This is a genomic window from Gilliamella sp. LMG 34360 (genome assembly GCF_984568995.1).
In genome coordinates, this window is sequence record NZ_OZ474900.1 from 2249191 (window position 1) to 2306861 (window position 57671).

The 57671-nt window shown below is 35.4% G+C and carries 56 protein-coding genes (1 of these 56 running past the window's edge); 26 read left to right on the forward strand and 30 right to left on the reverse strand.

From position 1 onward, the window contains the following. Nucleotides 1-1195, reverse strand: partial view of an aminotransferase-like domain-containing protein gene (locus AC5LW9_RS10120; RefSeq protein WP_493455835.1) — the 5' portion only. The gene continues 209 nt to the left of window position 1, outside the view; the window shows 1195 of its 1404 coding nt (coding positions 1-1195); it begins with the start codon at nt 1193-1195; the stop codon falls past the left edge of the window. A gap of 428 nt (nt 1196-1623) precedes the next feature. Between AC5LW9_RS10120 and pdxS the strand changes: the two genes are divergently transcribed. Together pdxS and pdxT are read left to right on the forward strand one after the other, a co-directional pair. After that, a complete protein-coding gene (gene pdxS, locus AC5LW9_RS10125) occupies nt 1624-2511 on the forward strand; it encodes a pyridoxal 5'-phosphate synthase lyase subunit PdxS (RefSeq protein ID WP_086327403.1) in 888 nt (295 codons plus the stop codon). Further along, a complete protein-coding gene (gene pdxT, locus AC5LW9_RS10130) occupies nt 2511-3104 on the forward strand; it encodes a pyridoxal 5'-phosphate synthase glutaminase subunit PdxT (protein ID WP_334321737.1) in 594 nt (197 codons plus the stop codon). Before pdxS ends, pdxT begins: the two co-directional genes overlap by 1 nt. Nucleotides 3105-3210: 106 nt before the next feature. Here the strand turns inward: pdxT and AC5LW9_RS10135 are convergent, their stop codons facing one another. From AC5LW9_RS10135 to nlpD, 12 genes are all read right to left on the reverse strand, one after another. Then, complete coding sequence (locus tag AC5LW9_RS10135) at nt 3211-4569, reverse strand: FAD-binding oxidoreductase (protein WP_493455836.1); 1359 nt, start codon at nt 4567-4569, stop codon at nt 3211-3213. A 13-nt stretch (nt 4570-4582) separates the two neighbouring features. Next, nucleotides 4583-5254 carry a methionine ABC transporter permease gene (locus AC5LW9_RS10140; protein WP_086272305.1) on the reverse strand — a complete coding sequence of 224 codons (672 nt, stop codon included), beginning with the start codon at nt 5252-5254 and terminating at the stop codon, nt 4583-4585. Further along, on the reverse strand, nt 5254-6288 hold the full coding sequence (locus tag AC5LW9_RS10145) for a methionine ABC transporter ATP-binding protein (RefSeq protein ID WP_493455837.1): 1035 nt from the start codon (nt 6286-6288) through the stop codon (nt 5254-5256). The genes AC5LW9_RS10140 and AC5LW9_RS10145 overlap by 1 nt, the downstream gene beginning before the upstream one ends. A 2-nt stretch (nt 6289-6290) precedes the next feature. Next, complete coding sequence (locus tag AC5LW9_RS10150; RefSeq protein ID WP_493455838.1) at nt 6291-7109, reverse strand: MetQ/NlpA family ABC transporter substrate-binding protein; 819 nt, start codon at nt 7107-7109, stop codon at nt 6291-6293. Beyond that, nucleotides 7094-8269 (reverse strand): pyridoxal phosphate-dependent aminotransferase, encoded by a 1176-nt coding sequence (locus AC5LW9_RS10155; RefSeq protein WP_493455839.1) that lies wholly within the window; start codon nt 8267-8269, stop codon nt 7094-7096. The genes AC5LW9_RS10150 and AC5LW9_RS10155 overlap by 16 nt, the downstream gene beginning before the upstream one ends. A gap of 270 nt (nt 8270-8539) precedes the next feature. Then, nucleotides 8540-8968, reverse strand: a complete 429-nt coding sequence (locus tag AC5LW9_RS10160) for a PNPOx family protein (RefSeq protein WP_198228102.1) — start codon at nt 8966-8968, stop codon at nt 8540-8542. A 3-nt stretch (nt 8969-8971) separates the two neighbouring features. After that, nucleotides 8972-9565, reverse strand: coding sequence for a UbiX family flavin prenyltransferase (locus tag AC5LW9_RS10165; protein ID WP_198228100.1), 594 nt, complete (start codon nt 9563-9565; stop codon nt 8972-8974). Between the two features lie 13 nt (nt 9566-9578). After that, on the reverse strand, nt 9579-11057 hold the full coding sequence (locus AC5LW9_RS10170; protein ID WP_493455840.1) for a UbiD family decarboxylase: 1479 nt from the start codon (nt 11055-11057) through the stop codon (nt 9579-9581). 344 nt (nt 11058-11401) lie between these two features. Beyond that, nucleotides 11402-12610 (reverse strand): aldose 1-epimerase family protein, encoded by a 1209-nt coding sequence (locus tag AC5LW9_RS10175; RefSeq protein WP_294913515.1) that lies wholly within the window; start codon nt 12608-12610, stop codon nt 11402-11404. A 177-nt stretch (nt 12611-12787) separates the two neighbouring features. Then, nucleotides 12788-13366, reverse strand: a complete 579-nt coding sequence (locus AC5LW9_RS10180) for a thymidine kinase (protein WP_198228094.1) — start codon at nt 13364-13366, stop codon at nt 12788-12790. 100 nt (nt 13367-13466) lie between these two features. Further along, a complete protein-coding gene (gpmA, locus tag AC5LW9_RS10185; protein ID WP_065602620.1) occupies nt 13467-14219 on the reverse strand; it encodes a 2,3-diphosphoglycerate-dependent phosphoglycerate mutase in 753 nt (250 codons plus the stop codon). 101 nt (nt 14220-14320) lie between these two features. After that, nucleotides 14321-15481, reverse strand: a complete 1161-nt coding sequence (gene nlpD / locus AC5LW9_RS10190; RefSeq protein WP_493455841.1) for a murein hydrolase activator NlpD — start codon at nt 15479-15481, stop codon at nt 14321-14323. A gap of 367 nt (nt 15482-15848) precedes the next feature. On the opposite strand from nlpD, the gene rsmI reads away from it, so the two are divergent. From rsmI to moeA, 3 genes are all read left to right on the forward strand, one after another. Continuing rightward, nucleotides 15849-16676 carry a 16S rRNA (cytidine(1402)-2'-O)-methyltransferase gene (gene rsmI, locus AC5LW9_RS10195; protein ID WP_493455842.1) on the forward strand — a complete coding sequence of 276 codons (828 nt, stop codon included), beginning with the start codon at nt 15849-15851 and terminating at the stop codon, nt 16674-16676. 189 nt (nt 16677-16865) lie between these two features. Continuing rightward, on the forward strand, nt 16866-17957 hold the full coding sequence (gene ychF, locus AC5LW9_RS10200) for a redox-regulated ATPase YchF (RefSeq protein WP_198228088.1): 1092 nt from the start codon (nt 16866-16868) through the stop codon (nt 17955-17957). 161 nt (nt 17958-18118) lie between these two features. Then, complete coding sequence (gene moeA, locus AC5LW9_RS10205) at nt 18119-19345, forward strand: molybdopterin molybdotransferase MoeA (protein ID WP_493455843.1); 1227 nt, start codon at nt 18119-18121, stop codon at nt 19343-19345. An 84-nt stretch (nt 19346-19429) separates the two neighbouring features. On the opposite strand, the gene AC5LW9_RS10210 is transcribed toward moeA, so the two are convergent. From AC5LW9_RS10210 to folB, 4 genes are read right to left on the reverse strand one after another with little or no spacing between them, the layout of a single operon-like run. Beyond that, nucleotides 19430-19858 (reverse strand): EamA family transporter, encoded by a 429-nt coding sequence (locus AC5LW9_RS10210; RefSeq protein ID WP_065738897.1) that lies wholly within the window; start codon nt 19856-19858, stop codon nt 19430-19432. 1 nt (nt 19859) lies between these two features. Continuing rightward, the gene (locus tag AC5LW9_RS10215) at nt 19860-20066 is read right to left on the reverse strand and encodes a hypothetical protein (protein ID WP_198228084.1); all 207 of its coding nucleotides are present in this window, start codon (nt 20064-20066) and stop codon (nt 19860-19862) included. A gap of 60 nt (nt 20067-20126) precedes the next feature. Further along, nucleotides 20127-21122: an MBL fold metallo-hydrolase gene (locus AC5LW9_RS10220; RefSeq protein WP_493455844.1), complete on the reverse strand. Its 996-nt coding sequence runs from the start codon at nt 21120-21122 to the stop codon at nt 20127-20129. Nucleotides 21123-21138: 16 nt separating this feature from the next. After that, the gene (gene folB, locus AC5LW9_RS10225; RefSeq protein WP_086326559.1) at nt 21139-21507 is read right to left on the reverse strand and encodes a dihydroneopterin aldolase; all 369 of its coding nucleotides are present in this window, start codon (nt 21505-21507) and stop codon (nt 21139-21141) included. Between the two features lie 98 nt (nt 21508-21605). Between folB and rsmE the strand changes: the two genes are divergently transcribed. The 8 genes from rsmE to AC5LW9_RS10265 all read left to right on the forward strand — a co-directional run bounded on the left by rsmE (nt 21606) and on the right by AC5LW9_RS10265 (nt 31403). Then, a complete protein-coding gene (rsmE, locus tag AC5LW9_RS10230) occupies nt 21606-22331 on the forward strand; it encodes a 16S rRNA (uracil(1498)-N(3))-methyltransferase (RefSeq protein ID WP_493455845.1) in 726 nt (241 codons plus the stop codon). A 192-nt stretch (nt 22332-22523) separates the two neighbouring features. Continuing rightward, nucleotides 22524-23480: a glutathione synthase gene (gshB, locus tag AC5LW9_RS10235; RefSeq protein ID WP_334324188.1), complete on the forward strand. Its 957-nt coding sequence runs from the start codon at nt 22524-22526 to the stop codon at nt 23478-23480. A gap of 2 nt (nt 23481-23482) precedes the next feature. After that, nucleotides 23483-23935: a GNAT family N-acetyltransferase gene (locus AC5LW9_RS10240; RefSeq protein ID WP_065738891.1), complete on the forward strand. Its 453-nt coding sequence runs from the start codon at nt 23483-23485 to the stop codon at nt 23933-23935. A 20-nt stretch (nt 23936-23955) separates the two neighbouring features. Further along, nucleotides 23956-24513: a YqgE/AlgH family protein gene (locus AC5LW9_RS10245; RefSeq protein WP_493455846.1), complete on the forward strand. Its 558-nt coding sequence runs from the start codon at nt 23956-23958 to the stop codon at nt 24511-24513. Nucleotides 24514-24516: 3 nt separating this feature from the next. Continuing rightward, a complete protein-coding gene (ruvX, locus tag AC5LW9_RS10250; protein ID WP_186279191.1) occupies nt 24517-24927 on the forward strand; it encodes a Holliday junction resolvase RuvX in 411 nt (136 codons plus the stop codon). A gap of 100 nt (nt 24928-25027) precedes the next feature. Beyond that, nucleotides 25028-26068 (forward strand): phosphoribosylformylglycinamidine cyclo-ligase, encoded by a 1041-nt coding sequence (purM, locus tag AC5LW9_RS10255; protein WP_493455847.1) that lies wholly within the window; start codon nt 25028-25030, stop codon nt 26066-26068. A 345-nt stretch (nt 26069-26413) separates the two neighbouring features. After that, nucleotides 26414-29956, forward strand: coding sequence for a pyruvate:ferredoxin (flavodoxin) oxidoreductase (gene nifJ / locus AC5LW9_RS10260; RefSeq protein WP_493455848.1), 3543 nt, complete (start codon nt 26414-26416; stop codon nt 29954-29956). Nucleotides 29957-30215: 259 nt separating this feature from the next. Beyond that, nucleotides 30216-31403 carry a pyridoxal phosphate-dependent aminotransferase gene (locus tag AC5LW9_RS10265; protein ID WP_370528592.1) on the forward strand — a complete coding sequence of 396 codons (1188 nt, stop codon included), beginning with the start codon at nt 30216-30218 and terminating at the stop codon, nt 31401-31403. Between the two features lie 120 nt (nt 31404-31523). Here the strand turns inward: AC5LW9_RS10265 and AC5LW9_RS10270 are convergent, their stop codons facing one another. The 4 genes from AC5LW9_RS10270 to zapB all read right to left on the reverse strand — a co-directional run bounded on the left by AC5LW9_RS10270 (nt 31524) and on the right by zapB (nt 35012). Beyond that, nucleotides 31524-31988: a C40 family peptidase gene (locus AC5LW9_RS10270; protein WP_198228064.1), complete on the reverse strand. Its 465-nt coding sequence runs from the start codon at nt 31986-31988 to the stop codon at nt 31524-31526. A 37-nt stretch (nt 31989-32025) separates the two neighbouring features. Next, a complete protein-coding gene (locus AC5LW9_RS10275; RefSeq protein ID WP_493437780.1) occupies nt 32026-33384 on the reverse strand; it encodes a DUF3482 domain-containing protein in 1359 nt (452 codons plus the stop codon). A 1-nt stretch (nt 33385) separates the two neighbouring features. Next, a complete protein-coding gene (locus tag AC5LW9_RS10280; protein WP_493455849.1) occupies nt 33386-34690 on the reverse strand; it encodes a DUF2868 domain-containing protein in 1305 nt (434 codons plus the stop codon). Between the two features lie 76 nt (nt 34691-34766). After that, nucleotides 34767-35012: a cell division protein ZapB gene (zapB, locus tag AC5LW9_RS10285; RefSeq protein WP_065738884.1), complete on the reverse strand. Its 246-nt coding sequence runs from the start codon at nt 35010-35012 to the stop codon at nt 34767-34769. Nucleotides 35013-35112: 100 nt separating this feature from the next. Between zapB and tpiA the strand changes: the two genes are divergently transcribed. Then, complete coding sequence (gene tpiA, locus AC5LW9_RS10290; protein WP_198228058.1) at nt 35113-35877, forward strand: triose-phosphate isomerase; 765 nt, start codon at nt 35113-35115, stop codon at nt 35875-35877. 66 nt (nt 35878-35943) lie between these two features. On the opposite strand, the gene AC5LW9_RS10295 is transcribed toward tpiA, so the two are convergent. Then, nucleotides 35944-36168 carry a helix-turn-helix domain-containing protein gene (locus AC5LW9_RS10295; RefSeq protein ID WP_038517432.1) on the reverse strand — a complete coding sequence of 75 codons (225 nt, stop codon included), beginning with the start codon at nt 36166-36168 and terminating at the stop codon, nt 35944-35946. A gap of 151 nt (nt 36169-36319) precedes the next feature. Here AC5LW9_RS10295 and AC5LW9_RS10300 point away from each other — a divergent pair, with 151 nt between their 5' ends. From AC5LW9_RS10300 to AC5LW9_RS10335, 8 genes are all read left to right on the forward strand, one after another. After that, entirely contained in the window at nt 36320-37006 is a 687-nt protein-coding gene (locus AC5LW9_RS10300) for a LexA family transcriptional regulator (protein ID WP_198228056.1), read from the forward strand. Nucleotides 37007-37262: 256 nt separating this feature from the next. Then, nucleotides 37263-38381 carry a tRNA 2-thiouridine(34) synthase MnmA gene (gene mnmA, locus AC5LW9_RS10305; protein WP_493455850.1) on the forward strand — a complete coding sequence of 373 codons (1119 nt, stop codon included), beginning with the start codon at nt 37263-37265 and terminating at the stop codon, nt 38379-38381. A 1-nt stretch (nt 38382) separates the two neighbouring features. Continuing rightward, complete coding sequence (gene hflD / locus AC5LW9_RS10310) at nt 38383-39030, forward strand: high frequency lysogenization protein HflD (protein ID WP_493455851.1); 648 nt, start codon at nt 38383-38385, stop codon at nt 39028-39030. 47 nt (nt 39031-39077) lie between these two features. Further along, nucleotides 39078-40445 carry an adenylosuccinate lyase gene (gene purB, locus AC5LW9_RS10315; protein WP_493455852.1) on the forward strand — a complete coding sequence of 456 codons (1368 nt, stop codon included), beginning with the start codon at nt 39078-39080 and terminating at the stop codon, nt 40443-40445. Between the two features lie 127 nt (nt 40446-40572). Then, nucleotides 40573-41493 (forward strand): hydroxymethylbilane synthase, encoded by a 921-nt coding sequence (gene hemC / locus AC5LW9_RS10320; RefSeq protein ID WP_493455853.1) that lies wholly within the window; start codon nt 40573-40575, stop codon nt 41491-41493. After that, the gene (locus AC5LW9_RS10325; protein WP_198228048.1) at nt 41490-42218 is read left to right on the forward strand and encodes a uroporphyrinogen-III synthase; all 729 of its coding nucleotides are present in this window, start codon (nt 41490-41492) and stop codon (nt 42216-42218) included. Before hemC ends, AC5LW9_RS10325 begins: the two co-directional genes overlap by 4 nt. A 241-nt stretch (nt 42219-42459) precedes the next feature. Next, nucleotides 42460-43914 carry a uroporphyrinogen-III C-methyltransferase gene (locus tag AC5LW9_RS10330; RefSeq protein ID WP_198228046.1) on the forward strand — a complete coding sequence of 485 codons (1455 nt, stop codon included), beginning with the start codon at nt 42460-42462 and terminating at the stop codon, nt 43912-43914. A gap of 10 nt (nt 43915-43924) precedes the next feature. After that, nucleotides 43925-44824 carry a heme biosynthesis HemY N-terminal domain-containing protein gene (locus AC5LW9_RS10335; RefSeq protein WP_198231965.1) on the forward strand — a complete coding sequence of 300 codons (900 nt, stop codon included), beginning with the start codon at nt 43925-43927 and terminating at the stop codon, nt 44822-44824. Nucleotides 44825-44868: 44 nt separating this feature from the next. Here AC5LW9_RS10335 and AC5LW9_RS10340 read toward each other — a convergent pair whose 3' ends face one another. Next, nucleotides 44869-45192 carry an AzlD domain-containing protein gene (locus tag AC5LW9_RS10340; RefSeq protein WP_065738874.1) on the reverse strand — a complete coding sequence of 108 codons (324 nt, stop codon included), beginning with the start codon at nt 45190-45192 and terminating at the stop codon, nt 44869-44871. Then, entirely contained in the window at nt 45189-45884 is a 696-nt protein-coding gene (locus AC5LW9_RS10345; RefSeq protein ID WP_086326065.1) for an AzlC family ABC transporter permease, read from the reverse strand. The genes AC5LW9_RS10340 and AC5LW9_RS10345 overlap by 4 nt, the downstream gene beginning before the upstream one ends. A gap of 247 nt (nt 45885-46131) precedes the next feature. On the opposite strand from AC5LW9_RS10345, the gene gmk reads away from it, so the two are divergent. After that, complete coding sequence (gene gmk, locus AC5LW9_RS10350) at nt 46132-46755, forward strand: guanylate kinase (protein WP_334320888.1); 624 nt, start codon at nt 46132-46134, stop codon at nt 46753-46755. 199 nt (nt 46756-46954) lie between these two features. Here gmk and gloA read toward each other — a convergent pair whose 3' ends face one another. Next, nucleotides 46955-47362, reverse strand: coding sequence for a lactoylglutathione lyase (gene gloA, locus AC5LW9_RS10355; RefSeq protein WP_172398431.1), 408 nt, complete (start codon nt 47360-47362; stop codon nt 46955-46957). A 245-nt stretch (nt 47363-47607) separates the two neighbouring features. Further along, the gene (locus AC5LW9_RS10360) at nt 47608-48111 is read right to left on the reverse strand and encodes an outer membrane lipoprotein (RefSeq protein ID WP_198228134.1); all 504 of its coding nucleotides are present in this window, start codon (nt 48109-48111) and stop codon (nt 47608-47610) included. A gap of 371 nt (nt 48112-48482) precedes the next feature. Here AC5LW9_RS10360 and AC5LW9_RS10365 point away from each other — a divergent pair, with 371 nt between their 5' ends. After that, nucleotides 48483-48995, forward strand: coding sequence for a hypothetical protein (locus AC5LW9_RS10365; protein WP_086326061.1), 513 nt, complete (start codon nt 48483-48485; stop codon nt 48993-48995). A gap of 91 nt (nt 48996-49086) precedes the next feature. After that, a complete protein-coding gene (pgm, locus tag AC5LW9_RS10370) occupies nt 49087-50724 on the forward strand; it encodes a phosphoglucomutase (alpha-D-glucose-1,6-bisphosphate-dependent) (protein WP_198236728.1) in 1638 nt (545 codons plus the stop codon). 429 nt (nt 50725-51153) lie between these two features. Here the strand turns inward: pgm and AC5LW9_RS10375 are convergent, their stop codons facing one another. The 4 genes from AC5LW9_RS10375 to ubiG form a co-directional block, all read right to left on the reverse strand. After that, the gene (locus AC5LW9_RS10375) at nt 51154-51459 is read right to left on the reverse strand and encodes a DUF6694 family lipoprotein (RefSeq protein ID WP_198228038.1); all 306 of its coding nucleotides are present in this window, start codon (nt 51457-51459) and stop codon (nt 51154-51156) included. Nucleotides 51460-52009: 550 nt separating this feature from the next. Next, entirely contained in the window at nt 52010-53476 is a 1467-nt protein-coding gene (gene guaB / locus AC5LW9_RS10380) for an IMP dehydrogenase (RefSeq protein WP_086327057.1), read from the reverse strand. Between the two features lie 141 nt (nt 53477-53617). Beyond that, nucleotides 53618-54940: a gluconate transporter gene (gntT, locus tag AC5LW9_RS10385; protein WP_198236729.1), complete on the reverse strand. Its 1323-nt coding sequence runs from the start codon at nt 54938-54940 to the stop codon at nt 53618-53620. A 109-nt stretch (nt 54941-55049) separates the two neighbouring features. After that, nucleotides 55050-55760: a bifunctional 2-polyprenyl-6-hydroxyphenol methylase/3-demethylubiquinol 3-O-methyltransferase UbiG gene (gene ubiG, locus AC5LW9_RS10390; protein ID WP_198236730.1), complete on the reverse strand. Its 711-nt coding sequence runs from the start codon at nt 55758-55760 to the stop codon at nt 55050-55052. A gap of 335 nt (nt 55761-56095) precedes the next feature. Between ubiG and AC5LW9_RS10395 the strand changes: the two genes are divergently transcribed. Further along, nucleotides 56096-57457 carry a sodium-dependent transporter gene (locus AC5LW9_RS10395; RefSeq protein ID WP_198228032.1) on the forward strand — a complete coding sequence of 454 codons (1362 nt, stop codon included), beginning with the start codon at nt 56096-56098 and terminating at the stop codon, nt 57455-57457. Nucleotides 57458-57671 lie beyond the last annotated feature (214 nt).

Below are 57671 nucleotides of genomic sequence, written 5' to 3' on the forward strand. Positions count from 1 at the left end.
TGTTTAGCCAATTCATTAATTGCTCTGATCTGTATTTTAGTTTTTCACGTAGCAGTTGTTGATGTGCCAGATAGTGGTTCTTTAAATATTGTTCTGCTAATAATTGAGGTAAAATGCTTAACCCTGAATCAATATGTTGGCGGATTTTAGCTAAGTTTTCGATAACTGCTCGAGGTGCAATCATCCAACCAATTCGAATATTTCGACCAATATATTTAGATAATGAACCTAAATAAATAACCTGATCATTATTATCAAACTTTTTAATCGGTGAGATTGCTAAGTTATCGCTAAAGGCTAAATTACTATAAGCATCATCCTCGACGATTCCAATACATTGTGATCGGCAAAAATCAAGTATCCTTTTTTTTCGTTTATCACTCATAACAAATCCCATCGGATTTTGAAAAACAGGATTTAAAAACAACCATTTTACTTGATGTTGTTCTACCACTTTTTTTAAACTTTCCAGCATGATGCCTTGAGCATCACACTCTATGCCATATAAGCGTAATCCCGCCGCTTGAAATAAGGGTAACGAATAAAAGTAAGAAGGAGACTCAATGCCAATCGCATCTCCGGGTTTGAGTAAACCTTGGGTAATTAAGAACAATGATTGCTGAGTACCTGAAGTAATTAAGATCTCATCACTGTCAACTTGCATAGCAAAACATACTTTCATATAGTGCACAATCTGTTCTTTAAGTGAGGGTAAACCCAACTGTAGCTGATCACTCTGTTTTTCGTGCATCACTAATTCGTGGGACGATATATTAGGTAATTGTAATTTGGGAATTAAATCAGTGGGTAAATCTCCATTAGCAAGATCATATATTTGAGTTTTACTGTTCCGTAGTTTATCAATTTTTTGTTGATACAATGTTTGTTTGTTTTGATAAAAGAAATGCCCAGGTAAACGCCAATTAATCGTTGAGTAAACTTGCACCCCCCATTTCTGATTATTTACATATGTACCACTACCTCGTTTACGAATTAATACACCGCGTTCAGTTAAAAAATCTAGTGCATGTACGATTGTCGAACGATTTACTTGCAATTGTTTAGCCAATTCTCGCTCTGAAATTAACCTTTCACCCGAAATCAAAATCCCATGTTCGATATAATACTCAATCAGTTGGATAACTTTTTTGAAAATTGGCCCTTCAAAGGGAACAAGCTTTTGTTTATGCCACATGTTTTACTCTTTTTATATCGGAGTGATAAGTTTAATGTTTTTAAAACCGTTATTAAATGGTTGAGTCTTTTAATGCCATCGCAATTTCGTGTGATTAGGTTTTGACTTTTTTAATATACATTTCTTACCATTAAAAAAATTATGCCCTAAGAAAAAAACTTTATAATTTTATTTTGGTTACTATTTATCTCATTGATGGTCTTTGCTTTATTGCACTGAGTATTGCAAAACAAAGATGATCTATTGAAATAATGGCATTATAAGCAATGTCTAAAGATATACTTAATGCGATCTTAATATAACCGAACACAAAATAAAATTGGATGGTTTGATTATAGTCCAATTGGCCGTTTATTCCACTCTGATATTTCTGAATAATAGATAACCAATCACAAATTCAGTTAAAAAAAACTTTACTAGGAGCAAACATGAATCAAGTTACAGGAACACAAACCGTTAAACGTGGCATGGCGCAAATGCAAAAAGGTGGTGTTATTATGGATGTCGTTAATGCCGAACAAGCAAAAATTGCCGAGCAAGCGGGGGCTGTCGCAGTCATGGCTTTAGAGCGTGTGCCATCGGATATTCGAGCAGCTGGAGGCGTTGCCCGAATGGCGGATCCAACAATAGTAGAACAGGTAATGAATGCAGTGACAATTCCTGTCATGGCAAAAGCACGTATTGGGCATATTGTTGAAGCTCGCATCTTAGAATCAATGGGCGTTGATTATATCGATGAAAGTGAAGTATTAACCCCTGCCGATGAACAATATCATCTACTTAAAAGTAATTTTACCGTACCATTTGTGTGTGGTTGTCGTGATTTAGGCGAAGCATTGCGTCGTATTGGTGAAGGTGCATCAATGTTACGAACCAAAGGAGAGCCTGGTACAGGTAATATTGTTGAAGCGGTGCGCCATATGCGTAAAGTCAATGAACAAATTCGTATGGTTGTCAGTAAATCTGATGATGAGTTGATGACTTTTGCTAAAGAAATTGGTGCACCTTTTGAACTGGTAAAACAAATTAAGCAACTCGGTAAATTACCCGTCGTCAATTTTGCTGCGGGTGGCGTAGCTACTCCTGCCGATGCAGCTTTGATGATGCAACTTGGTGCGGATGGCGTATTTGTCGGTTCTGGTATTTTTAAATCACAAAATCCTGAAAAATTTGCTAAGGCAATTGTGCAAGCTACAACCTATTATGATGATTACCCACGTCTAGTGGAATTATCGAAAGGCTTAGGTGAAGCAATGAAAGGAATAGAAATCAGTAAACTTACCGAATCCGAACGCATGCAAGAACGAGGTTGGTAATGACGCAATCGTTAACTTCCAAGCGGTTAAAAAAAGTTGGTGTGCTCAATTTACAAGGAGCAGTTAGTGAACACATCACTATGCTAAATAGTTTAGATAACGTGCAAGCTATCGCAGTAAAACATCCCGAGCAATTAGCTGAACTAGATGGTCTGATTATTCCTGGTGGAGAATCAACAACCATTAGCCGTTTGATAAGACAAAATGGACTGTTTGAACCAATTAAACAATTTGCTCAACAAGGTAAAGGTATTTTAGGGACTTGTGCAGGATTAGTTTTATGCGGAAAAACCACTACCCATAATGAAGTTGAACAGCTTGCTTTAATCGATATTCATGTTGAGCGTAATGGTTTTGGTCGGCAAATTAACAGCTTTGAAACAAAGTTAGATGTTAAGTTAATCGGTCAGCAAATCCCTGCTGTTTTTATTCGTGCTCCCTATATCGCCAAAGCAGGTGAGCATGTAGAACAACTCGCTTTCATTGATGAACATTGCGTAATGGCTAAACAAAATAATATTTTAGTCTGTTCATTTCATCCTGAATTAACACAAGATAATCGCATTATGCACTATTTTGTAGAGAGCTGTTAATCAGTTTTAGTAAAATAGACCATTAATTTAATCAACTAGACATTAAGCAATAAACTAACAGATTATTATGATCTGTTAGTTTATAGTTTATATGTTAATAGCACTTTTAAAGTTGGGTAATATAGACCTGATGATTCAAAATGTTATTAGGATCAAATTGCTGTTTTATTCGCTGCATTAATTGACGGTTTTCTTGGGCAATGGCATTGTTAAAATATTTTACTTTTGCAGTGCCAATACCATGTTCAGCCGAAGGTAGTCCACCTAACTCATGACATTTTTGATATAAAGCATTATGGATTTGCTCGAGTGCTTCTGACCATTGCTTTTCGTCTCGTCCGTCACGCAATATGCATAAGTGAATATTGCCGTCTCCTGCGTGACCAAAAGCGAGCATACGAACACCTGATTGGGATTGTAACTGTTTCGTGTAATTAATAAAATCGGCGATACGATTAATCGGAACGACAATATCAATCGGATCTTGTTCTGTAACAGCCTCAACAGCACGAACCAGTGATCCGCGAACGGCCCAAATTTGATTGGCTTGTTCGATCGTTTCGGCAATAAAATAGTTGTAATCGCCTAAATTCGCTAATAACTGTTGGCGTTGCTGAACAATGTGTTGCTTGTTGGCGCCATCAAGCATAATGATTAAATAGGCCTTAGAATCTGGCAATGGAAATTGGAAACCTGAATAGCGTTCTCCCCACTGCGCCACTTGACGTTCAACAAATTCCAGTGCAGTGGGTGTTAATGTCTGTAATATTGTCGTGATATTGGTAACGGCTTGTTCAATGGTGTTAAATCCAATAATTAATGTTTCAAAGACACTTGGTTTAGCAATCAATTTTAATGTACATTGGGTAATAATACCTAAAGTCCCTTCGCTGCCGATAAAAAGATGTTTTAATGACAGCCCCGTATTATCTTTGATATTTTTACTACCAATATTTAATACTGTGCCATCTGCCATAACGACTTCAAGCGCTTGCACATAATCTCGCGTAACACCATATTTAACTGCACGCATGCCACCCGCATTAGTACTAATGTTGCCACCAACGGTCGCATTTTTTGCACCAGGATCCGGTGGATAAAAAAGATCCTGCTTTTCAACAAACTGTTGCAAATCTTGCAATAAGATGCCTGATTGTACCGTTACCGTAAAGGTAGATTTATCTAGTTCGATAATGGCGTTCATTAACGATAAGTCGATAATCATACCACCATTAGGAATAGTTGAGCCAACTAGATTGGTACCCGCTCCACGTGTTGTAATTTTTAGATTATTTTGATTGGCATATTTGACAAGTTGTACAACTTCATCCGTAGTTTTAGGATAAACCAAAATTTCAGCTTGCCCATAATGTGATTTAAGCCCATCAGTTAAGTGAGATTGAGGTATATGATCTTTAGTAATGATTCGATCTGAATCAACAATTATATCCGTTAATTTTTTCATGTTGCTTTACCAATTATTTGTGACTTCTATCAAAGTGGTTAGCTAATTTATCACCTAGATACTGTATTAACATGACAACAATAATTAAAATGATAATACAGATAATAAGAACTTCGGTGACATAACGCTGATAACCAAACCGAATCGCTAAATCGCCGATTCCTCCGCCACCAACGACACCCGCCATTGAACTAAAACCTATGAGTGATATGGTCGTGACTGTAGCATGGCGGATTAGCTGTGCTAACGCTTCAGGAAACAATATGCCAAAAATGATACGAGTGTGTGAGGCACCACTGGCAATGGCTGCTTCAATAACACCTTTGTCAATTTGGCTAAAGGCGTTTTCCGCCAATCTAGCATAAAATGCTATTGCAGCTATTGCCAACGGGACAATTACCGCTTTTGGACCAACGGTAGTACCGACAATATACGTTCCAAGTGGTAGAACGGCTACCATCAAAATTAAAAAAGGAATGGAGCGCGTTGCATTAATAATAAAATTAGCCACATTCCCTATCACTCTGTTTTTTAGAAAAAATGGATTGGATAATAAAAATAGAAGTAATCCAATTAGGGTACCAAAAATAAGCCCAGCTAGTAATGACCAACTCACCATAATGAACGTTTCGTCAGCGGCTTTCCATAGCATTTCCATTATTTCAGCGATTGTCAGTTTAACCATTATTTTATTTCCTCAATAATCACGCTTTGATATTCCAGTTTTGCAATAAGCTGTTGGATATTATTGGGTTCACCAATTAACTCTATAACTAAATTGCCTAGCGCTTGTTGGTCAAAATATTCGATAAAACCATGCAATATATTAAAAGCCACACCCGTTTCATAAGCAGATTGATACAAAATGGGTTGAGTGGTGTTTTCATTGATATAGCGAAGTCGAACCAATTTACCTTTGACATTTTGTCTAATAGGTTCAGGCAAATGAGTATTTTCATCAATGTTAAGAAAATTTTGGGTGAATTGCTGTTTGGGATTAGCGAACAAATTGAAGGTGTTATCCATTTCAACTATTTCACCTTGAGACATCACAGCAACTCGATCGCAGATTTTTTTTACGACATCAATTTCATGGGTAATCAGTACGATGGTTAAGGAAAATTTTTGGTTAAGCTGTTTAAGTAATTCTAAAATGGCACTGGTTGTAGTCGGATCAAGTGCACTGGTAGCTTCATCACACAGTAATATTTTAGCTTCATTAGCTAATGCACGGGCAATGCCGACTCGTTGTTTCTGTCCACCACTGAGTTCAGCAGGATAAGCTTTGGCTTTGTCGCTTAATCCCACTAATGCAAGTAACTCCTCTACTCTATTTTTGACAGCCTCCCCTTTTTTACCTGCAGCTTTTAGTACAAAGGCAATGTTTTCATAAACCGTTTTTGATGAAGCTAGATTAAAATTTTGGAAGATCATGCCGACTTGAAAACGAAAGGCCATTAATTGTCGACCTTTTAACGTCTGAATATCTGTGCCACCAACAATAATCTGTCCAGAGCTAGGATCAGCAAGTCGATTAAGAGTGCGAACTAAGGTACTTTTACCTGCACCACTGGAGCCAATAATACCAAATATCTCGCCATGATTAACCTCAAACGAAACATTTTTTACTGCATCAATGATCTGATCTTTGGCCTCAAAACGCACAGATACATTTTTTACTTGAATCAATGGTGTATTTTTCAGTGGTGTATTTTGCATAGTTAAAATAATTGATAATCAGGTTTTTGGAAAGTATAGAAAATACCGTTTTTGTCTTCGATCACTTGTAAATATTCGTCTGATTTCAGGACATCTATAATGTCTTTACCTAAAGTATCTTTTGATTCAGTACGAATGGCAATGACGTTTTTATGATCTTTATCAAGGATTTCTGTGTAAAGTGCTTTAGATAGATCTAAACCTGCACCGATCGCATAATTTCCATTTACAACGGATAAAACAACATTATCCAGTGATCTAGGCGTTTGTGGTGCTTCGATGGGTACAATTTCCAATTCATATGGATTTTCGATAATGTTTTTTGGTGTTAGATTATTTTTATCAACCGCAGGATCGAGCTTAATTAAACCTGCTGCTTGTAAGATTCTTAGCGCTCTTGCTTCGTTAGTAACATCATTTGAAATGGTGACTTGATCACCTTTTTTTAATTGCGAAAAATCGGTGATCTTGTTCGAAAAAATACCCGCCCCAGCTGTTGGTACAAAACCAACTGCTAAGATATCTAAATTACGTGCTTGTTTGAAATTTTCAAGATAGCTCAAATGTTGGAATAAATTAATATCAATATCTTTATTGGCTAAAGCCAGATTAGGTTGTACATAATCACTGAATTCTCGGATTTCAATTTTGTAACCTTTTTTTTCTAATCCTGGTGCAATCGCTTGTTTAAACATATCACCGTATGGACCGGCTGCCACACCAACGGTGAGTTGATTTTCCTTTTTAGCTTCGCCACAACCTGTTAATAACAACATGGCCGAAAATATGGCTATTGTTGCCGTGATTAGTTTTTTAAACATGTTAATTTTTCCTTAAGTTTTGATAATCTATCTAAAGCTGCAATCAAGGTTTGTTCTTGTTTTGCAAAATGAAAACGAATATAGCGATATTCTGGATGTTTAAAAAAAGCCGATCCAGGAACAGCCGCTACTCCAACTTCTTTTATTAACCATTCACAAAATTCAAAATCGGTGGTAAATGGATTCAATCCAGAAATATCAACCAATACATAATAAGCACCTTGCGGTTCATAATAAGATAAGCCTATCTGATCTAAACCTTGTAAAAATAAGCGACGTTTAGCCATATAAGTCTCGGTGAGTTGCTGATAATATTCCTCACTTAATGATAGACCTGCACAAGCAGCTTTTTGTAATGGCGCAGCAGCACCAACGGTAAGAAAATCATGAATCATTTTGCAGCCATCAATGATGCGTTTGTCCGCAATGATATAGCCTAGACGCCAACCTGTAATAGAATAAGTTTTAGATAATGAACTGCAACTAATCGTGCGCTGTTGCATGTCAGGAAAACTCGCTAAATAGAGATGCTTATGCGGTGGATAGACCATGTGTTCATACACTTCGTCAGTGATAACATAAGCATCGAATTCAATTGCTAATTGACTGATATATTCAAGCTCATCTTGAGTAAATACCTTACCACAAGGATTACTCGGATTACATAAAATTAATGCTTTAGCACCTTGCTCGAACGCTTCGCGGAGCTGCTTTTTATCAAACTCGAAAGTCGGTGGAATAAGTGGTACATAGATGGGCGTTGCATCCGACAGTATTGCATCCGCACCATAGTTTTCATAAAAAGGCGAAAAGATGATAACTTTATCTTTTGGGTTACATACCGTCATCACCGCACACATCATTGCCTCAGTACTGCCACACGTAACTAATACGTTTTCATCTGGGTTTATATCGATATTCATTAATTTTTGCTGTTTTTTGGCTAACAGTTGCCTAAATTCTTGCGATCCCCAAGTGATCTCATATTGGTGAGGCCCATTATCAGCCGCTTGTTTAAGGGCATCAATAAGCTGTTTTGGAGGATCAAAATCAGGAAAACCTTGTGATAAATTGATAGCCTGATATTGGTTAGCAATTCGCGTCATCCTACGAATAACTGAATCAGAAAAATGATCGAGTCGATTGGCTAGTTTATGCATTGTTTTTGTTAGATAATAGAATAATAAGGTTGGTAAGTATAATACAAAACTCTATTTTTTCTGTTAAATAAAATATTTATATATCGATATAGTTTTTATTTATAACGTAGTATTTGGCAAAAGATAATGATTGATTGGATATTTTATTCTTAATTTAAACAGAAATGAAATAACCCGAAAAACTCACATAAAACCTGCCAAAAAGAAAGTCTAGCCATGTTTAGTCAGAGTAATTGAGCTTTTAATTAATTAAAAACTATCCATTAGCATTCACTTTCTTTGCCAATGAGTCTTATGGGCAAAACCTAAAAGATTGTTCGTCATTTTTATCTGTTGTAGCTGTAACGACCAGATGGGTGCTTTCATTACTCTGGCAAAAGGAAAGGCACGATAGTATTGACCATAAGCATCTTTAGCTTGCTCACCTTGCAACTGTTTTGCTTGAGCCTGAAATTGTATGCCTTGAATCTGAGCAACGGTTTTAGGTGTAACGGCAATCGTCCCGGCTACTTGCGGTTGATTTAGCATTGCCTTGGCATGCTCCGTTTTTAACTCAGTTAAAAAATAAAGATTTAACTGCTCTTCATCCAATACATAAAACACATTACACGCCCACGGCAAGTTATCTGATGTAATGACACTTAGCGATAATACATGATTTTTTCTGATAAACTTAAGAATTTTAGGATCGATTGACATACATTATTCTGGCTTAACATTTAAATGCATATCTTCGCCCCAGCGAGGTAGTGACGGTATATCTATATCAAACAGATCAAGCGCTCGTGCAACACTGTGGGTAATCATATCATCGATACTGTCAATATGCTGATAAAGTGCAGGTACTGGTGGAAAAATTACCCCTCCCATAAGAGTGACCATTTCCATATTTTTTATATGGCTTAAATGCAGGGGGGATTCTCTTATCATTAATACCAATCGGCGACGCTCTTTTAGTACGACATCCGCAGCACGAGTTAATAAATTATCCGATAAACTCTGGGCAATTGCAGCTAAAGAGCGCATTGAGCAAGGTGCGACCAGCATGCCCATAGTCTTGAATGAACCACTGGCAATCGCTGCGCCAACATTATTGACGGAATAAACTTTATCTGCCAATGATTCAATCTGGGCCAAACTCATATTAGAGATTTCGTAAGAGCGCGTTAGTTGTGCCGCTTTTGAAATTACTAAATGTGTTTCAATATCCAATGGTTTTAAAAGCTCTAAGGCTTTAATACCATAAGCAAAACCTGTTGCACCACTAATCCCAATTACTAGTCGCTTTACAGTCATATTCATTCCTATTTTATTCAAAATCTGGCAAAAAGCGTTTTATATCAACTTCTTTAAAACGGGCTCGTTCAAATTCTGCTTTTAACGCAAAAGGCACCGTGCAATCAAAAATTACTTTTGCCGAACTACCAAATTGCCTAATAAACGGGCTATATTCTGGACGTTGAGATGGATCGAGCGGATGGCATCTAACGCCTGATATTGTTGAGATATCAATATCACCTTGAAAACGAGTATTCATCGCCCACAGTACATCATCAGTATCATAAATATCAACATCTTCATCAACAAGTATTACATGTTTTAATTCGGAAAATGCCGCAAAAGCTAAAATTGCTGCTTGCTTGTGTTTACCTTCATCAGAAGGAACAGATTTTTTAAATTGTAAGATGGCTAAATATTTTCCTCCACCAGAACGATGTGCGTAAACATTTAATAGTTTACCTGGCATGGCAGCTTCGACCATTTGTAAAATACTGGCTTCGGTAGGAATACCCGCCATATTAACATGTTCTTCACTTGGTCCGATGCAAGTTTGATAAATTGGATTTTTTCGATAAGTAACTGCTTTCACTTTGATAACTGGTAATGATTGATTCGCTGGACCTGTATAACCCGGGAATTCAGGCATTGCTTTACCTGTGTGAGAGTTTTGATCTTCAGCGACTCGCACATTTGGTAATATTTCACCTTCAATGACGACTTCGGCATTAGCAATTGCTTTTGCATTAACTGTTAAGCAATCGACTAATTCAACTGCACGCCCACGTATGCCACCAGCAATAGAAAGTTCATCAAAACCAATTGGTGTGGTAGGAGGTTCAAAACAAGCTGACACTTCAATCACGGGGTCGACACCAATACTAATTGAGACAGGTAACGGTTTTCCTGCCTTTTCGGCTTTTTCACGAAATACATCTATATGCCGTCCGGGGACAAAGTAAATTGAAATTTCGTCTTTACCTTGATAGCACATTCGATGAATAGTCACATCGCTTTCACCTGTTTCTGGATCGCTCGCATAGAGCATGCCAAGGGTAATGTATGGGCCGGCATCTTCTTCGGTATTAGTGGGTGCGGGTACTAGTTTACGAATATCAAAATCAGGATCAGACGCTTTATGCACGATTTCTTGACAAACTGCTTGTTCACGAGGAATTGTTATCGGAGCTATGGGATTATTTACTGCATCTTTTAGTAAAAAAGCGAGTTTGTCTGGCTCACAACCAAATAAATGTGCAACTCGTTTACGCGAAGCAAGTAATCCAATTAAGACTTTAAAATCATCAAATCCTTTTACTTTATTAAAAATCATTGCAGGACCAATTCGAGTTGGTCTTTTAACCGTTCCCCCTGCCCCAACAAAACGATAAACACCCGCTAACTCAGCCATAGGATCAACCGGGGTATCAGTGGTAACCAGTTGATTTGGGATTTGTGCAAGTTGATTAATTGCATCACGCAGATCATAAGATCCAGTTGGATTTGCCATAATAATCTCTTCCATTCCAAACAATATTAAATCAGACAACTTTTATAATAATACAAGCTGCATTTAAAGGATATTAATCTAAAAAATTGATTTCGTATAATTGAATGTCAGTAATCATACCGATATAAAACGTTGCTATCAAGTGAGTATCAACGTAGCTAACTAGATTTGAGAATTGATAAGATAATTTATGTTATCCAAAAATATTAAATACCGTTTTTTATTAAAAAATAGCAAGATCTGTCAGTAAAAGATGATGAGCTATTTGACACAACCATAATAGATTTACGAAATAATCAACAAGAATATAACAACTAACTTCCCTGTTAGTTGCATTACAAGATTTATTCTTTTGCCATTGGTCGTTCAATAACTTTGGTTTCTTGATTGCCCTGTATAGACTTGATTTGAGCCTCATATTGTTCAACGGCTTTTTTATCCGATAATAAACTATATACTAAAGTAAATTCGGTACTTTGTCCTGGTTCTAATTGTCGTACACGTTTTTGTTCTCGCTCAACCGTAACTGGGTAGGCAAAACTGGTTCCAGGTTCTAAACCTGTTACATAGCCTTGTTTAAGCGTATCGGTATTTTTCCACAGGGAAAAAACAGGTAATTGGTTTGTATTAAATGAAATACCTGCCCCTTTATCGCCTGCTTGGTTAGTAACCATTACTTGAGTTTGTCCTTGTTCATCGGCATAAGGATAAACATTAAAGACCATTTCATCAAAATCTTTAGTTGGACCTAAATACGTTTGCCATGTTTTTAAGCCTTTTTTAGCATAATCATTAAATGGTGAAATTTCTTTAACTGGTGCCACAAATCGAGCACCCTCTTCTAGAATCGGCGTACCATAGTTGCTGTGATAAATAATTTGGTAATCACGCGTATAATCGCTCTTATTGGTCACAACATCATGAACAATGAAATCCTTACTACCTGGTACGTAGCTAAGCGATACCCAAGTTTCTAGATTACTTTTCTTAAAAGTATTTTCTTTAATTAACCCTCTCACTGTTATGGTATAAGGTGCTTTATCCAATACATTAACAATCAATCTTGATACGGGTGTGTTTTGTGCTCGACCGTGAAGCGTATATATCATGCCATCGGCTTGTACCGCATGACCCGTCCATTCAAAACCACAACGTACCATCAATTCATTAAAACCATCTAACCAACCTAATCCACCGCGACTTTCTAAATTAATGTATTTAGGATTGACAACTTCATCAACAGGGGAATCCCATCCTAGGCGGATATCATCGCCATCAACTGATAAAATACCTAGTCCTCGAGTAGGAATTAATTTGATTGTAAGATTATCACTAGCAATAGTTAAAAGTTCCGTACCATCTTGTTTACCACCTTTAAGGACCGTGTTTTGAATAGTAAATTTATGCTCTTTTACACCTAAATCTTGGCTTGAAATTGACCAGTCACCTTTAGCAATACCCTTCTCTACATCTGTTAATATGAATTCTTTAGCATTGGCACTATAACTCGCCAAACTAAGTATTGCAGCTAATGAAACTAATTGAACTTTCATGGTAATTCCTCTCATAATTAATAAAACAACACTGAATCGTTTCAGTCAATATGACATAAATAACCAAAAATCGACAAAGAAAAATCATTAAAATGAGAGGTTATTCACACTTTTACAAAACCAAATGATAAATGTAGCAAAATGATTTGATTGAATAAGTGTGAAATATTAAGAAGATTATTGTTTAGGTCTAATTTGTCCCGCTTTCCAATGTTTACGACAAACTGAATGGAACTCGCTATCTCCTAAATGAATTGAATTGCCAAACTTAACAATTTGCCCATCTTTTCCTTCAAGTAAATTCATGGTTGCTTTTTTTCCACACCAGCAAACTGTTTTTAGTTCTCTAAAGTTATCAGCAATTTCTAATAATGTTTTTGAACCTTCAAATAAATGTCCCATATAATCCGTCTTTAAACCAAAAAACATCATCGGTACACCATATTCATCACACACATCAGATAATTTCCAGATAGTGCTTTGCGATAAAAATTGGCTTTCATCAATTAACACACAAGCATAATTATTTTTCTTAATCAATTCAATGATTTCATCAACACTATTATCATCAAGTTGTAATGCTTTTTTTCGCAATCCTAAACGTGAGACAATTTCAACCGCCGAATCACGAGTGTCGACCGAAGATTTAAGCAGCAAAGTCTGCATATTATTACTCAAATAATTGTGGTCAATTTGTAATAACTCGGTTGATTTACCTGCATTCATTACGGCATAAATATAGTAAATTTTCGACAAAATAAGACTCTCAGAAATAAAATAAATGGATAAAAGAGATTGTTTAGATAGTAAAAAAGGTAAGTTATATAACTTACCTTTTACAAAGCTTAAAGATTAATTATTTCGCTTTACCTTGATTAGCAACCGCGGCTTGTTTTGCTGCGATTTCATCAGCATTACCTAAGTAATAATGTTTGATAACTTTCATGTTGTCATCAAATTCGTACACTAATGGTACACCTGTTGGGATATTTAGTTCGATAATATCATCGTCACTGATGTTGTCTAAATGCTTAACTAAAGCACGAAGAGAGTTACCATGAGCAGCGATAATTACACGTTCACCTTTAGCAACACGAGGTGCAATGGTTGATTCCCAATAAGGAAGTACACGTTTAATGGTTAGTGCTAGACTTTCGGTTAATGGTAATTCTGACTCAGGTAAATTGCTGTAACGTGAATCATGACCAGGGAAGCGTTCATCTGATTTTTCAAGTGCAGGAGGCGTAATTGCAAAACCACGGCGCCATAATTTTACTTGTTCATCACCATATTTAGCCGCAGTTTCGGCTTTATTTAGACCTTGCAGCGCACCATAGTGACGTTCATTTAGTTTCCAACATTTTTCAACAGGTAACCAAGCTTGATCAACTTCGTCAAGAACATGCCATAAAGTATGAATTGCACGTTTTAATACAGAAGTATAAGCGTAATCAAACTGAAAACCTTCTTGTTTAAGTAATTTACCTGCTTCGGCTGCTTCCTTATTACCTTTGTCAGATAAATCAACATCAGTCCAACCACAAAATCGGTTTTCTTGATTCCAAACACTTTCTCCATGTCGGATAAGAACTAATTTTTTTACTGCCATGAGTCTAACTCCTTTGTTACGTAGAATAAAACTGTTTAAATTAAATAATCTTTATAATACTCGTAAATTCCATACATTAACTGTTTTACAGTTAATAAATATTAATTTTTTGGTAGATATTTTAATGGATCAACGGATTTTGCTTGATAGCGCACTTCAAAATGCAATCTTACTGAAGAGGTACCCGTTGCTCCCATAGTCGCAATTTGTTCCCCAGCTCGAACCGCTTGTTGCTCTTTTACCAAAATCGACTGGTTATGTGCATATGCGGTTAAATAATCATCATCATGTTTTATAATAATTAAATTACCATAACCAGGTAAAGCATTACCGGAGTAAACCACGCGACCATCTGCGGCAGCCATCACTTTATTACCTAATCCACCGGCTATATCAATACCTTTGCTAGCATTAGAAAATTTTTCAATAATTTTACCTTTAGCTGGCCACTGCCATGTAATATTCCCAACCTTAGAAGCAGAAGTTCCTTTATTTGATGGATTTGTTTTTCCATTATTTGTAGTATCAGTTACAGAACCAGTTACCGTTTGAGTTGTCTGAACAGTACTCGATGTCTGGTTTTTTCCTGATGTAGTAGTTGTTGTAGTGGTAGTAGTTAAAACAGGCGTCGGTACTGGTGTAGAAGTTTTAGTTGTAGTTGTAGTTGTGGTTGTAGGTGTAGTTTTAGTATCTGCTACATTAGATTTTTGATTGGTAACCGCCACTTGTTGAGTTGTTTGATTACTGGTTACTTTTTGCGTGACACCCCCACTAACATCCAGTACTTGTCCAATAACAAGAGAGTAGGGATTCTTGATATTATTTTTAGCCGCTAAAGAGCGATAATCATTACCTGTGACCCATGCAATATAATATAATGTGTCGCCTTGACTTACCGTATAAGTATCACCTTGATAACCTCCCTTAGGAATTTCATCATAATTGCGCTTATTAGAAACGCGTTCGTTAGTAATATTAACGCCATTATTATTGTCTACATTACTATTTGTCGTGTTATTTGCATTATCATCGTTTGAACTTGACGTCGTTATTGGTTTAGGTACCTGTGTTGAATTGGTATTTGATGGTACTGAAGGTGAAGTAACGCCACTTCCAGTAGAAATATTAACAGGAGGTTTAGAATAACCTGTTTTTGACGAACCACCTGAAAAATCCGAAATATCTTCAATTTGGGCAGGATTTGATTGAGTACAGGCAGTAATGACCAAGCTTAAACAAGTTAGCGTAAGAATCTTTTTCAAAGCAACACCTTTCATTCGTTAATATTGTTTTAAGAGCATATTTTATCGTTTCTAATATAAAAAGCTATTATATCGGTTCCTTATTATGCTAGCTATAATAAAATAGTAAGGATACAATTTAAATCAATTACAATCCACCAAATTTCTACTAAATCCGCACAAATATACTCTCTGTTTTTCAATTATTAATAGATTGCGCAACAAATAGTCAATATCTAATTAGCAATACGTTTATTTATTATAACTATTATAACAAATAGCGGAAAATAGAATTTATTTTTGAAAGTGGTGAGTATATACAATAAAATGCTTGTTCGTACAGTAGATTTATTCTATTTTCTGTGAAATTTTAATGTGACTCAAATTAATGACTCTATATATTGTTGCAACACCCATTGGAAATTTAGATGATATTACCCTTAGAGCTATTGACACACTTAAACGTGTTGATTTGATAGCTGCTGAAGATACGCGCCATAGTGGTTTACTATTACAGCATTTGGGTATTAAAGCTAAGCTTTTTTCCTTACATGATCATAATGAACAAGAAAAAGCACACGTTCTGATTGAAAAACTCCAATCAGGTCTCTCTATTGCCTTGGTTTCAGATGCCGGAACGCCATTAATCAATGATCCTGGCTATCATTTAGTAAAAGCTTGCCGTGAAAATGATATAAAAGTAGTCCCGATTCCAGGAGCTTGTGCCGCTATTGCAGCCTTGTCGGTAGCTGGATTACCGTCCGACAAATTTATTTATGAAGGATTTTTACCCGCTAAAAGCAAAGCACGGCAAGATAGTTTAGCCTCATTAATTACTGAGCCTCGCACCATGATTTTTTATGAATCAACGCATCGCTTATTAGAGACACTTAAGGATATGCAAACTATTTTTGGTGCCGATAAGCAGATTGTTTTGGCTAAAGAACTTACTAAAACATGGGAAACCATTGTTAGCTTTCCAGTCAATGAACTCATCGACTGGTTAAATCAAGATGCATCTCGTCAAAAAGGTGAATTTGTCTTGATTGTGGCTGGGTATACAGAAAATAATAAGGATATTGATCCAAAAGCCATAAATACTCTTAAATTATTACAAAAAGAGCTACCATTAAAAAAAGCAGCTGCGATTACTGCTGAAATTTATGGACTTAAAAAGAATCAACTCTATCAAATTGGTTTAAATTTTGAAGAATAAACTAACAAGTCATGTGCTACTTGTCACTTTTAATAAATTTAAGCAAAGTAACAAGTTAAAACCGATATCAACATTTGATATAGATCTATTAACAACACGTCAATAAGAACATTGGCATAAATAGCATGATTTAGTATATAATTACCTCTTATATTTAAGACATTTATTGATAAAAAGGTAACAAACAGTATGGGATTTAAATGTGGTATCGTCGGACTACCAAATGTTGGCAAGTCAACTCTTTTTAACGCACTAACCAAAGCAGGCATTGAAGCAGCTAACTTTCCATTTTGTACTATCGAACCAAATACTGGTGTAGTACCAATGCCCGATCCACGTTTAGATGAGCTGGCTAAAATTGTCAAACCTCAGCGCACCTTACCTACTACTATGGAATTTGTTGATATTGCTGGTTTAGTAAAAGGTGCCTCAAAAGGTGAAGGTTTAGGTAACCAATTTTTAGCCAACATTCGTGAGACTGAAGCCATTGGCCATGTTGTTCGTTGTTTTGAAAATGAAAATATCATTCATGTTGCAGGCAAAATTGACCCAGCTGAAGATATTGAAATTATTAATACTGAACTTGCGTTAGCCGATCTAGAAGCTTGTGAAAGAGCAATGACACGTTTACAAAAACGTGCTAAAGGTGGCGATAAAGATGCTAAATTTGAACTCGAAATTCTTGAAAAATGCTTACCACATTTAGAACAAGGTAAAAAGCTATTGCTATTGGATTTAAGTAAAGAAGAGCTTGATGCGGTTAAATACTTAAGCTTTTTAACATTAAAACCAACCATGTATATTGCTAATGTTAATGAAGATGGATTTGAAAATAATCCTTATTTGGAAAAGGTACAAGCCATTGCCGCTCAAGAAAAATCTGTTGTTGTTCCTGTTTGTGCAGCCATTGAAGCAGAACTTGCTGAACTAGATGATGCTGATCGTGATGAATTCATGCAAGATCTAGGGTTAACTGAACCTGGCTTAAATCGCGTTATTCGTGCTGGTTACAGTTTACTTAATTTACAAACCTATTTTACCGCAGGTGTTAAAGAAGTTCGCGCATGGACAATTTCGGTTGGAGATACTGCCCCACAAGCAGCAGGTAAAATTCATACCGACTTTGAAAAAGGCTTTATTCGAGCACAGACCATTGCTTTTGATGATTTTATCAAATATGGCGGTGAACAAGGTGCTAAAGAAGCAGGGAAAATGCGTTCTGAAGGAAAAGACTATATCGTACAAGATGGCGATATCATGAACTTTTTATTTAATGTATAACCATCTATTTTACGTCGCCTTTTGGCGACGTTGTTATATTTACTGTTATATTAAGTTCTCATTAAGATTTAATATAATAATAATTTTTACACAAACGTATACCTTACCTGAAACTTCTTGTCAAAACTAATGGACTATTCATATAAGGAAAGCACTCGTCAATGTTACTTACTTTTAATCAAGCTAAGCAAAATATATTAGCAATCGCGACTAAAGCAAAACCTCTGACTAACCAAAAGGTTTCATTATTTGACGCTTTAGATAGAATTGCTGCCATACCAATTATTTCGCCAATTAATGTTCCTGGATTTGATAATTCAGCAATGGATGGGTACGCAGTCAGACTTTCAGATATTCAACAAACAAAAACATTACCTCTAGCCAGTGCAATTTTTGCAGGTGACGATATTAGTAATTTACAATGGCCTGAAGGTACTTGTTTACGCATTATGACAGGCGCCCCTGTCCCGATTGACGCAGATGCGGTTGTAATGCAAGAGCATACAGAACAATCCGATTTAGGTATTAGTTTTTTAAAGGAAGTTAAAGCGGGTGATAACATACGTCGGTGTGGTGAAGATGTAAAAAAAGATTCGATAACGGTTGCCACAGGTACTAAATTAACATTACCAACCCTATCAACCCTTGCAACATTAGGCATTAGCGAAGTCACCGTTTTTAACAAATTGAAAGTAGCTATCTTTTCAACGGGTAATGAACTAACACCAATTGGAATGCCCTTATCAGGCAATGGCGCAATTTATGATAGTAATCGCTTTACTTTAAAATTGTTATTAACAAAACTCAACTGTGAAATCATTGATCTTGGAATTATTCCTGATGATCCGACTCAAATTAAACAAGCTTTAGTGACCGCATCAAACCAAGCAAATCTTGTCATAACCAGTGGTGGCGTTTCGGTGGGCGATGCCGATTATACGAAAACAGCCTTAGAAGATTTAGGACAGATCAATTTCTGGAAAATTGCCATGAAACCAGGTAAACCTTTTGCTTTTGGACAAATTGGTCATGCATTATTTTGTGGTTTGCCGGGCAACCCAGTATCAACCTTGGTAACTTTTTATCAACTCGTTCAGCCTTTGATTTTGACACTTTCTGGGCTTAAAACAACCGATATTGATTTTTGTTTCCAAGTAAAAGCAGCCACCAACCTTAAAAAGAGTATTGGTCGGGTAGATTTTCAACGAGGAAGATTGCAAATTGATGCTCAAGGAGAATTAGAAGTTGTTTCTACTGGCCAACAAGGATCACATATTACACAGTCGTTTAATCAGGCTAACTGTTTTATTATTCTCGAACAAGAACGCGGTAATGTAAACAAAGGCGAACTGGTGACGATTGAACCATTTAATACTCTACTTAAGTAATTTCACCAATCTAATATAGAACTTAACTTATTAACACAAAATCATACACTTTTTAAATAGTGTATGATTAATGTTATTTAGTCATTAAAAGAGTGCAACTAAAATAGCACCAGCAGCAATCATTGCCACACCAATTCCAGCTAACAATGAGATTTTTTCACCAAATAAAATTGCTGCAAATACGACTGCAAAAACCACACTTAATTTATCGATTGGCGCAACTTGCGATACTTTACCTTCTTTAATGGCCATAAAATAAAACAACCAAGATAGAGCGCCAGCAATACCGCTTAGTGCTATAATTAACAATGCTTTTTTATCATTTAAAAATGTGCTAACAAGATTAAGTTTTCCTTGTACTACAACCACACCAACCAAAAAAATTGCCATAACAACGGCACGAATCGCTGTGGCTGTATTGGCATCAAGCTGTTGTAAACCGATTTTACCTAAAATCGCAACACCAGCTGCGGTAATAGCTGAGAGTAATGCATAAATAAGCCATGCACTCATACTAATACCTATCTACTTGAAAAAGGAACTGCTGATTATTTGAATTATTTTGACATTGTTGTGATTTACTCATCATACCTTTGCAATCTTCTAATACACCATGTGCCTTTGACCAATGATATTTTTTCCCTTGATCATTCTTCCCACCACATGCAACTAAAGTTAAACTTAAGATGATACAAGTTAATCCAAGCGTTGCTAATTTCATTATGCCCCCCTTTTTTCAATCAAAAACTGAATTACAGTTTCGAATTCAAACATTTGAAAATCATTTTAATCCAGAATTATGATGATTAATAGCTAAACTGCCACCTATTTTTAATAGATGAAAAAAACGATCAGCTCGATGCTCACATAATTGTTGTGCAGGCTCATCTAACGATTCATCAGATAATTCAAATGTTCCCCAGTGAATTGCAATCGCTTCATGACAATTGAGTTCGTCATACAACTGCACAGCCTGCGCAGGATCGATATGTTGCGATTGTAATAATCTACGGGGAGCATAAGCACCTATTGGAATTAATGCCAGATCAATACAAGTAAAACGTTGACCTATCTCTTTTAAACGCGGTGAATAGCCAGTATCCCCCATGAAATAAACGGTTTTAGTTTTAATGGGAATATCTACATTTGACTGCACTATCCAACCGCACCATAACGATTTGTTAATATCAAAAAGACCTCGATTACTCCAGTGTCTAGCGGGTGTTGCGGTAAAATTTAGACAATCAATAGTGATTGAATCATACCAATTAAGTTCAAAAACCTGCTTAGCACCCCATTTCAAAAGCTTATTTTTCAATCCTAAAGGAGCAACCAAGACGATTTTAGGAAAACGTTTGACTAATTGACGAATACTATATTCATCCAAATGGTCATAGTGATTATGTGAAATCATTATAAAATCAATGTCAGGCAATTGATCGATAGTAAGTGCTGGTGAATTATATCGTTTAGGCCCAGTAAATTGTGAAGGTGAAGCTCGCTTAGAAAAAATAGGATCGGTTAAAATCATCTTATTATTTAAACGAATTAAATTGGTTGAATGACCTATCCACCAAACTCTATCGTTAGGTAAAGTGAGATCGATAGACTCACACCAAGCCTGATTAAATGCTTCATACCCTCCTTTTGGCTCATGTACTTTACGTCTTTGATACCACCACCATGTTTTAACAAAATTGATGTTAAACGGTTCATGATTCTCAAATTTTTTGGTTGAACGATGTACTTTTTTATTCGCTTCTTGCTTGTTTATCATCGATTAAAATCCTAGATTAATTAGCAGATCGTTCTATCACCACGGCCACATTACTCGCATTAGCAATCGCGCCAGGTTTCGAAACTTTTACTTTTAACCATTGCACTGAAAACTTTTGTATCACCAATTGCGCTACACGTTCAGCGACACATTCTATAAGTTCAAATTGAGTCGATTGAATAAAATTGGTTATCGATTGACTTACCAAAAAATAATCTAAACACAGTGTAACATCATCACTCTCACCCGCAGGCTGGTTGTCCCATGACATTTCAAGATCCAGTATTAACTTTTGTTTTATGGTCTTTTCCCATTCATAAACACCGATGGTTGTTAGGACAGTAAGACCTTCAATTAACACTCTGTCTTTATTATTAATTTTCATAGTTAGTTCCGATTGCTGATCTGTATTAAATAGAGATTACCGAATATTGATAAATTACGCTATAATTTATTGCAATATATTATAAGAAATTAGTAATTATGACTCGTATATATCAACCTTTTACCATCAATCAAAATAGCCTTATTACTTTAAATGATGATGCCTTTAATCATCTTATACGGGTGTTGAGAATGAAAACAGGTGAAGAAATCATCTTATTTGATGGTTCAAACCACATCACCCCAGCAGTTATTCATGAAATAAATAAAAAATCCGTCACAGTAAAAACGGCCACAACAATTTTAGATAATCGTGAATCTCCTTTAAATATTCATTTAGGTCAAGTGATTTCACGCGGGGAAAAAATGGAATTTACCATTCAAAAATCCGTAGAATTAGGCGTTAACACTATCACGCCCCTTTTGTCAGAACGCTGTGGTGTTAAGCTGGATGACGAAAGAATGAGTAAGAAAGTCCAACAATGGCAGAAAATTGTGATTTCAGCCTGTGAGCAGTGCGGTCGTAACGTGATACCTATCATTAATCCCGTGATGAAGCTGGAAAATTGGTGTGCAAGTTTAACAAGTCAATTAAGATTAAATTTACATCCTAAAGCGCAACATGGTATTAAGCATTTACCTTATGATAAAAAAGATATTAGTCTACTAATTGGTCCCGAAGGCGGTCTGTCCGATGCTGAAATCAATATGACACATCAATATGATTTTACTGATATACTACTTGGTCCACGTATATTACGCACTGAAACAGCAGCACTTACCGCTATTACAGCCTTACAAGTACATTTAGGTGATTTAGGCTAATGAAATAGAGATAAGGTAATAAATGTTTATTTGCATCTAGACCAGTAACGAGTATGATAGTTATCAATTTATTTATAATAGTGGGTAATACTCTATCATAATGTTTCAAATATACTTTTTAACAAGTATTACTTTAATATATGTTATCATCATAAATGTCGATAAAACCAATAACGTCAGTAAGGAGTTACCATGATTAAGCTTGGTATAGTAATGGATCCAATTAGTCATATCAAAATTAAGAAAGACACAAGTTTTGCTATGCTACATGAGGCACAAAAACGTGGATACCAACTTTTTTATATGGAAATGAATGATCTTTTTTTACGTAATGGCGAAGCGTACGCAACAACAAAGACATTAAAGGTTTATAACGACCATTCCCATTGGTTTGATTTTACCGAAGAACAAACTATACCGTTAAGTGATCTTGATGTAATTTTAATGCGTAAAGATCCACCCTTTGATACAGAATTTATATACGCAACGTACATTCTTGAACGTGCTGAAGCAAAAGGTGTATTAGTGGTTAATAAACCACAAAGCTTACGTGATTGTAATGAAAAATTATTTACGGCTTGGTTTGCACAATTTACACCTGAAACATTAGTTACTCGGCAAACCCAACATATTAAAGAGTTTCATCAACAATATTCTGATATCATCTTAAAACCTTTGGATGGTATGGGGGGCGCCTCAATTTTTAGGATTAAACAAGGCGATCCAAATGTATCCGTGATTATTGAAACATTAACCGAACATAATACACGTTACTGCATGGCACAAACCTATATACCCGCTATCACAGATGGCGATAAACGAGTTTTAGTTGTCGATGGCGAACCTGTCCCTTTTTGTCTAGCTAGAATTCCACAGAAAGGTGAAACACGAGGTAACCTAGCGGCAGGTGGTCATGGTGAAGTCAGAGCACTAAGTGAAAGTGATTGGCATATTGCTAAAAGTGTTGCTCCAACTTTAAAAGAAAAAGGGTTATTATTTGTAGGACTGGATATTATTGGTGATAAACTAACTGAAATTAATGTTACTAGCCCTACATGTGTTCGTGAAATTGAAGCAGAAAATCCGAATCTTTCAATTACTGGCATGCTTATGGATGCCATTGAACGTCGATTAAATAAGTTGAGTTAAATATGATTAGAGAATTTAAAAGTGCCGATTTAGATAAAGTTATGGAAATATGGTTACAAGGTAATGAACAAGCACATAACTTTATTGATAGTAATTTTTTCAAACAAAATTTTGATATCGTAGAAATGTTGATCCCAATGTCAACTGTTTATGTTCAAGATCTTGATGGTGTAAAAGGCTTTATTGGCATAACTGAAAATTATATTTCAGGTCTGTTTGTTGAACAAGATTATCGTCGACAAGGGACAGGTAAAGCTTTAGTTAATAAAGCTAAACAACGCTATAATGAACTTTTTGTGCATGTTTATAAGAAAAATACTGATGCAATTAACTTTTTTCTTTCACAAAACTTCGAAATCATATCCGAATCAATCAATGAAGAAAGTAATGAATCAGAACTTTTATTGCGTTGCGATATTGAGCATAATGTTAAAATTGGTAAATGTGCTTTATAAACAATTAAAGATGTGAGCATATGAATTTAAAAAATCATTTTATAATCGCTATGCCGACCATGAGCGACGTATTGTTTAGCCGTTCTGTAGTATATATTTGTGAGCATAACCGCGATGGTGCTATGGGAATTATTATCAATAAACCTATCATTGAACTGAATGTTTCAACGATACTAAGTCGCCTTGAAATTACTGCATCAAGAAATTGCGCAGAACTTGAATATCCTGTTTTTGCAGGAGGTCCTATTGCAGAAGAACAAGGCTTTATATTACACACACCGCAAACCGGTTTTTCGTCAAGTATCCAAATTTCTGACGATGTAATGATAACCACTTCGCTGGATTTATTAAAATCAATTGGCACAAGTCAACAACCCAAAGATCTTTTATTAGCATTGGGTTACTCTAGTTGGCAGTCGTTACAGCTTGAAGATGAAGTTGCCAGAAACGACTGGTTAGTTGCTGATGCTGACGCTAAAATTATTTTTGAAGTTCCTTTTGAAAATCGCTGGCAAAAAGCAGCCGAATCTTTGGGTGTCAATATGAACACAATTTCGCACCAAATGGGTAATGCATAACCTATGGCGACAGTAATTGCATTTGATTTTGGCACATTTAGTATTGGTGCTGCTATTGGTCAGGATGTGACTAGAACTGCTAGCCCTCTTTGCTCATTCAAAGCTCGTGATGGTATCCCCAATTGGCAAGCTATTGAAAAAATCTTAAATGAGTGGCAACCTGATTTATTAGTCGTAGGTTTACCGTTGAATATGGATGGTACAGAACAACCATTAACCGCCAGAGCCCGTAAGTTCGCTAATCGATTACATGGACGGTTTGGTTATCAAGTTCAATTGCAAGATGAACGCTTATCGACGGTTGAAGCAAAATCACGAATTTTTGCTTCTCGTGGTTATCGTGCCCTTGAAAAAGGGCATGTTGATGCTACTTCTGCTGTCATTATTTTAGAAAGCTGGTTTGAAAATAATTAGCAAACTGAATTAATTCGTTATTTTTTAAATAATTCATCGCCAACAAATTTCATCCTTGCTAAAATAAAAAGCAATTTCTCTACTGTAAGGATTGCTCACTGTGTCAAATAATAAATCTCTCAGTTATAAAGATGCTGGTGTCGACATCGATGCTGGCAATGAACTGGTTAATCGCATCAAATCGGTTGTTAAAGAAACTAAACGTCCAGAAGTGATGGGGGGACTAGGTGGCTTTGGAGCACTGTGTGCTATTCCACAAAAATACAAAGAACCCATTTTAGTATCTGGTACAGATGGCGTTGGTACTAAATTACGTTTGGCAATGGATTTGAATCGCCATGAATCAATCGGTATTGATCTGGTTGCCATGTGTGTCAATGACCTCATCGTTCAAGGTGCTGAACCTTTATTTTTCCTCGACTATTACGCAACGGGCAAACTTAATGTCGATGTTGCCACAACGGTAGTTACAGGCATTGCCGAGGGGTGTAAACAATCAGGTTGTGCCTTAGTCGGAGGCGAAACAGCTGAAATGCCAGGCATGTATCATGGCAACGACTACGACTTAGCAGGATTTTGTGTGGGTGTCGTTGAAAAATCGCAAATGATTGATGGTACTAAAGTTCAAGATGGTGATGCATTAATTGCATTAGCATCAAGTGGTGCACACTCCAATGGCTATTCATTAGTACGAAAAATTATTGAAGTGAGTGGTGTTAACCCAGCTGTTGAACAACTCGACGGGAAACCACTTGCTGATCATTTACTTGCACCAACTAAAATCTATGTCAAATCTGTTCTTGATTTAATTGCTCAGATTAAAGATGTACATGCAATTGCGCATATTACTGGTGGTGGATTTTGGGAAAATATTCCACGCGTTCTGCCCGATAATACTCAAGCAATAATAAATGAAGCAAGTTGGCAATGGCCAGCAATATTTGATTGGCTACAAAAAGCAGGTAATGTAAGCCGTCATGAAATGTACCGCACATTTAACTGTGGTGTTGGTTTAATTATTGCTTTACCAAAATCACTGGCAGATAAAGCTATTTCTATACTTAATCAGCACGGTGAAAAGGCGTGGTTATTGGGTGAAATTAAACACTCAACATCGGCTGATCGTGTTGTGATAAAATAAAATAACTTAATGATATTATTCGAAAAAATCCATCTTTAGAATAATATCATTTTTTATCCATTTTTAAAATATTGGTTTTAAAAGTAATTAACTTATTATCAATCATTTAATCACTAAAACTCTAATTACAGAAAATATTACCCCTAATTATTTGTTACTGAAAAGCTGCTTTTTTCTTTATCTCATTAATATCTCGATAAAAAGTTAGAGATATCTGTAATTCAAAAACACCTACCAAAAATTTAATATAAAAATAACTAAAAGCTATCTTACTTTCTGGTACAATAGTCAAAATTTATAATAATTAAGTAATGTCGTAACACTATAAATTACAAGGTTTTTTTAATGATCATATCAGATGCTAATAGCGCGGTGTCCTCCGTAGCTTATCGTGCAAACGAAGTCATTGCCATTTATCCAATTACTCCTAGCTCTTCAATGGCTGAACAAGCTAGCACATGGGCAGAATTTGATAAACCAAATGTATTTGGTGATATTCCAAGAGTAGTTGAAATGCAATCCGAAGCAGGAGCCATTTCCACTGTTCATGGTGCATTAATGACGGGTGCATTAGCAACATCATTTACATCATCACAAGGGTTATTGTTGATGATCCCTTCGTTATACAAAATTGCAGGGGAACTTACACCATTTGTTTTACATGTCGCTGCGCGTACCGTTGCTACGCATGCCTTGTCAATTTTTGGTGATCATTCTGATGTTATGTCTGTTAGACAGACCGGTTTTGCTATGCTTTGTTCTAGCTCGGTACAAGAAGCACAAGATTTAGCATTAATTTCTCAAATTGCCAGTTTTAACAGTCGAATTCCATTCGTCCATTTTTTTGACGGTTTCAGAACATCACACGAAGTTAATAAGATTTATCCGCTATCAGATGAAGATATTCATAATCTTTTACCACATGAAGCAATTAAAGCTTATCGTTCACGAGCATTAACCCCAGATAACCCTGTGATACGTGGTACATCTGCCAATCCTGATACCTATTTTCAATGTCGAGAAGCTATAAATAGTTATTATGATAATGCCTATCAGCACGTTGTTGATGCTATGACCGCTTTTGAAAAACAAACTGGAAGAAAATATCAACCTTTTGAGTATTACGGTGCCAGTGATGCTGAACGAATTATTGTAATTATGGGTTCTGGTGCCAGCACCAGTAAAGAAGTGGTTGATTATCTGCTTAAAGAAAATCAAAAAGTCGGTGTGGTAATTGTTCGATTATTTCGTCCATTTTCAGCTCAACACTTACTTGCTGTGATTCCAGATAGTGTTAAGAAAATTGCCGTATTAGATAGAACAAAGGAACCAGGAGCACAAGCAGAGCCTTTATATTTGGACATTATGACAGCTTTTGCTGAGAGCTTGTCTCGTGGTGAACGTAATTCTATGCCACAGATTATTGGCGGACGTTATGGATTATCCTCTAAAGAGTTTGATCCCCGCTCAGTACTTGGCATTTTCAACGAGCTTGGTTTAGAAAAACCAAGACCACGCTTTACGGTGGGTATTTATGATGATATTACTGGGCTATCATTACCACTACCAGATAAATCAATTCCGCAAAAATCAGCACTAGAAGCCCTGTTTTATGGGTTGGGAAGTGATGGCACCGTTTCGGCAACTAAAAATAATATTAAAATAATTGGAGACAGTTCACCGTTTTATGTGCAAGGTTATTTTGTTTATGATTCCAAAAAGGCAGGTGGATTAACTACCTCTCACCTACGTGTAAGCTTAGATCCAATTGATTCGCCTTACTTGATTACCAGTGCACATTTTATTGGTTGTCATCAAGACCAATTTATAGATAAATATCAGATTGTCGATAAACTCAAAGATGACGGTATTTTTTTACTTAATACCCCATATAGCAAAGATGAAATTTGGCATCGGTTACCTAAAGAAGTGCAGGTACAATTAATTCAGAAAAGAGCCCATTTCTATATTATCAATGCAGCTAAAATTGCGCGTGAATGTAATTTAGGAGCCAGAATTAACACAGTCATGCAAGCTGCTTTTTTTCATCTATCGGATATATTCAAAAATGATTTTAGCATCACACAGTTAAAAGAAGTCATTGCCAAAAGTTACAGTAGTAAAGGTCAAGAGTTGGTTGAAAATAACTGGAAAGCGTTAGATTTAGCCATCACTTCGCTTGAACAAATTCCACTTAGTTGTGTGGATCAAAGTAGCCCATCAATGCCTCCTATTGTACCAAACAATGCGCCAGATTTTGTAAAAACCGTTACTGCAACTATGTTAGCAGGTTTAGGTGATAGTCTACCGGTTTCGGCATTTCCACCAGATGGCACTTGGCCAACTGGCACCACTAAATGGGAAAAACGTAATATTGCTGAAGAGATCCCGATTTGGAAATCAGAACTGTGTACGCAATGTAACCATTGCGCAGTTGCCTGTCCTCATGCAGCTATTCGAGCCAAAGTGGTCGAACCGGATGCAATGCTTAATGCCCCTGATACATTAGAATCGCTAGAAGTTAAAGCACGCGATATGAAAGGTCAACGTTATGTATTGCAAGTAGCTCCGGAAGATTGCACTGGTTGTAACTTATGTGTTGAGGTGTGTCCATCTCGTGATCGTAACAACTTTGATATTAAAGCAATCAATATGCAGCCTCGTATTGATAACCTTGACACACAAAGAGTTAATTATGAGTTCTTTTCTCAATTACCAGATCGTGATATCAAATCACTTGAGCGTATAGATATACGAACTTCTCAATTAATTACACCATTGTTTGAATATTCGGGTGCTTGTGCGGGTTGTGGTGAAACACCATATATTAAATTATTAACACAACTTTATGGCGACCATCTGGCTATTGCTAATGCAACTGGTTGCTCATCTATTTATGGGGGCAATTTACCATCAACACCTTATACTACCGATCGCTCGGGTCGTGGACCTGCTTGGGCTAATTCTTTATTTGAAGACAATGCTGAATTTGCTTTAGGTTATCGTATCACTTATAACCAACATAGAAAACGTGCCTTACGTTTACTTGATCATTTGGCGGGCGAGATTTCGCCAGAAATTGCCATCACTTTGCAATCTTCTGATGCAACCATCGCTGAAAAAAGAACGCAAGTTGACTTATTACGAGAGCAATTAAAACACATTGATTCTGTCGAAGCTAAAGAGTTATTAGAAGACGCCAACTATCTGATTGATAAATCAGTATGGGCAATTGGTGGAGATGGTTGGGCTTATGATATTGGTTTTGGCGGACTTGACCATGTAATGAGTTTAACCGATAACGTCAATATTTTAGTATTAGATACTCAATGTTATTCTAATACGGGTGGTCAACAGTCCAAAGCAACACCTATGGGCGCCGTATCTAAATTTGCGGATTTGGGTAAACATAAAGCCCGTAAAGATTTAGGTGTTAGCATTATGATGTATGGTCATGTTTATGTGGCTCAAGTGGCTTTAGGTTCTCAACTAAACCAGACATTAAAAGCGTTACAAGAAGCGGAAGCCTATGATGGGCCATCCCTTGTCATTGCTTATAGTCCGTGTGAGGAACATGGTTATGATCTGGCTAAGTCCCACGAACAGATGAAAGATTTAGTGAAATCTGGGTTCTGGCCTCTTTATCGATATGATCCTCGCCGTGCGGCTGAAGGAAAACCGGGATTAGTTTTAGATTCAAAATCACCAAATAGTGAAGCTCTATCAAGTATTTTACTTAAAGAACAACGATTCCGACGTTTAGAAACCTTAGAACCGACTGTTGCTAATATACTACATGCACGTTCAACAAAAATGGTCGCATCAAAATATAGGTTCTTACAAATGCTATCAAGCTATTCGGATATTGAAACCCCGCCTGATAGTTAAGTACAAATGACGCATATTCTATAAAGAATGAAACAGACCAGTTATTACTAAAAAATAATAACTGGTCTTTTTATACACCCTTTTTGTGCAATAAAGCATCAATATTGTGCATTTTTTTAATAAAAATCTACTGATAAGTCTCTTCTTTTACTATTTTATTATTATAAATCAATAGGATTCATTAACTCTGTAACTTGGTATTATTTTTGCATTAATAATTATTGACCACATAAGGATCAACTAAAACATGAGGTGAATCATGGTGTCTAATATAAATATCAATAGAAGAAAATTATTAACATTTTCAAGTGCAGCGATAGCTGGGTTATCCATCAATCAATTTTTATCTAAAGCCTATGCTCAAGAAGTACAAAATACGGTTTCTTATAACCTACCTATGCTTGATAAAGTAGTTACACCCGATGTAAACAATCCAGTCAGGCTAAATTTTAATGAAAATGCTCTAGGCATGTCACCTAATGCTAAACAAGCAGCAATTGATGCTATTCCTAAAGCCAATCGTTATGCTAAAGCGGAGATGCCATTGCTGAATAAACGGTTAGCTAAACATCATAATGTTGCTGAATCTCAAATTTTATTAACCGCGGGTTCATCAGAAGGAATTCGTAGCGCTATTGCCGCCTATGTTAAACCTGATACCCAATTAGTTATCCCAGAACTTACTTACGGTGACGGTGAATATTTTGGTAAAATTTTTAATTTACACATCAGCAAAGTACCAAGTTTACCGGATTGGCAAATCGATTTGAAAGGTTTACAAAAAGCGGTTGAGAACTATAAAGGATCATCGATTGTCTATTTAGTTAATCCTAACAATCCCACTTCGACTGTTTTTGCAACTAAAGAGATCGAATCATGGATAAAAAGCAAACCTAAAAATACTATTTTTATTATTGATGAAGCCTACGCTGAGTTTGTTAACGATCCGGCATATAAATCAGCCGATTACCTTATTGGGCAAGGTTGTGAAAATATAATACTACTAAAAACTTTTTCAAAAATTCATGCTATGGCTGGTTTACGTGTTGGTTATGCGGTCAGTTCAGCCGAAAATATCAATAATATTGCACAATATGTAGCAGGCGAAAAGCTTAACTATTGTGGTGTTTGTGCAGCATTAGCCTCGATGGATGATCGGTCATTTTTAACTTATTCAAAAAAAGCCGTTGATGTTTCACGTCAAATCATGGAAAACGTCTTATCGGATTTAGGTTTACATTACCTAAAATCTGAAACCAATTTTATGTTTCATAAAAGTCCGATTGATTTAAAAGCATATCGGGAATTAATGGAAAATAACTTTATTTTGATAGGACGAGATTTTCCTCCTGCTACGGACTGGTGCCGTATTTCACTCGGTACACCTGGCGAAATGCTTTATGTTGCTAACATTATGCGAGAATTAAAAGAGAAGGGAAAAATTTAATTTCATAAGTGTTCTTAAAAATGTCATTATTGACAAAATTAAACTCTCTAAATTGAACACAATTTAGAGAGCTTTTTAGATATCACTATTTTGAGTCAAATAGACAAGCAGGTTTATAAATTAACTACTAGTCACTCGTCGCGTCATCCAGTAACGTTTTTTCCAATAGTCATCATTCAAATTTGAATAAATTACACCTTTTGATGTTGAAGCGTGTAAAAATTTACCATCTGCATAATAAATGCCGACATGTAAACCACTGCCGCCTCGTCCTGTTTTGAAAAATACTAAATCACCTGGTTTAGGTTTAGTCACTTTATAACCTAATTGAGCTTGCTCAGCAGCACTTCTTGGTACAGTTTTAGAAAGTTTATTTTTGAAAAAATTAACAACTAAACCAGAACAATCACTACCATCTAAACTCATACCACCATAACGATAGGGCGTTTTATGCCATTTTTTATAATGGGAGTCAATTTTGGCTAACATCAAGGCATCTTGTTTAGTCTCTTTAGCTGATTTAGCGCCATAACTTGTATTGACAGTAGCGGTTGTAGTACTGCTACAACCGATTAACATAAACATAGAAAATATCAATGTTATGAAAAACCGCTTTTTTACACTAAAAAAGTTGTTCGGCAATATTTTCAATTGTCGATTGTCTTTTTTTGTCATTTCTTTTTGTTCCTTTATTTAACGTCGACCAATGCGAATAACGCCTTGCTATTTTCAAACTTTTAGGTAACACACCTTTTTTCCATTCTTGCGTTTCTAATTTAGATAATTTAATGGGACAAGTGTTCGCATGGCTGCGATGATTTAAACTCTCTTTTAGACTAACAAGTCGTAAAGAAAGGTAACAAATAATAACATCATCAACACTTAATTTATTATAACCAGAAAGCTGATATCGCATTCTAGAACCATAATGCTTGGCTGTTTGCACTAAACTACCGACAGCACCGCCAATGAGCGTTGCAGAACCAAGCGTAATGCCTCCGGTAACTAAATCAATACTTGCACCAATTGTAGCACCTGACACAAAACCTTTCGTCAAATGCATGCCCATTGTGGTTAGGGCATCTATATTAAATAGATCTGCATTATAACGACCTTTTAACAAAGGCAAACATTCTTCACTTTCTAAAGCTGAATTAAACTGAAAGAGTTTTAACAGCTCATTTATTGCCAACTGTTCTCGCTTTCTTACTTGATTTTGCATATCGACAATAGCTTGTTTATCATCAGATTTAGCCATTTTGTAAAAAGCTGTTACATCAACTAAAGCTTTAGCAATAATCAAATTAGCCTTTTTATTGCGAGCTTCACGCATTTGCGTAATTTTATTTAACCATTGATCTAAAATCAATTTTGCCGGCTCAATTAGCAAAGATAAACTCTTATACAATCGTTCTTCACCATCTATGGGCGGCACGATTGCATCGAACCGTATGATAGCATGAATACCGATCCGAGAAAGTAATATTTTCCATTCATTTTCATTTTGTTGCATACTCGCGGTAAAATTTAATACCGCCAATATCGGTTTGGCTCCACTGGCTAATATAGCTAATTCATCATGATATTTATCTAAAATTGGCTCTCGTACATCGATTACATAGATAGCGGCATCACTTTTCAATAATTGTCTGATTACTTTAGCTTCTTGATCAAAGGTATTTTCGGCTTCTGGGCTTTGTAAAAAAAATGTTAATTTATCAATACCATCAAGTTTATTGTTAGCTGGTGTTAATTGATGAATGTAATCATACAGTGCCAAGCTATCTTCTAAACCTGGTGTATCATAAAAAATAATGGTGTTTTGGTTATCAACAGGTAAGGTAATTGATTCGACATGTCTTGTTGTGCCTGGTTTATCTGATACATCACCAAAGTTACTATTGCGAATTAAAGTACGTAATAATGATGTTTTTCCTACATTTGCGTGCCCAACCACAGCTAATTTCAATGTCGTTAACATGTTAAAATTCCTCGCTTAACCATGTTGGTAAAGCTGATTGTAACGATAACGCTTGCCAATTATTAAATTGTTTGCCTTGATTGATAAACCAGATCCGACTCTGCTGCGATTTACTTGTCAGTTGATTAATTAAATTTAACATACCCCGATCGGGTGCCCTATCAGTATCAATCGCGATTAATAACTTTTTAGCAGGTGTTAATTGTAAATAGTCAAGAATTTTACGGCGCTGTTCACGCGTATTTAAAAAACCTAAAAAGGTTACTGAATTTGGTGGATTCCACTCTTCTTGCATATCAATTGCCACCAAGAAAGTACCTATTCCCTCTTGAGTCAAATGCGAAATTGATTGTTCAAATTTAACGTTATCTTTATTATCTTCATCTTCAACATGAAACAATATAGGTTGTAGATCATTTGCTAATAATTGATAATCAGGATGTTGGGTATTGAATTTAATTCGTCGACAACTAACCAACCAATTAATCCCGCAAATTATCATACATAAAAATCGAATCGCTAAACCATAAACGATGAAAACACCGAGCAACCAAATTGCCCAAGCAGAACGTATTTCTCCAGCATTTAGAGCGTGTTCACTTAATCTGATAATATTATCATCAGGAATCATAAACCCTATTTTCGAAGGTAACCAACCTAAATAATGAGTTAGGCTAATAATCGTATCTGAGCTAAGTAATGTTGTTTTCCATTCAAAACTATAATGTTTTGTTGAAAATAAGGCAATAAGCACTATTAACGCACTACTTAATATTACTGTCCAAAAAAGATTAAGTACAAATCCAATTAGCCAACGAATACGCCCACCGAATAACTCAATAAAAGCTGGAATAAGCTGTTGTACCGTCTTTTTTTGGGAGAACTTTTTTGCTAACCATAACCAGCAATAAACTAAAAAGCTACCACCTAAATTAGTAAACAAAAAAGAGGAGACTAACCAGATAAATAAAGTGACTAAATGAAGACCTAGTAAACTAAAAAGCGCCCAATACAAATTAATTGGATTTTGGCTTAAAGTACTAAAAGCCAATGATGCACCACAAATAATAGATAAAAAAATGAATACTAAAAAAGAGAGATTTATTGCTTTTAATAAATTTCTTTGCGCTGCATACAAACCATTTTGTTTTGATAGCATGACAGCTCGCATGACAATACGATTAACCAGTGACGTTTGAATCACTCTTACTTGTCGATTAATATCTTGATCTGCAAATCGCCCAGATTCTTTTTCAATTAAATGAATAGTCTGAGCAATCCACAGCGATTTTAACTCTTCTCGCATTATAGTTAATTTTCACAATTATATTAATGAAATATAAAACAATCGCAAGATAAGCCGCGTTTATAAATAGTGTGATTTATTGTGTGATTTCACCTATTTTGGTTAATAAAGTTTGGATACGTTGCTGCCAAACTTGTTGATCTTGTTTGAGCTTTTCATTTTCTTCGCGTAATGCTTTCATTTCATCTGAACTGTCATTGATCAACTGTTCTAATTCTTGATTGCCTTGCTTTAAAGTAGCAATTTCGTTTTGTAATGTCGTAATAGTATTAACAGTATGCTGAATTTTATTTTCTAACTGATTTAAAATTTCTAATGTCATATTTTTCCTCAAGCTCAAATTATTTGATGTATAATACTCCCCATTATAACGAATTCATTCTAAAATCAACACCTTTTTAAAACTTAAGTTGGAGAAAATTATGCGAAAACCTCTCGTTATGGGTAACTGGAAACTCAATGGTAGTATTGATATGGCTAAAAATTTAGTTGAGGGTTTAAGAAAAGAACTATCGACAGAAGCAGCGTGTGATATTGCTATTGCCCCACCAGTAGTTTATTTAGACTTTGTTAAACATCAATTAGGTGGTTCTAATATTATTTTAGGTGCCCAAGATGTAGATGTTAACCTGTCTGGCGCTTATACAGGTGAAGTATCAGCGACAATGTTAAAGGAAGTGGGTGTCACTCATGTAATTATCGGTCATTCAGAACGTCGTACTTACCACAAAGAGTCAGATGAATTTATTGCCAAAAAATTTGGTGTATTAAAAGAATCTGGTTTAGTGCCAGTTCTTTGTATCGGTGAAACTGAAGCTGAAAATGAAGCAGGTCAAACTCAATCAGTATGTGCGCGCCAAATTGATGCAGTGATAAATGCATTAGGTGTTGAAGCATTCAACGGTGCAGTAATTGCTTATGAGCCTGTTTGGGCTATTGGTACTGGCAAATCTGCGACTCCAGCCCAAGCTCAAGCTGTTCATAAATTCATCCGTGATCATATTGCAAAACAAGATGCTCAAGTTGCAGAACAAGTAATTATTCAATATGGTGGTTCAGTAAATGATAAAAATGCAGCAGAATTATTTACACAACCAGATATTGATGGTGCTTTAGTGGGCGGTGCATCCCTTAAAGCAGATGCTTTTGCAGCAATTGTTCGAGCAGCAGAACAAGCAAAAAAATAAAATAATGACGCCTGAAAAGGCGTCTTTTTTAAGGAAGAATTTAAATTGATGTAGTATCAAAAATAACTATTTTGCTTGAATGCTATAACGTGAAGGCCAAATAGTTTCAACAGAAACTTGTAAGTATTCAGCAATAATTCGTTCATATTTTGGACAGTGTCGATATAAAGCATTTCTCAAAGTATCAGCTTGTAAGCCACTTGATCTTGATAGTGCCCTTAAGTTTCCACCTCTAATTTTAATTTCACCGACAACTCTTGATGGTGACCAATCTTGATCTTGTTCGCTCATTATGAGATCCTCTTCAGGTTAATTCTTTGCTATTGTAATGATTATCGGCATTACAATACGAAATGGTAAAATGTTACCACAAAAAGAATAACACATAAAAAAACGAAACAAAACTATAAAAACAAAAAAAATCTATAAAATGGAACAAAAAATGAAAGAAAACAATTTTAAAACGCTTAGCGAGCACGAAAAAACGAGCATTTTAACAAAAACAGGCGTAATAAATTTTAAAAATAGATTAACTTTATTATTAGAAGGACTTTCCGGTAATGCTTTTGCCAAAAAAGTTGGCATGTCAGAAGCTGTAATTCGAGATTATTTATCTGGTAAAACCTATCCATCATTAAATCGATTAGCAATCATTGCCCAAAAATGTGATGTACCTATTGAATGGTTAGCAACAGGAAAAGGAGAATGTCGTTTACTTAGTGATTCTATAGGTACAGAATCATTTCGTATTCCTTTTCATGACCTAAATAAAAATGTCAATCCATTATCACGAATTGATTCTATTCCTTTTGAAGTAAACTTAATTAAAAATCAAGGATGTAAAACTGAGGATTTAACTGCGATTTGGGCTAAAGGTGACAGTATGGATCCAACTATATCCAACCATGATATTTTGATCATTAATAAAGCATATTGTAAACCGATTGATGGTTATCTTTATGCTGTGCAATATGATGACCAAATTTGTGTTAAACGAATTCAAAATCAGGGGACTAACTTAGCTTTATTGTGTGATAATCCTAAGTACCCAACGATTTTGATTGATAAAAATTCGCCACAGAATTTCGAAATCATTGGGCATGTCATCTATTTATTAAAGGATTTTTAATAAAAAAACTATATAATATATTAATAACTCCGTCGCTAATTATTCGACTGAGTTATTAAAAGAATTATTAATTCGTAGTTTTCCTTTCTTATAAACTTTAAAATCAGTTTAAAAAAATGTGAAAAAGTTTGAGATTAACCCTATGTTTTAGCAAAAAGCCATCACGATTAAATAAACTGTTGCGGGTATAACTTTATGCTTTTTTATTGAGGTATGATAAAATTATCATAATTCTTAAGTCTACTATTTTGTTATTATGTCAAATGTAAATACATCCAAAAAAGTTGTTGTCGGCATGTCTGGTGGCGTTGACTCATCTGTTTCAGCTTATCTATTACAGCAACAAGGTTACCATGTTGTTGGCTTATTTATGAAAAATTGGGAAGAAGATGATACCGAGGAGTATTGTTCCGCATCAGTCGATTTAGCCGATGCTCAAGCCGTTTGTGATAAATTGAATATCAAATTACACACTATCAATTTTGCAGCTGAATATTGGGATAATGTTTTTGAACATTTTTTATCTGAATATAGAGCCGGTCGTACGCCAAATCCAGATATCTTATGTAATAAAGAGATCAAATTTAAAGCCTTTCTTGAATATGCAGCAGAAGATCTTGGTGCAGACTATATTGCAACAGGCCATTATGTACGCAAACGTGAAAGTAATGGAAAAGTTGAATTATTGCGAGGTGTGGATAACAATAAAGACCAAAGTTATTTTCTTTACACTCTAAGTGAAGCTCAAATTAAGCAAAGCTTATTTCCAGTAGGTGAACTGGAAAAACCGAAAGTACGTGAAATCGCCCAACAATTAGGTTTAGCAACGGCGGCTAAAAAAGATTCTACAGGTATCTGTTTTATTGGAGAACGAAAATTCAGTGACTTTTTAGCGCGCTATTTACCTGCAAAGGGGGGAGCAATTCGCACGGTAGATGGTGAAATAATTGGAAAGCACCATGGACTTATGTATCACACATTAGGACAGCGTAAAGGCTTAGGGATTGGTGGTTTAAAACAAGCTGATGATACACCTTGGTATGTTGTAGATAAAGATTTACAAAATAATGAATTGATTGTTGCACAAGGACATGACCATCCTGCATTATTTTCTGATGGATTAATTGCTAGCCAATTACATTGGGTTGATCGTCAAGTTGTCAGCAAACCTTTTACATGTACCGTTAAAACACGTTATCGTCAGCAAGATATCGCTTGCCAAGTTAATCCTTTATCAGAAGATAAAATTGAAGTGATATTTACTCATCCTGTTGCTGCAGTAACGCCAGGACAATCAGCCGTATTTTATCAAGGAGAAGTATGTCTTGGTGGCGGCATCATTGAAGAGCGAATCATAGGTAGACAGGAGTTGTAAAATGGACAGCAAGTATCATCATATTGCTATTGCACTTGCAGGTGTTGCGCAAAGTGCATTATTAATTCCGCAATTAGCTAATTCAGGAATCTGTAATAGTACATTATACGAACGCTCGATAAAAAGTGTGTTTATCACCTCACCCAACACAACATTAGATGTTTATAATGGTATTTACAACATTAAAATAGGGTTACAAACACTGATTGAGCTACTTTCATCTGGACAAAAAGAACAGATGGAAATAATGCGTTATGTTTTTAGTTCTCTAAATATAACCAATAAATTACTAAAAAATAATGATTCACTAAGTAAGATAGATCAACGATTAAAACACATTACCAGTCTTTATCCTGATTTAAGTGATGAAACAATTGGTGATAATATTGAAGATTTATCCTATTCATTGGCTGGAATTTATTCTGATATTGTCAGCCCTATATCCACCAAAATACAGATAACGGGTAAAGCCAAATTTCTACAGAATGCTTTTGTGCAGGCTAAAGTCAGAACTGCACTTTTGGGCTGTATTCGATCGGCCATCCTATGGTATCAAGTCGGTGGTAGTCGTTTACAGTTTTTGTTTCAGCGCAAACGTATTTGTGATGCAGCGCAACAGCTATTACAAACAATTAATACACCTTATTAACGTATATTTTATATTCGATATTTCAAAATAGTAACGGAGTTAAACCGATGGAATTATCTGCACTTACTGCCCTTTCGCCTATTGATGGCCGTTATGGAGAGAAAACAACACAATTACGTACCATTTTTAGCGAATATGGTTTATTAAAATACCGTGTTCAAGTTGAAGTCCGTTGGTTACAAAAATTAGCATCTCAAGAAAATATTCCTGAAGTTCCAGCATTAAGCCAATTAGCTACTGAGCACCTTAATCAAATCATTGAAAACTTTAATGAGCAAGATGCACAGCGAATTAAAGAGATAGAAAGAACTACCAATCATGATGTGAAAGCGGTTGAATATTTTTTAAAAGAAAAAGTCAGTAGTAACGAAGAACTGCATGCTATCAATGAATTTATCCATTTTGCATGCACATCCGAAGATATTAACAATTTATCGCATGCGTTGATGCTAAAAACAGCCAGAGAAACGGTCTTACTACCCTATTGGCAACAACTAATTGATAAAATTACTTCACAAGCAAAAGAGTATCGAGATTTACCGTTACTTTCCAGAACACATGGGCAACCGGCAACACCATCAACAATTGGTAAAGAGTTCGCCAATGTTGCTTATCGTCTGCAACGTCAATTTAAACAACTTCAATCGATTGAGATTTTAGGTAAAATTAATGGCGCGACTGGGAATTACAATGCACATATGGTCGCTTATCCACAAGTGGACTGGCATAAATTGAGTGAAGAATTTGTTTGCTCATTAGGATTACAATGGAATCCTTATACCACACAAATTGAACCACATGACTATATTGCCGAGTTTTTTGATTGTGTTGCCCGTTTCAATACCATTGTAATTGACTTCGATCGGGATGTATGGGGCTATATTTCATTAAATCATTTTAAACAAAAAACCGTTGCTGGTGAAATTGGTTCATCAACAATGCCACATAAAGTCAATCCAATAGATTTTGAAAATTCAGAAGGTAACTTAGGCATTGCTAACGCGATCATGAACCATTTAGGCAGTAAATTACCAATTTCTCGTTGGCAACGTGATCTTACCGATTCAACCGTTTTACGCAATCTAGGTGTTGGGATTGGTTATGCCGTTATTGCTTATCAATCAACGTTAAAAGGATTAAACAAACTTGAAGTAAATCAAAGCTATTTGCTTGAAGAACTTAATCGTAATTGGGAAGTGTTAGCGGAACCGATACAAACTGTGATGCGACGTTATGGGATTGAAAAACCATACGAAAAATTAAAAGAGCTAACTCGCGGCAAACGTGTCGATGCTCAAGGTATGCAACTGTTTATTGAATCGTTGGATTTACCTGAGGAAGAAAAAGCACGTTTAAAACAGTTAACACCTGCTAATTATATTGGTTTTGCGACCAGTTTTGTCGATAAGTTATAATGTTTACTGCTCATTAAGTATAACAGCAATTGTGCTAAGGATTGATTATCAATAATTATCCTTAGCGCTATAAAAATAACAGAGTTAACCAAACAAAAAGCCTCATTTATAAAATTAGGAAAATGAATTGAAGATTCGTATTGCAACAAGGAAAAGCCCATTAGCGTTATGGCAAGCTAATTTCGTTAAACAAAATCTATTATTAGCACATAAAGATTTAACGGTTGAACTTATTCCAATGGTGACTCAAGGTGATATTATACTTGATAGTCCATTATCAAAAATTGGTGGAAAAGGTCTTTTTGTTAAACAGTTAGAACAAGCAATATTAAATAATGAAGCAGATATTGCGGTTCACTCAATTAAAGACATTCCCGCTCAGTTCCCTGAAGGTTTGATGCTAGCAACTATTTGCCAAAGAGATGAGGTTCGAGATGCATTTGTTGCTAATAAATATACCAATCTAAATGATTTACCTGAAAGTGCAATTGTTGGTACATCAAGTTTACGGCGCCAATGTCAGTTGCGCAGTCATTTTCCCCATTTAATAATTAAAGATCTTCGTGGTAATGTAGGCACACGTCTCAATAAATTGGATGATGGGCAATATGATGCCATAATTCTGGCGTCAGTCGGTTTAAAACGTTTATCTTTAGAACACAGAATTACTCAATACATAGATACAGATTTAATGTTGCCCGCTGTTGGGCAAGGCGCGATTGGCATTGAAAGTCGCACTGACGATAAACAAATATTGGACATTATTTCAGTTCTTGATGATAAAAAAAGTCGAGTTTGTATCCAAGCCGAAAGAGCAATGAATAACGCCTTACAAGGCGGATGCCAAGTACCTATTGCGGGTTATTGCTGGCTGAATAATGATGAATTATTTTTACAAGGTCTGGTGGGTCGTGTTGACGGTTCAAAAATAATTAAACAAAAGATAACAGGTTTTATACACGAAGCCGAATCTTTAGGTGAAAAGCTTGCTAAACAGTTATTAAATCAAGGTGCAGATTTAATTCTAACGGAATTATTAGACGCATGATTTTTGTAACCAGACCCTCTCCGGAAGGTGAAAAATTAAGTGAGTTATTTAACCAAGCCAATCTACCTGCGCAACATTTGCCATTTTTTAAAATTTCACAAGGTCGTGACATTCTACAGTTACAGCATCAGTTAAACCAGCTATTACCCCAAGATATCGTGATAGTGGTTTCCCCCCAAGTAACTCATGCCATTAATCAGTGTTTTACCCATTTGACCTTGCCAAAAAACATTAGTTATTTTGCAATAGGCAAAAAATCTGCACAATTATTTAAGCAATTCACCGAAATTGAAGTTAATTATCCTGATAGAGAAGACAGTGAAGGATTATTAGTGTTACTTCAACAACAATCAGTAAAACAACGAAACATTTTAATCTTATGTGGTAACTCAGGTCGACCATTACTGGCACAAACGCTAAGGTCTCGCCAAGCCAAAGTAAAATTGATTGAGTGTTATTCTCGCACTCCCATAATCTACCAACCTGATATCTTATCTGAGCATATCTCACAACAACTCATTATTATTACCAGTATTGAGCACCTAAACCAACTTGAATCCTATAGCAGTGATGAACACAAAAAACAAAGTCGTTTACTGGTAACCAGTCAAAGGATTTTTACAAAAGCTAAAGAGTTAACATGGCAAAATGTTTTATTAATAAATAGTGCGGATAATCAAACTGTCTTTAATGCTGTAAAACAACACTTCCCTACCCCGTTATAATAAATTTAATAACGTTGAAAAATACTTTTCGCATATTCGTTTAAATAGTAATAGTGAAGATGGTTATTTATTTTAAAAAATTTTATTGAATAAAATTTTAATTTATTAAAAGTAATAGCAAAGCTAGGTTAAAAAAAGTTATTATGATCGTTTGTTAATTCAAATAGCAAATTTTATTTAAAACTATAATGACTCTATGTCATAATATTGTTAATTATATCAATGCTAAATGAGGTCAGTTATGCCATTACGATATTATGGTGCCAATGCCACACTTTCTACCATCAGCACCTCTTCATTTAGCCAATCTTCCACTATCACTACTTTAGATAAAGCGAAAAAGACTATGAAAGAAGATAATAGAACATCAACAACCGCCCAATCTAGTCCAACAGTTGAAAAAAAAGTTGCATCATCTAATAATGTCAATAAAGCACCTGTATCAAAACTATCCCTTTTAGCTATTGCGCTAACTCTTGGTCTTGGAGGTTTTGTTTTTTATCACGGTCATACACAAGTTGAAAACCAAAAAAAGACGATTGCTAGTTTACAAACAGAATTAGCTAATTTAAAGCAAACCACCAAAGATAGTATTATTCACGATTTACAAAATAACATTACGCAAGCGGTAAACAAACAGAATCAACAGTTTGCAACATTAGAGCAACGAGTTGATGATCAATTGACTGAACAACAAAAAGCACAACAACAGTTAACTAATCAGATTAATGATGCATCAAAACTTAATGAGCAAAATATTTATAACCTTAATGAACGCTTATCGTCCATGTCGGCAACAAATTACAGTGTCTGGTTAATTTCTCAAGCTAATTATTTAGTGCATTTAGCTGGTAGAAAAATTTGGAATGAGCACGATTATGTGACCGCTCGGTTATTGTTAAAAAATGCTGATGCAAGTCTTGCACAAGCAAATGATCCAAGTTTAATACCAGCAAGACAGGCAATTAATGAAGATATTAATTCACTGTCTCAGGTGAGTTTTATTGATTATGATGGCATTATCATGAATTTGGTTGGACTTTCAGAATCACTCAATGAATTACCTTTAGTTGGTAATTATAAACAAATAGATTTAGGCATGACGCAACATGATGATGCCGTTGCCTCAACCCAAACAGAACCGTCAAATTCCCATACAACCAGCGCGCAAGACGTGAATTTGGGAGCTGATTCTGATATGGCTCATAATGATAAGCAAAGTATTACTTCATCAATTTCAGATTGGTCCAGTAATTTACTGACGAATACAAAAAACTTTATGGCTAAATTCATTACCATCGAAAACCTCGATGAAAAAGAAAATAACTTCAAAACCTGTTTGTCTAAAGCAGGCTTAGATGAAAAACAGATGCTTAGATGCCAAATTTTTAAAGAACCATTGACGTTAGAACAATCACTTTATCTTCGAGAAAATATTCGTTTTCGTCTTTTAATTGCTGCTCAAGCAGTACCTCGACATCAAGATTTAATCTATCAAAGGGCACTTAGTGATGCTTTACTTTGGGTGAGTGCTTATTTTGATAGTAACGCACCAAGTGTTAAAGCTTTCTTAGATGACCTTGACAATTTGCTCAACCAATCGATTAGTGACCAATCTGTACCTAACAAACTCGAAAGTGTCAGTGAGTTAGAAAAACTGATGCAAACTCGTGTTCATTTAATGTTGGCACAATAGGAGAATAATGATGCTTAAAATATTAATTATTTTCTTAGTGCTGGTGGGTGGATTTTTTCTAGGGCCATTATTACAGGGTCATCAAGGCTCAGCCGTTTTTGAGGTCGCCAATTATAGAATCAGTATGTCATTTATATCCTTTGTGATCTTAGAATTACTGGGTTTACTTTGTTTATACATTTGCTATTGGTTCTTTGAGAAAATCTTTAATTCCAAAACAATGTTGGGCAACTGGTTGCGCTCAAAATCACCTAGAAAATCAGCTAAACGACTTGAGCAAGCACAGCTTTCATTACTTGAAGGGGATTATAAACAAGCCAGTAAATTTTTTATGAAGAGTGCCAAAGCGTCAACCAATACAGCTTTATCGTTCTTACTTGCTGCACAAACGCAAATTGACAATGATGAAGTAATTCCAGCTAATCAATCGTTAGAACAAGCAGCTAAACATTGTCAACCGAACGAATTATTTGCTTTTCAATTAGTGCAAATCCGTTTGCAAATTAAAAACCGTGAGTATGATGCAGCACGAGCAACAATTGAAACTTTATTAAATGAGAAACCTCGTAATCCAGAAGTACTAAGGCTTGCTGATCAAATCTATTATGATACACAAAATTATCAAGCAATCATTGACCTTATGCCAGCTATGTATAAAGCAGGAGCATTTAGTGAGTCGCAATTAGACCAATTTAAACAAGTTGCCTATGTAAGTCGTATCAAGCAATTATCAACCGATAGTGATCCGTTAGCCTTAATAAAATGGTGGAATTCACAACCTAAGGCGATTGTTAATAATGTTGCCTATAAAAGAGCGATGGCAAATTATCTTAATCAATTAGGGCAAACGGCTGAAGCAGATAAAATCCTCAGAACGATTAACAAATTAGAATTGAAAGAAAGAACATAAAAAAACAGGGCATTTGCCCTGTCTTTTTTTGTTCCTATTTATCATTAAACCAAGAAATACCGAATGACCGCCATAGAGCACATACCAACAACAACAATCCACATTAAATTTTTAGTCAAAATGGCAATCAACGTAGTTGGTATAGCCGCTAAACAATACTCAATGTTAAAAACAGGGAATTCGCCTTGTTTGGCAATAAAGAGATTTTGCACAAAAAGAGCCGTTAAAATACATAAAGGTACATAAGATAAGAATCGGATAACGATTTCAGGCAATTGCACTTTTCGTACTAATATAAATGGAATTACTCTCGGCAGCCAAGTAACAAGTCCACACCCTAAAATAATCAATAAACTGTATGTGGTCATGCTTTACGCTCCATTGCAACGCCCATAAAACAACCTGCGAATGTGCTGATAAGTATAGCCATTTCAGAAGAAATAAATCGTAATAACAGTACCAATAAAACACTCACCGTTAACATCGCAATAACTCGATTTCTTAAACGTTTAGTTTTATCGCCAATTAACTGTAAATACAAAAGCCCGATAAACATAGCCACTAAAGCGTAATCTAACCCAAATTTTGTTGGATCGGGTAACCACTCACCAATTAGGGCACCAATGAAACAGGATAAAATCCAAGTAATATAAGCGGTTAAATTTAGTCCATGCATCCATGCAGCATTAATAGGCTCTTTATTAGCAATTGCATTCATTGCCACGGCAAAACTCTCATCGGTTAATAAGCTACCAATCCCAATATTGTTAAGTAAGGAGTATTTTCGAAAAGTCGGTGCGGTTGCCATACTCATTAAAAAGTGGCGAGAATTGACTAAAAATACCGTAAAAATAATAGCTGAAATAGGTGTAGCAACTAACATTAATCCAGAAACAATGAATTGTGAGGCTCCAGCATAAATAATTACGGCCAATAAAGTGATTTCTAATACAGATAGATGTGCGGATTTACCAACAACACCAGCAGCAATACCGATACCAATATAACCTAATAAAGTTGGGATACAAGCGTAAACACCATCTTTAAATGTTAATGACATGTTCTTTCCTTAATATAATAACTGTACAACTAATGAATAATTATAATTTTTTGTAAAAAAGTTTCAGGTTAAGCATACGTTTCAGTATATTTTTTAATTAATTTTTAACTTAGCATAAACTTATACCAACTAAATAGTCTGCATAATAATATGAGACAAACTATCGTTAAAGTTTGTTATAATATCGCCAAACTCGTCTTTATGACAATAAAATAACTTAATATTAATTAAAGTGGCAATCAAATATATGTATACTGGAACGCTATTTATTATCTCAGCGCCAAGTGGTGCAGGTAAATCAAGTTTAATTCGAGCTTACTTAGAGCAAGAGGATCATCATCCTGCTAAAGTTTCTATTTCTCATACCACGCGTAATCCAAGGCCAGGAGAATTACATGGCACACATTACTATTTTGTCGATCACAAACATTTTGAGTCATTAATTGATGAGCAAGCCTTTGTAGAATACGCTCATGTGTTTGAAAACTATTATGGAACCTCTAAAGCTGAGATTGAACAAAGCTTGTCACAAGGTATTAATGTATTTTTGGATATTGATTGGCAAGGAGCACAACAAGTAAGAGAAAAAATGCCACAAGCAAAAAGCATTTTCATTTTACCGCCATCACTCAAAGAGCTTGAAAATCGCCTAATTAAACGTGGTCAAGATGATGCAACTGTTATTAATAAAAGAATGCAAAAAGCCCAAGCTGAAATTTCACATTATAATGAATATGATTACATTATCATTAATGATGATTTTGAATGTTCTTTAAATGCATTAAATTCTATTATCAACGCAGCCAGTTTAGAGCAACCAAAACAAGCCATAGCCAACCAACAATTACTCAAGGAATTGCTTGCTGAATAATTAATTATCGATCTGCACTAAATTACTAAATAGAGTTAGATAATTATTTGCATTAATTATTAGAGTGTTGCAGAGGAGTCACAATAGTAATTTTACAAAACTATAAACCTTAGTTATGTAAAAAAGTTGATATAAAAAAATTGATGTAAAAAATTAGTCGATCGCCGATATGAATCGGCGATTTTATGAGTCAATAAAATTAGTTACCTAATGCTTTATCCGCCTGATCATTTTGGATCAGCTCAATTTTATAACCATCTGGATCTTCAATAAAAGCGATGATCGTTTTACCACCTTTAACTGGCCCTGCTTCACGTGTAACTTTACCACCCGCTTGTTTGACATCATTACACATTTTAGCAACATCATCCACACCAATGGCAATATGACCAAAAGCATCACCATGATTATATAGCTCTGTGCCCCAATTGTAGGTAAGTTCTATAACTGAACTGGAAGTTTCATCACCATAACCAACAAATGCGAGAGAATATTTATATTCTGTATTTTCACTGGTTCTTAATAGTTTCATTCCCATTACACGAGTATAAAAATCAATAGCACGTTGTAAATCTCCAACTCGAATCATAGTATGTAATATACGCATTGCTTTATTGTTCCTTTTAATAGTTAACTGCACCAACTGATTTTATCTGTTAGTGATTATACAGGCAAATATTTTATATTTAGATTAGAGTTTGATTTAGAAATTGCATTGAAATGGGAAATTTTTAGAGAAGTAATTAATGGTTAACTTGGAGAGATTATTATGCTAATTGCATAACTCAAATTTAAACTTCAACTTTCGCTCACTTATTAAGCAAGCGAAAGTTAAGATTAATAGCTTTTAACCTATTGATTATTATAGGAACTACCATAACGTGGAGAGGCGCTTATTTGTTTACCATTACTTACTAAACGAACATGTTGGCCTGTATAAAATTCATTAGGAGAGCCTTTTTGCACGATAACAATATTACCGCCGTTTTCTCGCTCAATTTCTAACTCGACAGCATTTGTTTGGCTAGTTTTATCTTCAATTGCACTACCAATTACTGCACCACCAATGGCGCCTGTAGCAATAGCTAACGCTCTACCAGTACCATTACCTATGGTATTACCTAACACACCGCCAATCACAGCACCACCTAGTGAGCCGACAACGTTTTCATTTTTACCATTTGTAGCATTGGTCTGAATTTTGACTGGACGTACAGATACAATAGTACCGTAACTAACTTGTTGAACTTGTTTTGCTTGATCAGTTGTATAGACATCACCTGAATATATATCACTATTGGTGCAACCAGAGAGAAGTGAAACTAAGATAGCTGCTGTGACAATTTTTTTCATAATTTATTCCTCATATTATTGAGCATGAGCAAGCTCATACATTTTAAGCATAATATTCTTTTACAAAAACGACAATATGCTTTTCATTATTTTATCAAATGATAATACTATTTATTATCAAGTTGAGTTATACTCAGCTCAATAGTTTATCTACCATACAATTAGTATATGAAACGGTTATTTTTTCATTTAATATTATCAGTTATGATATCCGCCTGTCATAATATAAACTAATAACAGAAATTAAAAAAGCAATAGCCTAATCAATAAATGCTACTTGCTTGTCTAATGAAGTAAACAACAATTTACATTAACCCGACAACTTTGCAATGCAAACGAGTCCAGTAGATTAATTTATAGGCATAACTAACATAATGAAAACTATCGAAATTGACGAAGAATTATACCATTTTATCGCATCACAAACAAAACATATTGGTGAAGATGCATCCAGTATTTTGCGACGTTTATTAAAAATAAATCAACCCGTTAAAGCTAAGACTAACATTGTTTCTCAACCTGAAACTCAATATACATTATTTAATGATTTATTAGATAGTGATTTGTTTATTAACGAAAAGTCAATCATTAGCCGTTTTATATTACTACTTGGCGCACTTTATAACTATAATCCCGCCCTTTTTTCGATAGCGGCCACTTCTTTACATGGTAGTAAACGACAATATTTAGCAAAAGATAAAAAATCTTTAGAAACATCAGGTAAAAATACCAAGCCTCGCGAAGTTATCGGAACACCTTATTGGGTTATTAGTAATACTAATACGGCTAGAAAAATGTATATACTAGAATCAATAATGAGTGATATGGGCATTTCAGAAAGTATGATAAACCAAGTTATTAATATTTTTTCAGCACAAATAAAATAAAACATTCACTATATATATTAAATAGCTAACAATTGCTAACATAAATATAAATTTGGATGTGGATATAAAATTTTGGAAAAAGGAGTATAAAATGGCAAATCACAGCCGAGCAGGATTATTAGCAAAGCCAGCCGATTTGATTAATGTTGAAACTTTGAAAAATAATTATTATCAGATTAGCCCTAACCCAGAAAATGCCAGTCAATTAGTGATTTTTGGCACCTCAGGTCATCGAGGTAGTGCAAATAAAGGTACATTTAATGAGGCGCATATTTTAGCTGTTGCTCAAGCAATCGCCGAATACCGTAAAGCCAACAATGTCACAGGCCCGTGTTTTATTGGTCAAGATTCACATGCTCTGTCCGAATTAGCTTTAAAATCCGTGCTTGAAGTTTTCGTTGCAAACGAGCAAACGGTAATTATCGCGCGTGATTGGGGATATACGCCGACACCGGTTATTTCACATGCCATTCTGACATTTAATCAAGATAAACAATCACAACTTGCCGACGGTATTGTCATTACCCCTTCACATAATCCCCCTGAAGATGGTGGTATAAAATATAATCCTACTAATGGTGGACCGGCTGATACCGATATTACGAAACAGATAGAAAATCGCGCTAATGAATTACTCAAAAACAACCTTAATGGTGTAAAGCGTGTTACGTTAGAAAAAGCACTTAACTCATCTTATATTCATACCAAAGAATATGAAACAGATTATGTTAATGATCTGGAAAATATTTTAGATTTGGCATTAATTAAATCCTCAAATTTAAATATAGGTGTCGATCCATTAGGTGGTGCGAGTGTCACTTATTGGCCGCGTATTGCTGAAAAATATGGTATAAACCTCAATATTGTGAATAATAAAATTGACCCGACTTTTAGTTTTATGCATTTGGATCATGATGAAGTGATTAGAATGGATTGCTCCAGCCAATGGGCAATGGCGGGTTTATTAGAGTTAAAAGATAAGTTTGATTTAGCATTTGGTAACGATACGGATTCTGACCGTCATGGAATTGTAACGCCTAAAGGATTAATGAACCCTAACGCTTATCTTTCAACTTGCGTTAACTATCTTTTCCAAAATCGCCCACAATGGAACAAAGATATTGCTATTGGTAAAACATTGGTCACCAGTTCAATGATAGATCGCGTAGCAAATAGCCTTAATAAAACATACTTAGAGTACCCTGTAGGTTTTAAATGGTATGCTGATGCGCTTTATAACGGCAAATTAGGATTCGCAGGTGAAGAGAGCGCGGGCGCATCGTTTTTAAGAACAAACGGCAAAGTTTGGACAACAGATAAAGACGGTATTATTCTTTGTTTGCTTGCTGCGGAAATGACAGCTAAAATCGGCAAAAATCCTCAAGAACAATACCAAGAACTTGAAGCCAAATTTGGGATATCTTATTATGGACGAATTCAAGCTCCTGCAACGTTTAGTGAAAAACAAAAACTATCTAAACTTGATGCAAGTCAGTTAACCACTGACAAACTTGGAGGAGAAAAGATAACTCAGTGCTTAACCACAGCACCCGCTAACAATGCACCAATCGGTGGACTAAAAGTTATCACAGAAAATGGTTGGTTTGCCGCTCGTCCATCTGGTACAGAAGATGCTTATAAAATCTATGCTGAAAGCTTTATCAGTAATGATCATTTAGCGACTTTACAGAAAGAAGCTCAAGAAATCGTAGCCAAGGCAATAAAATAACCATATATATGATGGTTATTTACCCCCCCAAAAAAAGAAAAAATAGCAGTCGTTATGGCTGCTATCTTGTTTTTATAAAAAGCATTTCTAATTATTTTTTTCAGTAAAATTATTAGAAATCCTTGTAATGAAAGTTACCATTAAAAAGATTATTCTGAACACTTTGAATTATTATTTTTGCGTTGGAACAATAAGGTGTTTATTGAAATGAAAGAACCTGACAAAGAATTTGGATAATTTTAGAAAGATTGCAACTTTTATTGAGAGTTATAAATTATCGTATTATTAATTATAAAAATTTAATATTAGCCTAATGAATTATTTATATTACCGATTTTTAAATTATTATTCTTAAAAAATTACTCTTTATATTTCAAATATCTCGTTAACCTGTATTAAAATATTGCAATCTTGATATTTTAAAAATATTTAGTCGGCTTCTCCTGGTATTTTTTCGTTTTCACCAATTTGAATAACTTCTGCAGCCGTTTTACCATCAATTTTGCTTTTGATAATCTCTTGTTTCTTTTTCTCATCACCCGCTGCTTCAATAACTGAATTAATCATAATTCTACCAATTGAGAGATTAAATGATTGTAACTGTTCGCCTTGAAGTTCATTTACCATCTCAGAAATCGATTTTTGTAGATTTTCTGAAGATGATGCATCAATGGTTTTATCACCACAACCTGTTAATAATACTACTGAAATTAACGCAATTAATGACTTTCTCATTTCCTATTTCCATTTATCCTTATAATATACTGATTACGAGTTAATATTATAGATAATTTGATTACAGATCAAATTATTTACGCAAAAAAATAACTTGAAAACTCATTAATTTAATTAAATTTTTTAAATAGAGCATCGAAAATTATCTAATGGCAATATCTATTAAATTTTTTAAATTATAATTTGTTAGGATTATCCATTAAAACGGTAACGTTAAGATAGACTAAGTTACATTAGCAACCAATCCATTAAAAATAGACAAAACCAATTGCAACGAAAGAATTTTACTGAATGATAATGTTATGCATAAAAAAGAATTTTTGTAAAAAATATCCAGGAGTCTATACCGTTTCATTTTTTTAATCTTCAATTCAATGTTTAAGTATGAATCATAGTTAAAACAAAGAAAGATAAAAGGTATGGTATTGGATACCATTGATTAAAGGGACTTAAAAAGTCCCTTTAGTTTCGATAAATTTTAATGATGACAAGCGATATCTATTTTAAAATGCCTAAAATCAAACTACCCTAGAAAAGAGATATACTAAAATTATACCCCAGCTCGATAGTTAGGTGGCTCTTTGGTAATTAAAACGTCATGTACATGGCTTTCTTTCATACCTGCGCCAGTGATGCGATAGAATTTCGATTTAGTGCGTAATTCATCAATGGTTGCACAACCGGTTAATCCCATACAAGAACGTAATCCTCCCATTTGTTGGTGGATGATTTCCTTTAAGAAACCTTTATAAGCAATACGTCCTTCGATGCCTTCTGGCACGAGTTTATCAGCAGCATTATCCGTTTGGAAATAGCGATCGGAGGATCCTTTCGCCATTGCACCAAGCGATCCCATACCACGATAAGATTTATAAGCTCGACCTTGGAACAATTCAATTTCGCCAGGAGCTTCTTCAGTGCCTGCAAACATAGAACCGACCATAACACAAGCGGCACCCGCAGCTATAGCTTTGGCTATATCTCCAGAAAAACGGATGCCACCATCGGCAATAACTGGAATATTGTGCTTTTGTGCCATCTCAACTGCATCCATAATTGCACTAATTTGTGGTACACCCACGCCAGTAACAATACGAGTAGTACAAATTGAACCTGGACCTATCCCTACTTTAACAGCATTTACGCCAGCATCAATAAGTGCTTTAGCGCCCTCTGCTGTAGCGACATTACCTCCGATAATTTGTAGATCAGGATAGGCTTTTCGTGCTTGACGAATACGTTCTAACACACCCTCAGAGTGACCATGTGATGAATCAATTAATAACACATCGACGCCAGCTTCAACTAATGCGGCAATACGTTCTTCATTTCCTGCCCCCGCACCGACTGCGGCTCCCACACGCAAGCGCCCTTTTTCATCTTTACATGCATTAGGTTTTTGTTCAGCTTTATTATAATCTTTGACGGTGATCATACCTTTAAGATGAAATTTCGAATCAACAACTAACACTTTTTCGACGCGATGTTCATGCATTTTTTTTAAAACAATTTCACGTTGTTCGCCTTCTTTTACCGTAACTAAACGTTCTTTCGGAGTCATTACCGCAGTAACGGGCAGTGATAAATCAGTTGCAAATCGAACATCTCGTGCAGTAATAATACCCACTAATTCTTGTGACTCAGTCACAACAGGAAAACCAGCAAATCCATATTCTTTCGCTAAATCGATTACTTGTTTGATAGTGGCTGTTGGTAAAACAGTTACAGGATCTTGCACAATCCCGCTTTCATGTTTTTTCACTCGTCTTACATGATTAGCTTGGTTCTCAATCGACATATTTTTATGGATAAAACCAATTCCACCTTCTTGCGCAAGTGCAATGGCTAAATCAGATTCAGTAACGGTATCCATTGCTGCTGAAAGCATTGGAATATTTAGTTTAATGGTTTGGGTAAGTTGCGTACTGATATCAGCAGTATTCGGTAAAACAGTGGAATGGGCTGGGACTAATAACACGTCATCAAACGTGAGGGCTTCTTTTACTATACGAGACATGACAATATTCACCATTGAGTTGAGTTGTTGATAAAATATTGCCGATGCATTCTACTCACTTTTGCGCAAAAAGACCAGCGGTATTTAAGAAAAATTCCTTAGCAGAATTATCCACTAAGGAAAAAATAAAAATTTGGTAAATTAGATAAATATATTGATCACTAAACAACCTACTAATCCACACACCGAAATGACCGTTTCTAGCAAAGACCACGATTTCATGGTTTCGGTAATGCTAAGGTTAAAATATTCTTTAAATAACCAAAATCCAGGATCATTAACATGAGAAAACACCACGCTACCTGCTCCAGTCGCAATCACCATCAATTCCGGACTCACGCCTGTAGAAGCGATTAATGGGAATACAATGCCACCTGCAGTTAATGCCGCAACCGTTGCCGAACCAAGCGCTAATCGCAATAATGCAGCAATTAACCAAGCCATAATAAGTGGTGATATATTAGATGCATGCATCATCTCTTCAATATAAACTTTAACGCCACTATCAACTAAAACTTGTTTAAAGGCGCCACCGCCACCAATAATCAATAACATCATGGCGATGATTTTAATTGAATCCGCTAAAGTCGTATTAATTTGAGCCATTGAACGCCCACGGAAAATGCCAAAGGTAAACACCGCGACAATAACTGAAATCAATGTAGCGATAATTGGATCACCAAAGAATTCAACATAAGGCAGAATCAAATGTCCTTTTGGTAAAGTCATTTCACATACTGCTCGAATTGACATGAGTACAACTGGAATTAAAGCAGTAAATACACTGACAACAAAACTTGGCATCTGTTCATCAGTAAATTGTTTTGAATTATACAATCCGTCTTCAATCGGGTGATTAATGGCTCGTATAAAAGGCATTTTGGCAAGTACAGGGCCGGCTAAAATTACAGTTGGAATACCTATGATGGTACCGTAAAGTAAAGTGCGTCCCATATCAGCTTTAAATATTTCGGCAATAGCGGTTGGACCAGGGTGAGGAGGTAAAAAACCATGAGTAACAGATAAGGCCGCCGCCATAGGAATACCAATATATAATGGGGAGATACGAAGGGTTGCTGCAATGGTTAATACAAGCGGTAGCAATAAAACAAAACCTACCTCATAAAATAAGGCAAAACCAACAATAAAACCCGTTAGTGTAACAGCCCATTGTATTTTTTTATCACCAAATGTATTAATTAATGTTGTTGCAATGCGCTGTGCACCACCACAATCCGCTAATAGTTTACCCAGCATGGCACCAAAACCCATAATTAATGCTAAGCTACCCAGTGTTCCCCCTACTCCATTTTTTATGGATTGAACCACTGCCATTATGGGCATACCTTCCATGATACCAACACTTAAGGCAACAAGAATCAAGGCAATAAAACCATTGACGCGCAGCGGCAACATTAAGACAAGTAATAAAGCTACGCCTATAGCTATAATGATTAACGGCATGAATATTTCCTCTAGAATAATCTGACATGTTATCGGTAACATTTGGAATTATAGAGGAAAATAAAAAAAATAATGGAAAAAATGTCTAAAATGAGAATTAGATCACATTTTACAAATTTGAGTTTTTTTGGGCTGTCAAAATGTAGTTAACATCAATGTTTGGTCCCAACTTAAATTCATTTTTGAGTATGTGATATTCCATGCCTATGATATCTTCAACATCCAATTTCGCTTGTTCTACCCAATTCATTAATTCTGATGGACGAATGAATCGGTTAAAATCATGAGTTCCTTTTGGTACCATGCGAGCGATGTATTCTGCGCCATAAATTAGCAATAGTTTAGCTTTGTGATTACGATTTATAGTAGATAAAAAGAGTTTGCCATTCGGTTTAAGTAGCGTTGCACAAGCTTGGATAATCGAAAATGGATCCGGTACATGTTCTAATAGTTCCATACAGGTAATGACATCATAATAAGTAGGATGTTCTTTAGCATGATCTTCAACGGTTTGCTTTTGGTAATTAATAACTAAGTTATTTTCTTTTGCATGAAGCTGGGCAACGGCCAGTGATTCATCTGCCAGATCAATCGCTGTAACATCAGCGCCTAATTTTGCAAGACTTTCGGATAGAATGCCTCCCCCGCAGCCGACATCTAATATTCGTTTATTTTCTAAACAACCTACCTGTTGTTTAATATAATCCACACGTAAAGGGTTGATAATATGGAGAGGTCTGCATTTGCCATTTGGATCCCACCACTGAGCTGCTAACTGAGAAAATTTACTTATTTCATTGAAATCAATATTTTGTGTCATGGGATCTTGTTTATCCAAAAATTTAATTAATCAGACTCTATTTTATGTCATGGTTGGCGTGAATAAAAGAATAAAATTAAATGCAATATCAATAAAATACGAGTGAGTGATGAGTATATTTAAAATAAAACTTTTATATAATCAACTCAATAAGGTTTATTACAATAAATAATTCTAATGTTAAAATAGACAGTCACATTAAAATTTATAATGAATTCTTGTTTCCCCTTGTATTTCATGGCATGATTTGCAATTTTATGCTTTTGATAAAGTAATGGTTAGACATTAATTAAAGCGACAATTAAATAATTATTTTGAGGGCAAGGTAAATATTCATGAGTACAGGTACTATGAAAAAAAATCACTCTCAGTGGAGCTCACGCATGGGATTCATGCTTGCTGCTGCTGGTTCTGCTGTTGGGTTAGGAAACATTTGGAAGTTTCCATATATGGCGGGTGAAATGGGGGGTTCAGCATTTGTGTTGACCTATTTACTGTTTATGTTTTTAATTGGCTTGCCTATTTTGGTCTTAGAATGGTTAATTGGTCGTCGTGGACAAAAAAATCCAATTCATACTATGGAAGATGTGGCTGTTTCTGAAGGCCGTTCTAAAGCTTGGAAATGGGTAGGTATAATTGGTGTACTCGGTTCATTTTTAATTCTTTCATTTTATAGCGTGATTGGTGGCTGGGCGACTGATTATATCTTTTTAGCAATTAAAGGGACATTTAATGGTGTTGATGGTGCAGGCACAGGTCAAATCTTTAAAAATTTTCTTGATAACGTTGACAGCCTATTAATATGGCATACCGTTTTTATGGCGGCTAATACTCTTATTGTTGCTTTGGGCGTTGGTGCTGGTTTAGAGCGATCGTGTAAAATCATGATGCCAGGCTTAGGCATATTGCTATTGGTATTAGTTGGTTATGCCGCTTATGTGAGTGGTCCATCTTTCGGTCAAGCATTTAAATTCTTATTTACCCCAAATCTGTCAGCGCTAAATGGCACCGCAATTTTAGCAGCATTAGGTCATGCGTTTTTTAGCTTATCATTAGGTATGGGCATAATGATGGCATACGGTTCTTACCTTGGTAAAGATGTAAATTTACTATCAACCGCGCGTACTGTGGTGATTTTAGATGTAATAGTAGCAATGCTATCGGGTATGGCGATATTCCCACTCGTCTTTGCCAACGGTTTAGAAGCGGGTTCCGGTCCTGGGCTTATTTTTGTTACACTTCCAATTGCCTTTGGTAATATGGCTGGAGGAGCTATTTTAGGTTGTTTATTCTTTATTTTCTTAACTTTTGCTGCGTTAACTTCTTCAATATCATTGCTTGAACCAACAGTTGAACTATTAGAAGAAAAAACCCATATGGGACGTAAAACAGCAACAGTGGTAAGCAGTGTTTTCATCTGGGCGTTAGGTATTGCTTGTATTTTGTCATTTAATGAATGGTCAAACGTAAAATTATTTGATAAAAATATTTTTGATTTGCTGGATTATTTAACGAGTAAAATCATGTTACCTGTTACCGGTTTAGGTACGGTAGTGTTTGGAGCATGGATGATGAATCAAAAACGTATCCGTGAAGAGTTAAACTTAAATGACTTTTGGTTCAATATTTGGACGGTATTATCTCGATTTATTGTTCCTGTTGCGGTGATTTTGATTCTTATTTATGGATTTATTTAAATAATAACAAAATTATATAATACCTATATTATAAGCCTTGATATCCATCAAGGCTTTTTTACACCCCTTATTTAACAAAAAACAGACAAACAATTAATAAATTTTACTAACTTGTATTGAAATCCTATTTTTTATTCCCATATAGCAATACAACAATAAATCAAACCATTATATTAATATTATTCAGTAAATATTAACGACTAAAGCTGCATAA

Excerpts from the sequence above, each read along its gene's own strand:
- pdxS (WP_086327403.1), top strand. The coding sequence starts at position 1,624 with ATGAATCAAGTTACAGGAACACAAACCGTTAAACGTGGCATGGCGCAA.
- pdxT (WP_334321737.1), top strand. The coding sequence starts at position 2,511 with ATGACGCAATCGTTAACTTCCAAGCGGTTAAAAAAAGTTGGTGTGCTC.
- AC5LW9_RS10135 (WP_493455836.1), bottom strand. The coding sequence starts at position 4,569 with ATGAAAAAATTAACGGATATAATTGTTGATTCAGATCGAATCATTACT.
- AC5LW9_RS10140 (WP_086272305.1), bottom strand. The coding sequence starts at position 5,254 with ATGGTTAAACTGACAATCGCTGAAATAATGGAAATGCTATGGAAAGCC.
- AC5LW9_RS10145 (WP_493455837.1), bottom strand. The coding sequence starts at position 6,288 with ATGCAAAATACACCACTGAAAAATACACCATTGATTCAAGTAAAAAAT.
- AC5LW9_RS10150 (WP_493455838.1), bottom strand. The coding sequence starts at position 7,109 with ATGTTTAAAAAACTAATCACGGCAACAATAGCCATATTTTCGGCCATG.
- AC5LW9_RS10155 (WP_493455839.1), bottom strand. The coding sequence starts at position 8,269 with ATGCATAAACTAGCCAATCGACTCGATCATTTTTCTGATTCAGTTATT.
- AC5LW9_RS10160 (WP_198228102.1), bottom strand. The coding sequence starts at position 8,968 with ATGTCAATCGATCCTAAAATTCTTAAGTTTATCAGAAAAAATCATGTA.
- AC5LW9_RS10165 (WP_198228100.1), bottom strand. The coding sequence starts at position 9,565 with ATGACTGTAAAGCGACTAGTAATTGGGATTAGTGGTGCAACAGGTTTT.
- AC5LW9_RS10170 (WP_493455840.1), bottom strand. The coding sequence starts at position 11,057 with ATGGCAAATCCAACTGGATCTTATGATCTGCGTGATGCAATTAATCAA.
- AC5LW9_RS10175 (WP_294913515.1), bottom strand. The coding sequence starts at position 12,610 with ATGAAAGTTCAATTAGTTTCATTAGCTGCAATACTTAGTTTGGCGAGT.
- gpmA (WP_065602620.1), bottom strand. The coding sequence starts at position 14,219 with ATGGCAGTAAAAAAATTAGTTCTTATCCGACATGGAGAAAGTGTTTGG.
- rsmI (WP_493455842.1), top strand. The coding sequence starts at position 15,849 with ATGACTCTATATATTGTTGCAACACCCATTGGAAATTTAGATGATATT.
- ychF (WP_198228088.1), top strand. The coding sequence starts at position 16,866 with ATGGGATTTAAATGTGGTATCGTCGGACTACCAAATGTTGGCAAGTCA.
- moeA (WP_493455843.1), top strand. The coding sequence starts at position 18,119 with ATGTTACTTACTTTTAATCAAGCTAAGCAAAATATATTAGCAATCGCG.
- AC5LW9_RS10210 (WP_065738897.1), bottom strand. The coding sequence starts at position 19,858 with ATGAGTGCATGGCTTATTTATGCATTACTCTCAGCTATTACCGCAGCT.
- AC5LW9_RS10215 (WP_198228084.1), bottom strand. The coding sequence starts at position 20,066 with ATGAAATTAGCAACGCTTGGATTAACTTGTATCATCTTAAGTTTAACT.
- AC5LW9_RS10220 (WP_493455844.1), bottom strand. The coding sequence starts at position 21,122 with ATGATAAACAAGCAAGAAGCGAATAAAAAAGTACATCGTTCAACCAAA.
- folB (WP_086326559.1), bottom strand. The coding sequence starts at position 21,507 with ATGAAAATTAATAATAAAGACAGAGTGTTAATTGAAGGTCTTACTGTC.
- rsmE (WP_493455845.1), top strand. The coding sequence starts at position 21,606 with ATGACTCGTATATATCAACCTTTTACCATCAATCAAAATAGCCTTATT.
- gshB (WP_334324188.1), top strand. The coding sequence starts at position 22,524 with ATGATTAAGCTTGGTATAGTAATGGATCCAATTAGTCATATCAAAATT.
- AC5LW9_RS10240 (WP_065738891.1), top strand. The coding sequence starts at position 23,483 with ATGATTAGAGAATTTAAAAGTGCCGATTTAGATAAAGTTATGGAAATA.
- AC5LW9_RS10245 (WP_493455846.1), top strand. The coding sequence starts at position 23,956 with ATGAATTTAAAAAATCATTTTATAATCGCTATGCCGACCATGAGCGAC.
- ruvX (WP_186279191.1), top strand. The coding sequence starts at position 24,517 with ATGGCGACAGTAATTGCATTTGATTTTGGCACATTTAGTATTGGTGCT.
- nifJ (WP_493455848.1), top strand. The coding sequence starts at position 26,414 with ATGATCATATCAGATGCTAATAGCGCGGTGTCCTCCGTAGCTTATCGT.
- AC5LW9_RS10265 (WP_370528592.1), top strand. The coding sequence starts at position 30,216 with ATGGTGTCTAATATAAATATCAATAGAAGAAAATTATTAACATTTTCA.
- AC5LW9_RS10270 (WP_198228064.1), bottom strand. The coding sequence starts at position 31,988 with ATGTTTATGTTAATCGGTTGTAGCAGTACTACAACCGCTACTGTCAAT.
- AC5LW9_RS10275 (WP_493437780.1), bottom strand. The coding sequence starts at position 33,384 with ATGTTAACGACATTGAAATTAGCTGTGGTTGGGCACGCAAATGTAGGA.
- AC5LW9_RS10280 (WP_493455849.1), bottom strand. The coding sequence starts at position 34,690 with ATGCGAGAAGAGTTAAAATCGCTGTGGATTGCTCAGACTATTCATTTA.
- zapB (WP_065738884.1), bottom strand. The coding sequence starts at position 35,012 with ATGACATTAGAAATTTTAAATCAGTTAGAAAATAAAATTCAGCATACT.
- tpiA (WP_198228058.1), top strand. The coding sequence starts at position 35,113 with ATGCGAAAACCTCTCGTTATGGGTAACTGGAAACTCAATGGTAGTATT.
- AC5LW9_RS10295 (WP_038517432.1), bottom strand. The coding sequence starts at position 36,168 with ATGAGCGAACAAGATCAAGATTGGTCACCATCAAGAGTTGTCGGTGAA.
- AC5LW9_RS10300 (WP_198228056.1), top strand. The coding sequence starts at position 36,320 with ATGAAAGAAAACAATTTTAAAACGCTTAGCGAGCACGAAAAAACGAGC.
- mnmA (WP_493455850.1), top strand. The coding sequence starts at position 37,263 with ATGTCAAATGTAAATACATCCAAAAAAGTTGTTGTCGGCATGTCTGGT.
- hflD (WP_493455851.1), top strand. The coding sequence starts at position 38,383 with ATGGACAGCAAGTATCATCATATTGCTATTGCACTTGCAGGTGTTGCG.
- purB (WP_493455852.1), top strand. The coding sequence starts at position 39,078 with ATGGAATTATCTGCACTTACTGCCCTTTCGCCTATTGATGGCCGTTAT.
- AC5LW9_RS10325 (WP_198228048.1), top strand. The coding sequence starts at position 41,490 with ATGATTTTTGTAACCAGACCCTCTCCGGAAGGTGAAAAATTAAGTGAG.
- AC5LW9_RS10330 (WP_198228046.1), top strand. The coding sequence starts at position 42,460 with ATGCCATTACGATATTATGGTGCCAATGCCACACTTTCTACCATCAGC.
- AC5LW9_RS10335 (WP_198231965.1), top strand. The coding sequence starts at position 43,925 with ATGCTTAAAATATTAATTATTTTCTTAGTGCTGGTGGGTGGATTTTTT.
- AC5LW9_RS10340 (WP_065738874.1), bottom strand. The coding sequence starts at position 45,192 with ATGACCACATACAGTTTATTGATTATTTTAGGGTGTGGACTTGTTACT.
- AC5LW9_RS10345 (WP_086326065.1), bottom strand. The coding sequence starts at position 45,884 with ATGTCATTAACATTTAAAGATGGTGTTTACGCTTGTATCCCAACTTTA.
- gmk (WP_334320888.1), top strand. The coding sequence starts at position 46,132 with ATGTATACTGGAACGCTATTTATTATCTCAGCGCCAAGTGGTGCAGGT.
- gloA (WP_172398431.1), bottom strand. The coding sequence starts at position 47,362 with ATGCGTATATTACATACTATGATTCGAGTTGGAGATTTACAACGTGCT.
- AC5LW9_RS10365 (WP_086326061.1), top strand. The coding sequence starts at position 48,483 with ATGAAAACTATCGAAATTGACGAAGAATTATACCATTTTATCGCATCA.
- pgm (WP_198236728.1), top strand. The coding sequence starts at position 49,087 with ATGGCAAATCACAGCCGAGCAGGATTATTAGCAAAGCCAGCCGATTTG.
- AC5LW9_RS10375 (WP_198228038.1), bottom strand. The coding sequence starts at position 51,459 with ATGAGAAAGTCATTAATTGCGTTAATTTCAGTAGTATTATTAACAGGT.
- guaB (WP_086327057.1), bottom strand. The coding sequence starts at position 53,476 with ATGTCTCGTATAGTAAAAGAAGCCCTCACGTTTGATGACGTGTTATTA.
- gntT (WP_198236729.1), bottom strand. The coding sequence starts at position 54,940 with ATGCCGTTAATCATTATAGCTATAGGCGTAGCTTTATTACTTGTCTTA.
- ubiG (WP_198236730.1), bottom strand. The coding sequence starts at position 55,760 with ATGACACAAAATATTGATTTCAATGAAATAAGTAAATTTTCTCAGTTA.
- AC5LW9_RS10395 (WP_198228032.1), top strand. The coding sequence starts at position 56,096 with ATGAGTACAGGTACTATGAAAAAAAATCACTCTCAGTGGAGCTCACGC.